The 40,597-nt window shown below is 64.1% G+C and carries 36 protein-coding genes; 21 read left to right on the forward strand and 15 right to left on the reverse strand.

Annotation, left to right across the window (positions count from 1 at the left end; genetic code table 11):
* Positions 1 to 31: 31 nt before the first annotated feature.
* Together ACIPV6_RS22080 and ACIPV6_RS22085 are read right to left on the reverse strand one after the other, a co-directional pair.
* Positions 32 to 1,357, reverse strand: coding sequence for an acyltransferase (locus tag ACIPV6_RS22080; RefSeq protein WP_400272953.1), 1,326 nt, complete (start codon positions 1,355 to 1,357; stop codon positions 32 to 34).
* Positions 1,358 to 1,479: 122 nt separating this feature from the next.
* Positions 1,480 to 2,493 carry a phosphatase PAP2 family protein gene (locus tag ACIPV6_RS22085; RefSeq protein ID WP_400272954.1) on the reverse strand — a complete coding sequence of 338 codons (1,014 nt, stop codon included), beginning with the start codon at positions 2,491 to 2,493 and terminating at the stop codon, positions 1,480 to 1,482.
* Positions 2,494 to 2,547: 54 nt separating this feature from the next.
* Here ACIPV6_RS22085 and ACIPV6_RS22090 point away from each other — a divergent pair, with 54 nt between their 5' ends.
* From ACIPV6_RS22090 to ACIPV6_RS22105, 4 genes are read left to right on the forward strand one after another with little or no spacing between them, the layout of a single operon-like run.
* Positions 2,548 to 3,966: an extracellular solute-binding protein gene (locus tag ACIPV6_RS22090; protein ID WP_400272955.1), complete on the forward strand. Its 1,419-nt coding sequence runs from the start codon at positions 2,548 to 2,550 to the stop codon at positions 3,964 to 3,966.
* The gene (locus ACIPV6_RS22095) at positions 3,963 to 4,913 is read left to right on the forward strand and encodes a carbohydrate ABC transporter permease (protein WP_400272956.1); all 951 of its coding nucleotides are present in this window, start codon (positions 3,963 to 3,965) and stop codon (positions 4,911 to 4,913) included. The genes ACIPV6_RS22090 and ACIPV6_RS22095 overlap by 4 nt, the downstream gene beginning before the upstream one ends.
* 8 nt (positions 4,914 to 4,921) lie before the next feature.
* On the forward strand, positions 4,922 to 5,794 hold the full coding sequence (locus tag ACIPV6_RS22100; protein ID WP_400272957.1) for a carbohydrate ABC transporter permease: 873 nt from the start codon (positions 4,922 to 4,924) through the stop codon (positions 5,792 to 5,794).
* A 30-nt stretch (positions 5,795 to 5,824) separates the two neighbouring features.
* Positions 5,825 to 7,198 carry a glycoside hydrolase family 32 protein gene (locus ACIPV6_RS22105; RefSeq protein WP_400272958.1) on the forward strand — a complete coding sequence of 458 codons (1,374 nt, stop codon included), beginning with the start codon at positions 5,825 to 5,827 and terminating at the stop codon, positions 7,196 to 7,198.
* A 78-nt stretch (positions 7,199 to 7,276) separates the two neighbouring features.
* Here the strand turns inward: ACIPV6_RS22105 and ACIPV6_RS22110 are convergent, their stop codons facing one another.
* The gene (locus ACIPV6_RS22110; RefSeq protein ID WP_400272959.1) at positions 7,277 to 8,326 is read right to left on the reverse strand and encodes a LacI family DNA-binding transcriptional regulator; all 1,050 of its coding nucleotides are present in this window, start codon (positions 8,324 to 8,326) and stop codon (positions 7,277 to 7,279) included.
* A gap of 68 nt (positions 8,327 to 8,394) precedes the next feature.
* Positions 8,395 to 9,015, reverse strand: a complete 621-nt coding sequence (locus tag ACIPV6_RS22115) for a DUF2510 domain-containing protein (protein ID WP_400272960.1) — start codon at positions 9,013 to 9,015, stop codon at positions 8,395 to 8,397.
* Positions 9,016 to 9,118: 103 nt separating this feature from the next.
* On the opposite strand from ACIPV6_RS22115, the gene ACIPV6_RS22120 reads away from it, so the two are divergent.
* The 4 genes from ACIPV6_RS22120 (at position 9,119) to menD (ending at position 14,924) form a co-directional block, all read left to right on the forward strand.
* Complete coding sequence (locus tag ACIPV6_RS22120) at positions 9,119 to 9,730, forward strand: hypothetical protein (protein ID WP_400272961.1); 612 nt, start codon at positions 9,119 to 9,121, stop codon at positions 9,728 to 9,730.
* A 60-nt stretch (positions 9,731 to 9,790) separates the two neighbouring features.
* Complete coding sequence (locus ACIPV6_RS22125; RefSeq protein ID WP_400272962.1) at positions 9,791 to 10,777, forward strand: o-succinylbenzoate synthase; 987 nt, start codon at positions 9,791 to 9,793, stop codon at positions 10,775 to 10,777.
* A gap of 100 nt (positions 10,778 to 10,877) precedes the next feature.
* On the forward strand, positions 10,878 to 12,968 hold the full coding sequence (locus ACIPV6_RS22130; RefSeq protein ID WP_400272963.1) for a PhoX family protein: 2,091 nt from the start codon (positions 10,878 to 10,880) through the stop codon (positions 12,966 to 12,968).
* Positions 12,969 to 13,214: 246 nt separating this feature from the next.
* Complete coding sequence (gene menD, locus ACIPV6_RS22135; RefSeq protein WP_400272964.1) at positions 13,215 to 14,924, forward strand: 2-succinyl-5-enolpyruvyl-6-hydroxy-3-cyclohexene-1-carboxylic-acid synthase; 1,710 nt, start codon at positions 13,215 to 13,217, stop codon at positions 14,922 to 14,924.
* Positions 14,925 to 15,132: 208 nt separating this feature from the next.
* Here the strand turns inward: menD and ACIPV6_RS22140 are convergent, their stop codons facing one another.
* The 4 genes from ACIPV6_RS22140 to ACIPV6_RS22155 form a co-directional block, all read right to left on the reverse strand.
* On the reverse strand, positions 15,133 to 15,915 hold the full coding sequence (locus tag ACIPV6_RS22140; RefSeq protein ID WP_397324439.1) for an amino acid ABC transporter ATP-binding protein: 783 nt from the start codon (positions 15,913 to 15,915) through the stop codon (positions 15,133 to 15,135).
* An 11-nt stretch (positions 15,916 to 15,926) separates the two neighbouring features.
* Complete coding sequence (locus ACIPV6_RS22145; RefSeq protein ID WP_397324438.1) at positions 15,927 to 16,718, reverse strand: amino acid ABC transporter permease; 792 nt, start codon at positions 16,716 to 16,718, stop codon at positions 15,927 to 15,929.
* Between the two features lie 100 nt (positions 16,719 to 16,818).
* Complete coding sequence (locus tag ACIPV6_RS22150) at positions 16,819 to 17,613, reverse strand: ABC transporter substrate-binding protein (protein WP_400272965.1); 795 nt, start codon at positions 17,611 to 17,613, stop codon at positions 16,819 to 16,821.
* A gap of 158 nt (positions 17,614 to 17,771) precedes the next feature.
* Positions 17,772 to 19,121, reverse strand: a complete 1,350-nt coding sequence (locus ACIPV6_RS22155; protein WP_400272966.1) for an isochorismate synthase MenF — start codon at positions 19,119 to 19,121, stop codon at positions 17,772 to 17,774.
* Between the two features lie 91 nt (positions 19,122 to 19,212).
* Here ACIPV6_RS22155 and ACIPV6_RS22160 point away from each other — a divergent pair, with 91 nt between their 5' ends.
* The 4 genes from ACIPV6_RS22160 to ACIPV6_RS22175 all read left to right on the forward strand — a co-directional run bounded on the left by ACIPV6_RS22160 (position 19,213) and on the right by ACIPV6_RS22175 (position 24,772).
* On the forward strand, positions 19,213 to 19,983 hold the full coding sequence (locus ACIPV6_RS22160; protein ID WP_397324435.1) for a demethylmenaquinone methyltransferase: 771 nt from the start codon (positions 19,213 to 19,215) through the stop codon (positions 19,981 to 19,983).
* Between the two features lie 11 nt (positions 19,984 to 19,994).
* Positions 19,995 to 21,338, forward strand: a complete 1,344-nt coding sequence (locus tag ACIPV6_RS22165; RefSeq protein WP_400272967.1) for a geranylgeranyl reductase family protein — start codon at positions 19,995 to 19,997, stop codon at positions 21,336 to 21,338.
* Positions 21,339 to 21,347: 9 nt separating this feature from the next.
* Entirely contained in the window at positions 21,348 to 22,451 is a 1,104-nt protein-coding gene (locus ACIPV6_RS22170) for a polyprenyl synthetase family protein (protein WP_400272968.1), read from the forward strand.
* A gap of 1,439 nt (positions 22,452 to 23,890) precedes the next feature.
* A complete protein-coding gene (locus ACIPV6_RS22175) occupies positions 23,891 to 24,772 on the forward strand; it encodes a type IV toxin-antitoxin system AbiEi family antitoxin domain-containing protein (RefSeq protein ID WP_400272969.1) in 882 nt (293 codons plus the stop codon).
* 311 nt (positions 24,773 to 25,083) lie between these two features.
* Here the strand turns inward: ACIPV6_RS22175 and ACIPV6_RS22180 are convergent, their stop codons facing one another.
* Both ACIPV6_RS22180 and ACIPV6_RS22185 read right to left on the reverse strand, forming a co-directional pair.
* Positions 25,084 to 25,506, reverse strand: a complete 423-nt coding sequence (locus tag ACIPV6_RS22180) for a hypothetical protein (RefSeq protein WP_400272970.1) — start codon at positions 25,504 to 25,506, stop codon at positions 25,084 to 25,086.
* 13 nt (positions 25,507 to 25,519) lie between these two features.
* Positions 25,520 to 26,191, reverse strand: a complete 672-nt coding sequence (locus ACIPV6_RS22185; protein ID WP_400272971.1) for a trimeric intracellular cation channel family protein — start codon at positions 26,189 to 26,191, stop codon at positions 25,520 to 25,522.
* Here ACIPV6_RS22185 and ACIPV6_RS22190 point away from each other — a divergent pair, their 5' ends adjacent.
* The gene (locus ACIPV6_RS22190) at positions 26,192 to 26,950 is read left to right on the forward strand and encodes a sirohydrochlorin chelatase (protein WP_400272972.1); all 759 of its coding nucleotides are present in this window, start codon (positions 26,192 to 26,194) and stop codon (positions 26,948 to 26,950) included.
* Here the strand turns inward: ACIPV6_RS22190 and ACIPV6_RS22195 are convergent.
* The 5 genes from ACIPV6_RS22195 to ACIPV6_RS22215 are packed head-to-tail and all read right to left on the reverse strand — an operon-like array spanning position 26,940 to position 31,108.
* A complete protein-coding gene (locus ACIPV6_RS22195; protein WP_400272973.1) occupies positions 26,940 to 27,389 on the reverse strand; it encodes a hypothetical protein in 450 nt (149 codons plus the stop codon). The genes ACIPV6_RS22190 and ACIPV6_RS22195 overlap by 11 nt on opposite strands.
* Complete coding sequence (locus ACIPV6_RS22200; RefSeq protein WP_400272974.1) at positions 27,367 to 28,107, reverse strand: hypothetical protein; 741 nt, start codon at positions 28,105 to 28,107, stop codon at positions 27,367 to 27,369. The genes ACIPV6_RS22195 and ACIPV6_RS22200 overlap by 23 nt, the downstream gene beginning before the upstream one ends.
* Positions 28,108 to 28,111: 4 nt before the next feature.
* Positions 28,112 to 28,591, reverse strand: a complete 480-nt coding sequence (locus tag ACIPV6_RS22205) for a hypothetical protein (RefSeq protein ID WP_400272975.1) — start codon at positions 28,589 to 28,591, stop codon at positions 28,112 to 28,114.
* Positions 28,588 to 30,708, reverse strand: a complete 2,121-nt coding sequence (locus ACIPV6_RS22210) for a DNA/RNA non-specific endonuclease (protein ID WP_400272976.1) — start codon at positions 30,706 to 30,708, stop codon at positions 28,588 to 28,590. The genes ACIPV6_RS22205 and ACIPV6_RS22210 overlap by 4 nt, the downstream gene beginning before the upstream one ends.
* Positions 30,709 to 30,715: 7 nt before the next feature.
* Positions 30,716 to 31,108, reverse strand: a complete 393-nt coding sequence (locus ACIPV6_RS22215) for a DUF6507 family protein (protein ID WP_400272977.1) — start codon at positions 31,106 to 31,108, stop codon at positions 30,716 to 30,718.
* Between the two features lie 262 nt (positions 31,109 to 31,370).
* On the opposite strand from ACIPV6_RS22215, the gene ACIPV6_RS22220 reads away from it, so the two are divergent.
* The 8 genes from ACIPV6_RS22220 (at position 31,371) to ACIPV6_RS22255 (ending at position 40,332) form a co-directional block, all read left to right on the forward strand.
* Positions 31,371 to 33,113: a nitrite/sulfite reductase gene (locus ACIPV6_RS22220; protein ID WP_400272978.1), complete on the forward strand. Its 1,743-nt coding sequence runs from the start codon at positions 31,371 to 31,373 to the stop codon at positions 33,111 to 33,113.
* Positions 33,110 to 33,823 carry a phosphoadenylyl-sulfate reductase gene (locus tag ACIPV6_RS22225; protein WP_397324422.1) on the forward strand — a complete coding sequence of 238 codons (714 nt, stop codon included), beginning with the start codon at positions 33,110 to 33,112 and terminating at the stop codon, positions 33,821 to 33,823. The genes ACIPV6_RS22220 and ACIPV6_RS22225 overlap by 4 nt, the downstream gene beginning before the upstream one ends.
* Complete coding sequence (gene cysD / locus ACIPV6_RS22230; RefSeq protein WP_400272979.1) at positions 33,820 to 34,776, forward strand: sulfate adenylyltransferase subunit CysD; 957 nt, start codon at positions 33,820 to 33,822, stop codon at positions 34,774 to 34,776. Before ACIPV6_RS22225 ends, cysD begins: the two co-directional genes overlap by 4 nt.
* Positions 34,777 to 36,198, forward strand: a complete 1,422-nt coding sequence (locus ACIPV6_RS22235; protein WP_400272980.1) for a sulfate adenylyltransferase subunit 1 — start codon at positions 34,777 to 34,779, stop codon at positions 36,196 to 36,198. It abuts the gene before it with no gap.
* Positions 36,199 to 36,296: 98 nt separating this feature from the next.
* Positions 36,297 to 37,250, forward strand: a complete 954-nt coding sequence (gene mmuM, locus ACIPV6_RS22240) for a homocysteine S-methyltransferase (RefSeq protein ID WP_400272981.1) — start codon at positions 36,297 to 36,299, stop codon at positions 37,248 to 37,250.
* A 153-nt stretch (positions 37,251 to 37,403) separates the two neighbouring features.
* Positions 37,404 to 38,552, forward strand: a complete 1,149-nt coding sequence (locus ACIPV6_RS22245) for an ABC transporter substrate-binding protein (RefSeq protein WP_400272982.1) — start codon at positions 37,404 to 37,406, stop codon at positions 38,550 to 38,552.
* 120 nt (positions 38,553 to 38,672) lie between these two features.
* A complete protein-coding gene (locus ACIPV6_RS22250) occupies positions 38,673 to 39,404 on the forward strand; it encodes an ABC transporter ATP-binding protein (protein ID WP_397324415.1) in 732 nt (243 codons plus the stop codon).
* Positions 39,394 to 40,332, forward strand: a complete 939-nt coding sequence (locus ACIPV6_RS22255; RefSeq protein ID WP_397324414.1) for an ABC transporter permease — start codon at positions 39,394 to 39,396, stop codon at positions 40,330 to 40,332. The genes ACIPV6_RS22250 and ACIPV6_RS22255 overlap by 11 nt, the downstream gene beginning before the upstream one ends.
* Positions 40,333 to 40,597: the final 265 nt, after the last annotated feature.

The raw sequence follows: 40,597 nt of genomic DNA on the forward strand, positions 1-40,597 counted from the left end.
TGCTCACACGCGTGACAACACGCCGCCCAAGCTATCTCAAGTGGGGCCACACATAACCGTCACCCTGGGGCCAAAAACGCTTGACATCTTCAGCGAGGATCAAGAACACCAACCCCCACGTCGCATTCCAAACGTCCAGCGCACTCCGCATGACGACGAACGGCGGAATGATCGCCAGTACCGCGGCGAGGCCAATGCGCCACATGGCCGGACGGGAAGCCCGCGGTGCCAGTGCCGTGCTGGCGAGTTCAAGGCGGACGAGGGGTGCGGACACCAGCAACACCAGCGCCCAGGCCACAACGTAGAACGCGGGACGGCTCAGCCACCACTCGGTGTTCGCAGGTTCGGGGAACGGAAGCCGGAGCACAAGGGCCAGCCCGAACATCGCGATGATCAACGGCAAATGCCACAAGTAGATGGTCATGGCCCGGCTCCCCACAACAAACATGACCTTCTGGACCCACCCCTGCTGAACCGCGCGCTGCAGCCAAGGGTACGCAGCCTTCACCAACAGAACGTGCGCCAAGCCAACCAGCACCAACGGGAACATCGGTGGGTTCTGGTTGGTCAGCATATCCACGGGGTAGGGGCCATCATCCGTCAGCGGCACCAGCGCGAGGTAGCATGCAACCGCCGCTGCCATTAGCTTCCACCGCGCAAACCAATCAAAGAAGCCGTCCGCATAGAAGAACCCCAACTGCTGCAGCAAGCCCCACACGAACACCATGTTCAGCAGCCCGATCGGGTTCGAGTCGAAGCCCCACGGGTTGCTTTCCAGCCCGAGTCGCAGGATATCGACAACGACGGCGCCCGTCACCAATGCGGCGACGGTTCGGTACGGTGCAACCTTGTGGAATCGTGCCATCGTCGGGACCATCGCCTGGCAGATCAGGTACGCGGCAAGGAACCAGAGCTGCACTCCAGCACCGGCGGCGATAACCTTCAGCAAGTCGCCCGGCACGCCCGCCGCCGTCGCAATCCACAGCGCCAAGGCGAGGAAGGCGTACAGGGCAACAGTGGGCCGGACCAAACGAAGCACCCGGACGCGGAGATAGTCGCCCGCGTCCCCGCCCTTGCGCTGCAGGCTCCGCCACGACGTGAGGGATGCGAAGCCGCCAACGACGAAGAACAGGGGCATGACCTGCCCGAACCAGGTTCCCTGCGCAAACCAACTTAGCGACGTCAGGGGATTCTCCACGCCGATGCCGGCGGGGCCTACGCTGATGCCCATCATGAGCAGGTGGACTGCAACCACGGCAAACATGCAGGCGACGCGGATGAAGTCCACCACAAGGTCCCGGGATGCGGGCACCGCTGCCAAGCTGCTTGCGCCGCGGCCGGTTCGGGCTGAAGGCATGGGTCTCTCCTGACGATTAATCCAACGAGTGGATTAATCGTATTCCAAGAGAGGGTCTGTTGCCATGGGGAGTTCTGTTGCGGGCGCGCCGGAAAGCGAATGCCGCCACCCGGCGTCGTGGATTAACGCTTCCTGGCCGCCAGTCCGAAGAGCCACATCCCGCCCAAGGCGGAGAGGTAACCCGCGACCACCATGAATGCGGTCCCGGCCCAGAAGTAGTCTGTTGTGCTGTCCGTGCTAAGGCCCGGCATTACCTGGAGTAGGGAGTAGGTAGCCACGGCGCCGGCAGCCAGGACGGCGAAGAGGGTGAGAAAGACCCAGAGCCGCGAGGACGCCCAGTGTTCGCCGTAGCCGCGCCACACGTTCCAACTGTTGCCGGAGCGCAGAATCAGCCATCCGGCAGGGAGCATCACGATGCCCACCACCAGGAAGGCGGCAACCACATCGGCTGGCCGGTGCCATTGGTTGATGAGCGTGGACACGCCCGTGGCGACCGCGAAGGTACTGCCAAGGAAGCCCGCGAGGGGCCGCCAGCGCGGCGACACCATCAGGAACACTGCGGCTGCCGCGGACGCTGCCAGGGTGGTGTGGCCGGACGGGAGCGAGTTCATCTCCAGCGTCTGGACGCCGCGGTCCGGACGGTCCGGGATGAGGAGTTTGAGGACTTGTGTGGCGATGTTGGCGGCTACGCAAGCGACGACGGCGATGCCCGCGGCTGTCCAGCGTCGGCGCGCAATGGTCACGAACAGCACCACGAGCGTGGCGATGATCAAGGAGGTGATGGGCAGGATGTCCAGGAATCCCGTGGAGGCTTTGCCTGCCGTGCCGCTGAGTTCGGTGGCTTCAACAAGGGCAGACTCGTCAATGAACTGGCCGGCGGTGGTGCGGACGAAGAAGTAGTACGTCGCTGCCAAGCCAACCATGCAGGCGAGGGTGATGAGGCAAAACAAAAAGCCCGTGCCGGCGCCTGCTGGGCGCTCCTGACGTGGCCGTTTGCTCGACCTCCCGCTGACGCGGAATTGCTGGGAACTCATTCTCTCTACCCTGCCACAATTCGCTGGATGCCTCATGTGAGCCCACTGTGCCTGCGTGGTCCAAAAGTGAGATCCACGCAACATGCCTGTGACGCTTGACACGTGTTAGGTGACAGGTCTAATGTTCCTAACACGTGTTAGGGAAGGAAATCTAGAATGCCGGGAACCAACGGGGCTTTGCGTCAATTCACACGCAGAACCGCCCTCACAGCCCTCGGTGCTGGGATCGTCGGAGTAACGGCGGCGTCGTGGCCGCGACTGACCGGAACAGACATTCCAGGTCGGGGAGACAACAGCCTCAGCATCGCCATCATGGGCACCGCCGCAGACGCAGCAGCCCGCCAAAAGGTAGTGGACGCCTTCGCGAAGGTCCACCCCGAAATCAAGGTGAAGGTCCAGGCCATCCAGGCCGTGGACTGGAAGGACTTCTTCACCAAGATCCTCACCATGGTGGCTGCAGGCACGCCGCCGGACGTGGTCTACGTGGCCACCGAGGGCGCCCAGCTCTTCGCCGAGAAACTCGCCCACCCGCTGGACGAGTACCTCCGCCGGGACGCCGAGGACATGAAGGAGTACTTCCAGGACGTCCACCCGAGCCTGGTGGAAGCGTTCATGTACAAAGGCAGCCTGTTCCAGCTTCCCATCGACTGGAACGCCGCCAACATGTACTACAACGCAACGTCACTGCGGCAGGCAGGCCTGGATCGGCCGGCCGACAACTGGACGCACACCGACTTCCGCGCCACGCTCGCGGCGATGAAGAAAGCCAACCCCAAGGACTTCACGCCCTACTACTGGACCAACCGCCTTTTCGGTGGAGTTGTGCCGTGGCTCTACGCGAATGACACCAGCTTCCTCAAGGAAACCAAGTCCGGCGGCGGCGAATGGCTGTGGGACGGCTTCTACGCCAACCACCCCTCCCGCAGTCTCCGCTCCGGTGGGTATCAGTGGCTGGAACCCAACGCCGACGACCCGCGCGTCTTCGAATCCTTCGACTACCTCCGCGGACTGGTCAAGGACGGGCTGGGCGTACGCCCCGAGGAAGGGGGCGGCAGCTCGCTGATCGGCCTCTTCGCCTCCAACCGGATAGGGACGACGCCGGCAGGCGGCTATTGGGTACAAGGCCTCCACGAGGCGGGGATGACTGAGGACGGGTTCGACGTGCAGTTCTTCCCCAAGTGGCGGACCCAGCGCCACCAGTTCGGCACCGCCGGGTACGCGATCATGAAGACCGCCAAGGACAAGGACGCTGCCTGGGAATGGGTGAAGTTCAGCTCCAGCCTCGAAGCCATGCAGATCGTGTTCCCCACGCCGAACACCACACCCGCCCGGCGCTCCATGGTGAACGAACAGCTCTATGCGGGGACCGGCCCACGCCACTGGAAGGTCTTCTACGACACCCTGGACAGGTTCCCCACCACAGGGCCCATCCCCGCACCTCCCCAGCAGGCCGCCGTCGAAACCGCGCTCATGAAGAACGTGTCCCTTGCCGTCAGCGGCGACGAACGACAACTCAAAGATGCGCTCAACTCCATGCAGCGTGACCTCGAACTGGCCCTGAGGAGGCAGCCATGAGTACCGTCACCCGTACCCCAGCGGGCACCGGCCGTGCTCCGTCCCACAAGGGTGGTCCGGCGTCCAAGCGCGGCCGCGTCCAACAGCGTTGGCTCCCGTGGGCATTCCTGGCCCCCACCATCGTGGGCATGGGCATCTTCACCCTGTTGCCAATCGTGGCGTCCGTGGCCCTCGCGTTCTTCCGCTGGGACATCATCTCCGCGCCGACGTTCGTGGGTTTCGACAACTTTGCCGAAGTGGTCCAGGATCCCACGGTCCGGGTGTCGTTCCTGAACACCATCGTCTTCGTCATTGTGGCCGTGGCACTCCAGCTGGGTCTCGCCCTTGGACTGGCCATCATGGTCCAGGAGAAACTCCCCGCCTGGCTCAGGGTGTTCTTCCGTTCCGCGTTCTTCTTCCCGCTGATCCTGTCCGCGGCCTCGGTATCCATCTTCATGCGCTACCTCTTCAACGAGCAGTTCGGCGTCGTCAACTGGCTGCTGTCCCTGGTCGGCATCCCAGCGGTACCGTGGCTGACCACGCCAACCGGGTCCGCCGCCGTCGTGATTCTTGTGTATGTGTGGCAGAACTTCGGGTTCTCGTTCCTGCTGTTCATTGGTGGCCTGGCCTCCATTCCAGTGGAAACCTACGAGGCCGCGTCGATCGACGGTGCCACCGGATGGCGCAAGCACTGGTACGTCACCCTGCCGCTCCTGAGCCCCACCACGCTGGTGGCCTCGGTCATGGCAATCATCAACGCACTCCAAGTGTTCGACCAGCCCTACGTGCTCACCCGCGGCGGCCCCGGCGACTCCACTAGAACCGCCGTCATGGTGATCTTCGAGTCAGCCTTCCAGCGCCTCGAATTCGGGCAAGCCTCCGCGATCGGCGTGATCCTGACGCTCATCATCATGGCCATCACGGCCCTGCAGTTCCGGCTCAGCAAACGATTCGTCTTCTACCAGTAAGGCCCGCCATGACCACCATTTCTGACCATGTGAAAACCACGGCACCCGTAGTAACGCGGAAGAAGCGCGACTGGTCAGTGGCCGCCCGGGTCGTGGCCTTGCTGATTGCCGCCGTCTTTGTCCTGGGGCCCGTTCTCTGGACGCTGTCCACCTCGCTGCGGCCGCCGTCGGAATCCTTCAAACTGCCGCCGTCGTTCCTGCCACTGAACCCGGACTTCACGTCCTACGGCCAAGTGTTCAAGCAGCTCAACATCATTGGACTGGTGGTGAACAGTGCCCTGGTGACCGGCCTGATCGCCGTGGGCCAGATGATCACCGCAGCTCTGGCCGGTTACGCCTTTGCGCACCTGAAGTTCCGGGGCCGTGGAGCGCTCTTCTCGATCGTGCTGGCCACCATGATGGTGCCGGCCCAGGTGACGATCGTTCCCGTGTTCATGCTCATCCGCGGCGTTGGGCTCTCCGACACGCTGCTCGCGCTGATCCTCCCCGCCATCCCGACGGCGTTCGGCACCTTCCTGATGCGGCAATACTTCATGGGGCTCCCGGGTGAGCTCGCTGAAGCGGCTGCGATCGACGGCGCCTCGCCCTGGCGTACCTTCCGGTCCGTGTATGCACCGCTGGCCATGCCCGGCCTGGCAATCGTGGGCATCCTGGCGTTCAACTTCCACTGGAACGAGTTCTTCAGGCCCCTCATCATGACCATCTCGGAGCAGAACTTCACCCTGCCCCTGGGCCTGGTCTCCCTCCAAGGCAACCTCGGCACCGGAAGCATCTCGGTGGTCCTGGCCGGCGTTGTTCTCTCCATGATTCCCGCGCTGGTGGTGTTCATGTTCGGGCAGCGTGCCCTGCAGGACGGGCTCACCGCCGGTACGGGCAAGTAGTTTTCCTTCTCTCTTCGAAAGGCATTTCCAATGACGGACCTTGCAGTTGTTTCCTCCCTGGCCCAGGCCGCTACGCACCCGGATCCCGCGTTCCCGCGCTTCCACCCGCGGCCTGCCCAAGGCTGGATCAACGATCCCAACGGGATCAGCTACATCAATGGCCGGTACCACGTGTTCTTCCAGTACAACCCGTCCTCTGCGCGGCACACCCAGATCCACTGGGGCCACGTGAGCACTGCTGACCTGGTGAACTGGGAAGAGCATCCCGTTGCCCTCGCACCGCAGGCAGGCGGGCCAGACTCCGCCGGGTGCTGGACCGGTGTGGTCACCCTTGATGGTGACGTTCCGACGGCGGCCTACTCCGGCGTTCAGGACCACGGTGGCCACTCACAGGTTGTTATTGCCCGAGGCTCCTCGGACCTGGTGACCTGGACGCAGGACGGGCACGTTGCCGCCTCCATGCCCGCTGATTCCTCCGTGACCGCTGTCCGCGATCCTTTCATCTTCATGTTCAACGGATCCCGCTACGCCATCCAGGGTGCCGGACTCGCCGACGGGCGGGCCGCGCTGCTGCTGTACACCGTGGACTCGCTGGATGAGTGGAAGTACCAGGGCATCTGGCTGACGTCAGCCGACCCTGTCGCCGCCGTTCACACGCCCGCCGAGATCTGGGAATGCCCGCAACTGGTGGAGGTACCTTCAACTTCGGGTTCGTCCTGGGTGATGATGTTCTCGCTCTGGCTCTCCGGCGACGACCACGAGCACGCCAACGGCGTAGGCCACCTGATCGGTTCGCTCACGTCGGATCCCGAGACCGGGCTGCCTGTGTTTACCGCCGTTTCTGGTGGTAAGTCGGATCTGGGCCGCGACTTCTACGCACCGCAGATCGTCCAGCTTTCCTCCGGCACTGCGCCTGAAGCATTGCTCTGGGGTTGGGCCAACGAAGGTCCCGGCCGGGACGGTCGGCGGGGCCGCACCCAGAATGAAATCGACGACGCCGGGTGGTCGGGGGTGCTGACGCATCCTCGCCTTTTGTCCGTGGCTGACGGGGCGTTGGTGGTTGCTCCGGCACCGGAAGTATCCGCGTACCGTGGGTCGTTGGTGGCATCCGACGCCTCGGGATCGGTGGCCGTTCCTGCATTTGCGGAGGTACTGGTGGCCGGCGCTGCCGGGACAATTGAGCTGGTCCTTGGCTCCGGTCCTGCAGGGCAGGTGGTTTATAGGGGAGAGCTCGCCGCAGGGGAAGAGCTCCGGATCTTCGTGGATGCCTCGCTCGTTGAGGTTTACTCGTCCAATTCAGTGGCTACCACGCTGCGGGCCTACCCGGCGCCCGGTGAATCCTGGACGCTCAACGTTCCCGCCGGCGCAACGGCCGATGTCTGGGAATTGGCCCTCCCGTGCTGATTCCTTCCCCGTTGTGGGGCCGGCTCTACTTGCTTCGCCAAGGCTTTGGGGCGTGGAGCGGGCCTCGCAAGTTCGGGTTTAGCGAGGTGCTGGGCCTGTCGACTCACGCAACACCAGTCGGCAGGGGACCATCGTCTCCAAGGTGGGCGCCGCCGTCGTACTTTCGCTTCCCTCGATGGCACCCAACAGGGCCGACATGGCCACCCGGCCAATCTCGCGCAAGGGGAGTGCCATGGTGGTGAGGGCGGGGACCATCGTGCTGGCAATGCGGTGTTCGTCGTCGTAGCCCATGACTGAGAGATCACGCGGAATGCTCAAGCCCAGGCGGGCGGCAGCGAGGGCTACGCCGACGGCCAAGCGGTCGTTGGCGCACATGATGGCCGTGGGGCGTTCCGCGGGTTTCTTGCCATCGAGGAGGCGCATGGCCCAATTGAAGCCGTCGTTGATGTCCCAGCCTGCATGGGTGATGAGATCCTCCCTGACGCCGAGCCGGGTCCTGACAAACGCGTCGCGGTAGCCCTGGACACGCAGGGGAGCCGCCGGGTCCACTTCCGCGCCGGCCAGCAAGGCAATGTCCCTGTGGCCGAGTTCCAGCAAGTGCTCTGTGGCTTCGCGTCCGCCGGTGACCTCATCCGGAATGACGTGGTGGATCTGCGGCTCGGTGCGGCTGTCGTAGCAGTTGGCCAGCACAGACGGGACACGCTGCATGCCTGGAGGGACATCGAGCGGTTTGAGGCCCACCGTGACGTACATCAGTCCGTCCACTTGGCGGTCCAGCAGCGTCTCGATTGCGCTCGCATCCCGGGCGGCATCGCGCTCGGTATCCATGACCACCGTGACGAAGCCATGGCTTCGGGCGACATCGTCCGCGCCGCCGATGATGTTGCCGTCGAAAGGGCTGACCACCACTTCGTCGGACACGATCCCGATGACGCGGGAGCGCTGGTTCCGAAGGCTGAGTGCGATGGCGTTGGGGGAGTAGTTCAGCTCCTGAGCTGCCAACCGGATGCGGTCCTGGCTCTCCTTGGCCACATTGCCGTCACCGCGACCGTTGAGGACCAACGAAACGGCGCTCCGGGAAACCCCTGCCCGTTTTGCGACATCGAGTGCGGTGGCCTTGCGGTTCATGGCGGTCCTTTCCTGCGGCTAGGCAGCAGTCTACCTAACGCGTGTGAGGGAAGGTTGTTGCGCGCGGGCTACGCGTTGATCGAGTAGCCGATTTGGGAGTAGATCTGGTTGAAGAAGTTCGCCATCCAGATGCCAAAGACGATGAACGACACCACGATGGTCCCGATCATGACCCAGATGGGGGCCAGGCCTCGGTTTGGGGCGACCTTGCGGACAATGACGGTCCGGCCAATCACGTAGACCAAGGGGCTCAAGAAGCACCAGGCCCAGTGGAAGGGACGGATCACCCCTGATTTGGCGAGGCGTTGGTAGTCGAGGAAGGCGAACAGGATGGTCACCGCCCAGAACACGAAACCTGAGATCTGGAGGAGGAAGTAGCCGGGAGAGTAGATCGACGTGGTGTCGAGCGTCGTTGCGCCCGAGCGGGTGGTGATGAGGCGGAACTCCGGCTGCCACATCAGGAGGAGAAGGACGGACACCAAGGGAATGAGCACGATTGCCCAAATGAACGGGTTGTAGATCGGCGTCTGGTTGCTGATCAGTACGCGTTGCAGCGGCATGAACTGAGGGTGCGCGGGTGCCAGGTGCGGCGTCCATTGCACGCCGTCCCACCAGCGCATCTGCTGCGGATTGGACGGGTCCGGATACCAGCCCGGAGGCGTCGTTGAACCGCTGTAGCCCTGAGTCATGAGTCCCCCTGAATGAGTGTCGAATCAGAGGATATCGCGGTTGCGGCCTCTCTCTTAGCAAACGGTCCTCCCCATCGCGGGAAAGTCGGTGTATGCATGGAACATGACCTTCTTCGAGGACCTTCCTGAACCGCCAGAACGTCCACGACATACGCAGCCCATTCCGCCTGCCTGGGTAGGGCCGCCAACGGATGAATTGCCCGGAGTGGTGCCGGTCAGTGGGTTCGTACACAGCAGCAACCGCATGGCGTTGGCGCTGAAATCCGTTGACGTCTACTCCACCGGTTGTGTTTTGGACCTGGTTTGGACGGTCCGGCGCGGAGACCAAACAGCCAGCGAATGGCGCGATGCCATGGACAAGGCACTCACACCCCGCGGTCATTTCCAGCAGGGGCTGGACGGATTGTTGGTTGGGGTGGGATATCCGAATGGCCGGAAGGTCTTCGCTGGATTGGTGGAGCCCAGTCTGGGAGGCGGAATAGACGGCGATGTGACGGGGCCAGTCCTCACGCCGCTGGGAGGTGGCGGGTCTGGCGGGAACGATGAATTCCTGCAGGGCACTTCACGGTACTGGTTATGGCCGTTGCCGCTGGACGGACAAGCCGTCCTGGTGGCCAGATGGGATGGCCTGGGGATGCCCGAGAGTTCCGTGCGGCTGCCCGTCGAGCTGTTCGCCGACGCAGCCCGCGCGGCCAGGAAGTTCTGGGTGGAGTAGGTTTCCACATAGCGCGCTTTGCCCCATCTGCGCCTCAAGCGCCGCCGGTACAGTGGCACTATGCTCCCTTCGCTTGAAGAACTACAGGACTCTGCCTACGTCGTTTCCTTGCCCATGCGGGTCAAATTCCGCGGCATCATGCAGCGCGAAACGCTCCTGATGAAGGGACCACTTGGTTGGGGTGAGTTCTGTCCGTTTCCGGAATACGACGACGACGAATCGTCCCGCTGGTTGGCCGCCACTTTGGAAGCGGGCTGGCAAGGATTCCCGGTTCCGCTCAGGGACAGCATTCCCGTGAACGCCACCGTCCCCGCCGTCGCCGCGGACCGGGTGTCTGACGTGCTCGCGCGGTTTGGACGCGTTGACGCGGTCAAGATCAAGGTCGCTGAGCGGGGCCAGGAATTGTTCGACGATGTAGCTCGTGTGGTTGCCGTTCGGGAAGCCTTGCCGGACGCCGCCATCCGGGTGGACGCCAACGGAGGATGGGACGTGGAGCAGGCCGTCGAGGCACTGGGCAAGCTCTCCGCGGTGGGACTTGAGTACGCCGAGCAACCCGTGCCCACCATTGAGGGACTGGCGGAAGTGCGGCGGCGGCTCTCGGCTGCTGGGACACCAGTGCTTATCGCGGCGGACGAGAGCGTCCGTAAAGAAGATGATCCCCTTCGCGTGGCCCGTGCTGGCGCAGCCGACCTCCTGGTGGTGAAAGTCGCACCGCTTGGGGGAGTGGCGCGCGCCCTGGACATCGTGGCCCAAGCCGGCCTTCCCGCCGTCGTCAGTTCAGCCCTGGACACGTCCGTGGGAATCCGCGCCGGTTTGGCGCTCGCTGCCGCATTGCCAACGCTGCCTTACGCCTGCGGCCTGGGGACGGTTTCGCTTTTCGCTGCAGACATCGCGCGGGACCCGTTGGTAGCCGACGACGGCGCCATCCGGCTTCGCGAGGCAGCGGCCGATCCAGAGCTTCTTGAGCGGTATGCGGCACCCCCTGAACGTCGCGACTGGTGGTTGGAGCGGCTGGCTAGGGTGCACGCGGTCCTGGCCTCTGCCTGACGCGGTTTGTTCACCGGTCCTTAACCAGAGCGCCCTCTCGGCTTCGAGTTGCGCTGAAAGGCTCAGCGGGAACCTCGTACCCATTCTGGAAGGTCCCCCCATGTCTGAAACCACCGGACGCACGTTCCCGCTGCTCCCCATGCTTGGCCACACCAAGGGCAAGCGCAGCGCGGTCACCTGTGCGCTCAAGTGTGACAATGCCTGCGCAGGCGATGTCTGCAACACCAGTTCCAACGGCTACTTCCGGGATATCGCCTCCACGGCCATGTCCCGTCGCGCCGCCCTGGGCCTGGGGGCCGCAGGTGCGCTCGCCGTCGTTCTCGGTGGCGCTGTTACGGGAGCTGATTCTGCTGTCGCTGACTCCGGCAATGGCCTGTCCGATGCCGCCAAGAAGGGTTACGACAAGTCCAAGCTGAAGTTCACCGCCATCAAGCCCGTTGATGCCGCCGTTGACGCGTTCACGGTTCCCGAAGGCTTCGACTGGAACCCGATCATTCGCTGGGGTGACCCGCTGTTCAAGGACTCGCCGGCCTTCGACCTGAACAACCAGACCGCCGCTGCCCAGGCCCGCCAGTTCGGTTACAACAACGACTACACGGACATCCTGCCGATCCCGGACTCCAAGGATCGCCGGGCGCTGTTGTTCACCAACCACGAATACACCAACGAGAACATCATGCTGCCGGTGGGCTTCGATGCTGCCGAGGCCCGCGCCATCGGCCGTGCCGCCCACGGTCTGGCTGTTGTGGAACTCGAGCGCAAGAACAAGAACAAGCCGTGGCGCTACGTCCAGGGTGCGGCCCTCAACCGCCGCTTCCTGACGGACACCGTCTACGAACTGACCGGGCCCGCCGCCGGCACCAACCTGGTGAAGACCATCGACGACCCCGCCGGCCGTTGGATCAAGGGCACCCTGGGCAACTGCTCCGGCGGAACCACCCCGTGGGGCACCATCCTCTCCGGTGAAGAGAACTTCAACGGCTACTTTGCAGCACCTGGAACCAGCGACGGCGACAAGCGCTACGGCCTGGCCGCGAAGGCCACCACCCGGCAGTGGGAGCTCGACGAGCCGCGCTTCGATACCCGCAACTCCGGCTACGCCAACGAAACCAACCGCTTCGGCTGGATCGTGGAGGTTGACCCGTTCGACCCCACGTCCACCCCGAAGAAGCACTCCGCCATGGGCCGCTTCAAGCACGAGGGCGCCAACGTGATCGTGGCCCCGAACCGCCGCGTTGTGGCGTACATGGGCGACGACGAGCGCTTCGACTACCTTTACAAGTTCGTTTCCAAGGGCAAATACCAGCCCGGCGACTCAAAAGCCGCCCGTAGGAACAACATGAACCTACTTTCCGAAGGCGACCTGTACGTTGCCCGCTTCACCGGCGATTCCCCGGCCGCCGAGATCGATGGCACCGGCAAGGTCCCCGCTGACGGCGCATTCGACGGTTCCGGCGAATGGCTGCCGCTGGTGGTCGACGGCAAGTCCGCCGTACCCGGCATGAGCGTCGCCGAAGTCCTGGTTTACACCCGCCTTGCAGCTGACAAGGTTGGCCCCACCAAGATGGACCGCTGCGAAGATGTCCAGCCGAACCTGCGCACCGGCAAGGTTTACGTGGCCTGCACCAACAACTCCGATCGTGGCAAGGCCGGCAAGGAAGGCGCCACGGAGGTCAACCCCCGCACCCTGAACCGCGACGGCCACATCGTGGAGATCACCGAAGCTCCGGGCCAGACCGGGACCAAGTTCAACTGGACCCTGCTGCTGGTGGCCGGCGACCCCGCCAAGAACACCTCCACCTACTTCTCCGGTTTCCCGGCGGACAAGGTCTCCCCGATCTCCTGCCCTGACAACGTGGCCTTCGACTCCGTGGGCAACCTCTGGATCTCCACGGACGGTGCTCCGTCCACCATCGGCTACAACGACGGTCTCTTCAAGGTCACCCTGGAAGGTCCGGAGCGTGGCAAGGTGGAGCAGTTCCTGGCCGTACCGCGTGACGCCGAGACCTGTGGCCCGATCATCCACGACGAGGAGCGCACGGTCTTCGTCGCCGTCCAGCACCCGGGTGAAGAAGGCACGTTTGAGGCTCCGCACTCGTACTTCCCTGACTACGTCGGCGCGGGATCCCGCCCGGCTGCCGGCTCCGTGCGTGCGCCGCGTCCGGCAATCGTCCAGGTGTTCCGCAAGTAGGCTTTACCGCGTAGGCGCTCCTCCAGCCCGCAACCGGGGTGGAGGAGCGTTTCCGTTTAAGGGGCGTTTGGTGAGAGAGCGTCGGTGGGAAGGGGGCGTTTGGTGAGAGAGCGTCGGTGGGAAGGGGGCGTTTGGTGAGAGAGCGTCGGTGGTATCCGACGCTCTCTCACCGAATGACCGTTTTCGGTGATCGCTCTCTCACTCTTGTGCCGCTTTCGGGTCGAGGGGCGCCCATAGACTGGGACGGTGACTTCCCAGGACTCTCTGACATCCATTGGCGCCGCCCGGGTTGCGGTATCCGCGCTGCTCGACGGCGGTGTGCGGCACGTGGTGGTGGCCCCCGGTTCGCGGTCGGCGCCCATGGCCTACGCCCTGGCGGAAGCGGAGGCTACGGGCAGGGTAATTCTCCACGTCAGGATCGACGAACGCGACGCAGCCTTCACGGCCTTGGGCCTGGCCGTGGCAACCGAAGCCCCTGCCGCCGTCGTCACCACGTCCGGGACCGCCGTCGGGAACTTGCTCCCGGCAGTGATGGAAGCCAACCACGCGGCGCTTCCGCTGGTCGTCGTTTCGGCCGACCGGCCTGAGGAACTGCACGGTACAGGTGCCAACCAGACCACGGTTCAACTTGACCTTTTCGGCGAGCACGTCCGTTTCGCCGTCGATGTCGCGGCTGGGGACAACCCGCAAAGGGCAGTCGCCACGGCACTGTACGCGGCCACGGGTGCCCTCGAGGACACGCCGCCGGGCCCGGTCCAGGTGAACCTGGCCTTCCGCGACCCGTTGGTGCCGGAGCCGGGTGATGCCCTGCCGCTGGCCGCAGGCCACGGTCCTTTCCATTACGACGCCGGACCGCAGGTGCTCGACTTGCCGGCCGCTTCCCAGGATCTCCCGCTGAGAAACACCGTGGTCCTCGCCGGTCACGATGCCGGTCCCGTGGCCGAGGCCTTCGCCCGCGCGCACGGCCTGCCCTTGCTCGCGGAGCCATCATCCAACGCCCGCTTCGGCCCCAACGCCGTGGGCCCGTACCGGCTGCTGCTGGAGCACTTCGGCCCCGGGTCATCCACTCCTATTGAGCGTGTGGTCCTGTTCGGCCGACCCACATTGTCCCGGCCGGTCAGCGCGCTGTTGGCCGGCGAAGACATTGAGTCGGTGATCTACCAACCCGTCCCGGTGGCGTGGTACGACGAAGGCCGGCGCCGCGAAACGCCGGTGGAAACGCTGCCCGGGTTGGCGGAGTTCGCCGGCCGCGGTTCAGGCGACTGGCTGGATTCCTGGCTCCTCGCGGGTGCCGCTGCCCAGCATGCGCTCGACTCCATCCTCAACGGGGAGCCCGCAGCGACGGGCCCGTCGGTAGGGGCAACTGTGTGGGCGCATGCCCGCGGGAAACTGGTGCTCGGTTCGTCGAACGGCATCCGTGACGTGGACCTCGCGGGCCACCCCCAGTCCGAGCCCGTTGCCACCGTTTACGCCAACCGCGGCCTCGCCGGGATCGATGGCACCCTCGCCACAGCAACAGGCATCGCTCTGGGAAGTGGGCGCGAAACCACCGTCCTGCTGGGCGATGTCACCTTCCTGCACGATGTCGGCGGGCTGCTCCTGGGCCAGGGCGAACCCACCCCGGACCTGCGCATCGTTGTTCTCAACGACGCCGGCGGAGCCATTTTCGGCCTGCTGGAACACGGCGAGGTAGACAACTCAGGCGCCTACGGCACCGCCGTCGAACGCCTCTTTGGAACCCCGCACTCAGTGGACATCGCGGCACTCGCTGCGGCTTACGGCGTCGGGCACCATGCGGTAAGTACGACGGCGGAACTCGCCGACGCACTGAAGGCGCCCCTCAAGGGACGCACCATTGTGGAAGTGCGCGTGGACCGGGCGGGCCTGCGGGAACTTCATGCCCGTATCAAGGAAGCCGTCTCGGCTGCCGTGGGCAAGGTCCTCACGGCCAGCTAAGCCGGGCACCCGTTTCCGCCGTCCGCGCCCGTAACCTCGGGGGCGCCTGGCGGGAAAGGGTGCGCCGGATGCGAAGCAGGGGTGCGCCGGGCGTGAGAGGGCGCGCCTGGCGGGAAAGGGCGCGCCGGATGCGAAGCAGGGGTGCGCGCAAGCAAGGAGGGCGGCACCTGGATCCAGGTGCCGCCCTCCTTCGTCGCTGAACGGGGGTTTAGTCCTCCACGACGTCGATGTGCGTCGGGTCCAGGACGCGGCGCAGGAATTCCTTGGTTCGCGGCTGCGTGGGGGAGCCGATGACCTGCTCGGCCACGCCTTCCTCCACCACAACGCCGCCGTCCATGAACACCACGCGGTCGGCCACTTCACGGGCAAAGCCCATCTCGTGCGTGACCACCAGCATGGTCATGCCTTCCTGGGCCAGCTTCCGCATGACTGCCAGGACATCGCCAACGGTTTCGGGGTCCAGGGCAGACGTAGGCTCGTCGAAAAGCATCAACTGTGGATCCATGGACAACGCGCGGGCGATAGCCACGCGTTGCTGCTGGCCACCGGAAAGCTGGTCCGGGAAGCGATCGGCAAGGTGCCCCAGGCCAACACGCTCCAGGTTGCGGCGGGCCACGTCGGCGGCTTCGGACTTGGACCGCTTGAGGACCTTGACCTGCGAGATGGTGCAGTTGTCCAGGACGCTCAGGTGCGGGAACAGGTTGAAGTGCTGGAACACCATTCCCACGCTCTGGCGCATGCGGTTGAGGTCCACATCCGGGTCCGTGGCCTCGAACTTGCCTACGTTGATGGTGCCCGCATTGGGCTGCTCCAACAGGTTGACGCAGCGCAGGAGCGTGGACTTGCCCGAACCCGAAGGGCCGATCAGGCACACCACCTGTCCGGGCTCGACGGTGAGGGAGATGCCCTTGAGGACCTCGTTGTTGCCGTACGACTTGCGGAGGTCCTTGATGTCCACGCCCGCAGCGCGGACTGTTGCGGAGTTGGTCATGACTGTCCGTCCTATCGCTTGGTCCGCGCAGAGCGGCTTTCGAACTTCCGGGCAAGGAGGCTCAAGGGGATGGTGATTACGAGGTAGAACGCACCGGCCACCAGCAGCGGGGTCAGGCCTGCGCCCAGGCTGGAGATGCCGTCGCGGCCGAACTTGGTGAGCTCGTACTGGGACGCAGTGAGGCCCAGTACGTAGATCAAGGACGAGTCCTTGGTGAGCAGGATGATCTCGTTGGTCAGCGGAGGCAGGACGATCTTGAAGGCCTGCGGGATCACGATCGAGACCATGGCCCGCCAATGCGGCATGCCGAGGGACCGGGCGGCTTCCATCTGTCCCTTGGGAACAGCCTGGAGGCCGGCGCGGAGGGTTTCAGCGATGTATGCGGAAGCCACGATGCCCAGGGACACCATGACCACAATGTTGACGTCCCACTGCACACCGAAGGCCAGGGGCACGCCGTAGCCGAAGGCGATGAAGACCAGCAGGGCCGGAACACCGCGGAAGAACTCGATGTAGCCGGTGGCGATCCAGCGGTAAAGCGGGAAGGAGGAGAGCTTCATCAGCGCGAGCAGGAGACCGCCTGACAAGCCCACCACGAATGCCAGCGCGGTGTAGATGAGAGTGTTCTTGAGGCCCACCAGGAAGATTCCCGGGAACATGGGGCCGATCTTGGCGAAGTTGAAGACGCTGTTGCCAATGGTCTTCCAGTCCACGGCGATGATCACTGCAGCTACAGCCACAACGAAGATTCCGGCCTGGACGTATAGACTGACTCTGGCGCGTTGACGTGCAGTCATTGCCATGGTGTTCTCACAATCATGTTGCGCAGCGGGGGCCCCGAACCGACTGCTTTAACAGAGAGTTACGGGGCCCCGCTTGCGTGGATATCGGGAGCCGGTTGCCTTACTTTGCGGCTTCGCCGAACCAGGTGGTCTTGAACTTTGCCAGCGTTCCGTCGTCCGTGAGGCGCTTCAGGGTGGCGTTCACGGAGTCAGTCATGGCGGTGTTGCCCTTCTTGATGGCAATGCCAAGCTTCTCGCCGGTTGCGTAGTCCTCGATGCGCTTGATCTTGGAGTCATCCTTGATGGCGTAGCCCAGGACGGACTGGTTGCCGACGGCCGCGTCGATGGTGCCGGCCTTGAGGGCCTGGACCAGGAGGCCGGAGTCCTCGAACTGCTGGGCGTCGAGTCCCTTGTCCTTGGCGTACTGAGCGCCGGTGGTTGCCTGCTGGACGCCCACCTTCTTGCCCTTGGCGCCGTCAAGGTTGCTGATGCCGGAAGCGGTGGAGGCCACCAGGGTCAGGTCGTCATCCATGTAGGGGCTGGAGAAGTCCATGACGTTCTTGCGGACATCGGTGATGGAGATGGAGGAGATGGAAACGTCGCAACCGGTGAGGGCCGTACCGGTTTCGATTGCCTCGAAGGAGCTGTCCACCACGTTGAGTTCGGCTTTGAGGTCCTTGGCAACTTCGGCTGCGATGTCCATATCGAAGCCGACGTTCTTGCCGTCTTTCTGGAACTCGAAAGGCTCGTAGGGGATGTCCGAGCAAACGGTCAGCTTGCCGGCGTTGATGAGCTGGGGGCCCGAACCTGAGGCGGCCGGAGTGGAGGAGCCACCGCAGGCCGTCAGGGCCAAAGCACCTGCTGCGAGCACGGCGGCCATCTTGGTACCGGACAGAACCGAACGGGAGATCTGCATATTTTTACCTTTTGTTGCAGTGGATGCTGGACTGAGTCGGTCTTTAGTGTAGTACCGAACGTGAGATGTGCATCACAGGAAACTAAGTTTCACTATTGGATAACCAGTTTAGCGAATATGCAAGGGGGGTCGGCGGGTCCCGGTCTGGAATCCCAGATTCACCGGCGGATGCCGAGGGCTTCGAGCATCGGACGGAACTTGGCCCAGGTTTCGGCCAGTTCAGCCTCGGGCTGCGAGCCTTCAACAATGCCGCAGCCCGCGTAAAGCCGCACGGTGTTGGCGTCCTCGATCACGGCGCCGCGCAGCGCAATGCCCCACTCGCCGTTGCCTGCGGCGTCCAGCCAGCCGACCGGTCCGGCGTAGGGTCCGCGGTCCAGATGTTCCAGTTTCCTGATCAGTGCCCCGGCAACCAAGGTGGGCGTTCCGCACACGGCAGCGGTGGGGTGCAGGGCGTTGATTAAGGCCAGGCATGTAGGGACGTGCCCTTCGATGTCCGCGAGTTCGGCCTTCACGTCCGACGCCAGGTGCCACACGTTCGGCAGTTCCAGGATGAAGGGTTCGCTGTGCGAGTTCATCGCCTCCGAGAACGGGGCCAACTGCCGGGTCAGGGAGTCGATGGCGATCTCGTGTTCGTGCCGCTGCTTCTCCGAGCCGGCCAGCACACGTTCGGCGTATTCCATGGGGGAGCCGTCGAGGCCCTCGGCGTCCCGGCGGTCCAAGGTCCCGGCAAGTACACGGGCCTGCGCTGTGCGGCCCTCCACCTGGATCAGCATCTCCGGGGTGGCACCCACCAAACCGTCCACGCCGTACGTCCAGCATTCGCGGTACCGGGCCGCGAGCTGGCGGAGCACCTCCGCAGCGTTGACTCCCGCTGGAAGGGTGGCAACGACGTCGCGCGCCAGCACCAGCTTCTCCAGCTTGCCGGCACGGATTTCCTCCACGCCGTTGGTCACCGCGTCCATCCACGCTGCTTCGGTGAGCGACCCGCGCCCAAGCGAGCCACGCGATCCGTTGAGCGCCTCAACCTCGGGTGAGTGCCCGACGTCGAAACTTACGACGGCGGATTCGTCACCGTTGGTGCCGGACAGCCAGGCCTCCACGGTGGCCAGGACAGTCGCCTCGGTGAGGGGGCCGCCGTCGAACGTCAACTGGGTGGCCCAGGCGCGGCCGTCGCGGATGCCGACCACAAGCTCCGGCAGGATCAAGCGCGAGACATGCGGTGAGGTCTTGGAAAAAGCGAAGGAGCCGAACGCCACGGGCCCCGTCCCCGGCAACTCAACATGGTCGGTGATTTCGGCCTCAAGGATGAGGTGCCGCCACCAGATATCGGCCTCGAGGAAACGCTCCGGACCGGTGGCACTGAAGCGGGCCAGCTCCCCGTATCCCACCAAGCCGGCTTCGCGGCGGGACCAGCACAGGACGTCGTCACGCACCAGAAACGACGGCAGCCCCCCGGAGGATGAATCGACATCGAGGGGGACTGTCAAAGTGCGGAGCGTGCTGGTCATGATGGAACAACAGTACTCCCGGGTGCAGGCAGAACCCGCCCCTTCTTCTACAGCGCAGCAAACTTGGCTGTTTGTCTGAGACAATTGACGGGTGAACCGAGCATCCTTGGAAAAGCGTCCGGACGAAGTTGCGACGATGTTTGACGATGTCGCCCCTAAATACGATGTTGTCAATGACGTCCTCTCCATGGGGCAGACGCGGCGGTGGCGCCGGATCGTGGTGGATGCCATGGACGTAAAGGCCGGGCAGCGCGTGCTGGATCTGGCTGCCGGAACCGGTACGTCCAGCGAGCCCTACGCCGATGCCGGCGTGGATGTTGTGGCCTGCGATTTCTCCCTGGGGATGCTCAAGGTAGGCAAGCGCCGCCGCCCGGACATCGACTTCATTGCCGGTGACGCCACCAATCTTCCGTTCGCGGACAACAGCTTTGATGCCTCCACCATCTCCTTCGGCCTGCGCAACGTAGTTGAACCCCGCAAAGCCCTCGAAGAGATGCTCCGCGTGACAAAGCCCGGCGGCCGCCTGGTCATTGCCGAGTTCTCCCAGCCGGTGGTTCCGCTGTGGCGAACCATGTACACCGAGTACCTCATGCGTGCCCTGCCGGCCATAGCAACCAAGGTGTCCTCCAACCCGGACGCCTACGTTTACCTCGCCGAATCCATCCGCGCCTGGCCGGACCAGGACCACCTGGCACAGTGGCTTTCCGACGCCGGATGGACGGACATCACCTACCGCAACCTCAGCGGCGGAATCGTTGCAGTACACCGCGCGCAGAAGCCCGCCGAACACCGCGAAAGTGTTCCCGTGGCCAAGCTGCGCCGCCAGATCAAGCCGCGCCGGACGGGCGCACAGTCGGGCTGACTTAGGACACCGTGAAAGTACTGATAGTTGGCGCGGGCCCCGCAGGGTCCACCGCCGCGTATTACCTGGCCCAGGCAGGCATCGACGTTACGGTCCTGGAAAAGACCGCCTTCCCGCGCGAAAAGGTGTGCGGGGACGGGCTCACTCCAAGGGCAGTCCGGGAGATCCAGAAGCTAGGGTTGCCGCACTCTGTTGAGGACGGGTGGCGCCGGAACAAGGGTCTCCGCTTGATCGCCGGTGGCCGCACCATCGAGTTGCCCTGGCCGGAGGTCTCCGACTTTCCCACGTACGGACTCATTCGTACCCGCCTCGGCTTCGACGAATCCCTCGCCCGGCACGCGGAGGCGGCAGGCGCCGTCGTCCTTGAACGCCACAGCGTCACCACCGCCCTTCAGGACGACGACGGCCGCGTGATCGGCGCGCGCGCCGCGATCCTCGACGAGTCCGGACGCAAGACGGGCGAAACGCGCGACTTCCATGCCGACGTCGTCCTCGCCGCAGACGGCAACTCAACGCGGACCGCAGTCTCGCTGGGAATGCACAAGCGCGACGACCGTCCGCTCGGCGTGGCCGTGCGCACCTACTTCACATCGCCCCGCCACGACGACGACTGGATGGAAGGCTGGCTGGAGCTGCCCGGCAAATCCGGCAAGCCGCTGCCCGGCTATGGCTGGGTGTTCGGCGTAGGAGACGGCACGTCCAACGTGGGCCTCGGCATCCTGAATTCCTCCAAGGAATTCGGCAAGCTCGACTACAAGCAGGTCCTGCGAGAATGGACCGCCGGCATGCCGTCCGAATGGGGCTTCACCCCGGAGAACCAGGTGGGGGAGATCCGTGGCGCCGCACTGCCCATGGGCTTCAACCGCACCCCGCACTACTCGCCCGGGCTGCTCTTGCTGGGCGACGCCGGCGGCATGGTGTCTCCATTCAACGGCGAGGGCATCTCCTATGCCATGGAGTCGGCGCGTTTCGCGGCTGAGTTCCTGATCGATGCCTCCTCCCGCACTGCCTCTGCCGGTTGGAATACGGACGACGCCGATGCGCACCTTTCGCGGTACGCGGACTATGTGCGGGACCAGTGGGGTTCGCATTTCACGCTCGGACGGGCCTTTGCTTTCCTGATCGGCAAACCCGCCGTGATGAAGCTCGCCCTGCGGACCGGCATGCCCATTCCCGTGCTGATGCGCTTTGTGGTCCGGCTGCTGGCCAACCTCACAGACTCCTCGGCGAAGGGCTTCGAAGACCGGGTGATCCGGGTCCTGGAAATGCTCGTTCCACCCACGTCCAATACTTCCTCCACCCGCCCGTTTGCAGCGGCAGGGTCCGACACCGCGGTTTCCGCACCAACTAGTTAGGGTTAACCCGTGACGAACTCTGCCGAACACAGCTGGACCCATGCCGGGCACGGCCTGCCGGACTCCAACGAGCCCGCCCCCAACACCACCGCGATCGCTACGGGCCTCCAGCTGCCCGCCGGTTTTGCCGCCATCGCAGGCGACGCCGAGCTCGGCCCCGCCATCACCACCAACCTGGCCCGCGTGGAGAAGAAGCTTCGCGAGGCCATCTCCAACTCGGATCCGCTGGCTGACGCAACGTCGCGCCACCTGGTGGAAGCCGGCGGCAAGCGCATCCGTCCGCTGCTGACGCTGCTGTGTGCCCACCTTGGCGATGCTTCCCGTCCCGAGGTTGTCCAGGCCGCCGTGGTTGTTGAACTGACGCACCTGGCCACGCTGTACCACGACGACGTCATGGACTCCGCGCCCTTCCGCCGTGGAGCCCCTACTGCCCACGAAGTGTGGGGCAACTCCGTGGCGATCCTCACCGGCGACCTCATCTTTGCCCGCGCCTCCATCCTGGTTTCCGAACTTGGGTCCCGCGCGCTCGGCATCCAGGCCCGCACCTTCGAACGCCTGTGCCTCGGCCAGCTCCACGAAACCGTGGGGCCCCGCGAGGACGAGGACGCCGTGGACCACTACCTCTCCGTCATCGCGGACAAGACCGGATCCCTGGTTGCGGCTTCGGGCCAGCTCGGTGCGATCTTCGCCGGCGCTGCCCCTGAATACGAGGACGTACTGGTGGAGTACGGCGAAAAGGTTGGCGTTGCCTTCCAGCTCGCCGACGATGTCATCGATGTCACCGGTGTGAAGGTGAAGTCCGGCAAGTCCCCGGGCACAGACCTTCGCGAAGGCGTGCCCACCTTGCCCGTGCTGCTGCTCCGCCGTGACGCTGCTGCTGGGGACGCCTCGGCCGTTGCTTTGCTTGAACTGGTAGATGGCGACCTGTCCTCCGATGCTGCCTTGGCTTCGGCTGTCGCCGGTCTCCGCGAACACCCCGTCACCGCTGAGTCCTGGAAGATCGCCCGTGAGTGGTCCGCCGAGGCCGTCGCCGCCTTGGCTCCGCTGCCGGAGGGGGTTGTGAAGGCTTCGCTGACGAACTTCGCCCACGCTGTGGTGGACCGGAGCAGCTAGGGTTTAGATTTCGCATTGAGGCAGGCCGCCGACCCTACGGGGTTGGTGGCCGGCTTTTTTGTTGGCGTTGTGTGCGTGCCGCTGCGACCTACTTTGGGTGAGCAGGGGCTTTTAGAGGATCAGTTTTGCGGCGTGTCTCCGGCTGTTGGCGTCAAAGTTGGTCGTGGCGGCGCACGACGACGGCGGTGCCCGGCTTTGGTGGCACACCCCACGACGGCGGTGCCCGGCTCTTGTGACGATCCACGACGGCGGTGCCTGGGTCTGAGGCCTGCCCTATTTGGTGGCTTCCGTCTGTGCCGTCGCGACCCACTTTGGGTGGGCAAGGGCTTTGAGGGGCGCGGTATTGCGGCGTGTCTCCGGCTGTCGGCGCCAAAGTTGGTCGTGGCGGCACACGACGACGGCGGTGCCCGGCTTAGGGGGGGCCACTAGGACGGCGGCGGTGCCTGGGTCTGAGGCCTGCCCTATTTGGTGGCTTCCGTCTGTGCCGCTACGACCCACTTTGGGCGAGCAGGGGCTTTGAGGGGCTCAGTTTTGCGGCGTGTCTCCGGCCGTCGGCGTCAAAGTTGGTCGTGGCGGCGCACCCCGACGGCGATGCTCGGCTTGGGGGCCAACTAGGACGGCGGCGGTGCCTGGGTCTGAGGCCTGCCCTATTTCGTGGCTTCCGTGCGTGCGGCTACGACCCACTTTGGGTGGGGCAGGGGTTTTGAGGGGCTCAGTTTTGCGGCGTGTCTCCGGCTGCCGGCGCCAAAGTTGGTCGTGACGGCACACGACGACGGCGGTGCCCGGCTTTGGTGGCAACACCGCGACGGCGGTGCCCGGCTGTGGGGGCACGCCACGACGGCGGCGGCGGTGCTCGGCCTTGGTGGCCTGCCTTTTTGTTTGGTGTGTGCGTGCCGCTACGACCCACTTTGGGTGGGGCATGGGTTTTGAGGGGCACGGTATTGCGGCGTGTCTCTGGCCGTCGGCGTCAAAGTTGGTCGTGACGGCACACGACGACGGCGGTGTCCGGCTTTGGTGGCACACGAGGACGGCGGTGCTTGGCTTCGGGCGCGCGGCTGGGCTGGCGCGCGGTAGCCAGGACTTAAATGGAATGGCCCCGGCTCGCTGCAACGTTACGAGTCATACGCTGCACCGAACCGGGACCACAATCTCCGTTCGCATCAGACCCACCGGAGGCATTTAGTGGATCCGTGAATAGCTTATGACAACTCTGTCACATATGCAACTTCATGGGTCAAAAAAATTTCGATGCAAGTGCTGTGATTTACAAAGGCCAACCGTGCCGTTACACCAACTTTGATTCCGAGGAACCCATGCCACGCCGGCTGAGAAGTCTGCAGCCGGTGGGGACGCTGCAAAGTGGATGGTGGGCACGGGGTTTTCCACATAGGGCTGTCTGAGTGCAGCGCGCGGCCTTGGCGGAGCCACAGCATGGGCTGATGGATGTCACTCAATTTCTCCGCAGTCGCCATGGCGCTGCGACTACAGCATCCCTCTATGCAGCTGGATTCACCCGCAGGGGATTGGCTAAAGCAGTCAAAGAGGGCGATATCAGCAGGCTCCATCGAGGTGTGTACATCGCGGAGGACGCCGATCCGGACATCGTGGCGGCGTTCCGGGCCAATGGAAAAGTGACATGCGTTTCCGCCGCCCGGTTCTATGGACTGTGGACGCTCCACGATGTCCCGCTCCATGCTGGTGGGCAGCTCCATCTGAGCTGCGGCACCGGCCTGGCACGGCGGCGGATTGTCCACCACGGCCAGCGCCTGCACCCGGACCACCCTTATCTGCCAGTGGCGGGAGTCGCCGACGTTCTGCTGCATGCCATGCGGTGCCTCCCCGAGTTGGAGGCCCTGGTCATGGTGCAGAGTGCTGTCAGTCATGCGTTGCTGACCACCACGTTCCTGGAAAGCAAGATGAACGGCAACCGGAACGGAGTAATCAGAGCCATCCTGGGCCTCGTCCTGCCGAGGGCCGACTCGCTCTTGGAGGTACTCGCCCATACACATTTCACGCGAGCCGGGTTGCGGGTCCGGATGCACGCGGACGTCCCAGGAGTAGGTGAAGTTGATTGCCTGATCGAGGAATGCCTGATAGTCGAACTCGACGGCGGGACTCACTTCGAGCCGAAACAGGTGAAGAAGGACCAATACCGGAACAATGCAGGACTGCTAGGTGGCTTCACGAGCCTGCACTACTACTATGCAGACGTTGTGTATCAGCCACAAAAGATGGTGGACGAAGTCCTGGCCGTACTCCGGAACAGGGAGGCCGGCCGTTACGGGCCGTTCAGATACCTGGCCAGCCAGCCGCCGTCGTAATTAGTGCCCCAAGCGCTGTACCGCCACGACCGACTTTGAGGGCACTAGGCGGCCGGGAGGCCCGTGCGACGGAGTGTCGCGTCGGCTTCCCGCGCAAAGTGGGTCGTGGCAGTGCAGGTGGCGGGCCGAAAGGGGGGGGAAGGCCGGAGGAGTGCGGCGTGGCGTTACCGGGGGCGGATGGCGCCGAATGACAGAGGTCAGATGGATGGGGCGGATGGGGCCGGATGTCGGGGCCGGGCCTAGCGGCGCCACGCAACAAAACAGCCCCCGGCAACCACAACGGGCTGCCCGGGGGCTGCGAAGCAGGAAACCTAGTCTTCGTCGTTGAATGCCCAGTCGAACATGTCGAAGACGAACTCGGAGAACGTACCTTCCTCGCTCTTCCACTGGCCGCGGGCATTATTGCGGCGGTAGACGATGGGGTCAGGGACACCGAGGTCGGCGACGCGGAAACCCCACGTGAACTGCTCGTCCTCGTCCTCGAGGAACATGAGGAAGCCTTCGTCATCGACTTCGAGTTCCTCGGGATCCCAGAAGTAGTGGTACGCCTCCATGAGGTCTTCGCAGCCGCCCAGGGCGAGGTAGAACTCGCGGAGAACCAGGGGGATGGTGAAGGAGTGCTCGGACAGTGCGTCATCGAGTTCGCCGGGCGTGAGGCCGTCTTCTTCCTGCCATTCATCCTCGAGATACTTTGGGACCAGCGCGCGGAACTTCTCGAGGAACATGTCAGTCATGCTCTAATCCTAGCTAATCCCGGACCCCGGAATTCGCCCCCGGACCAACCCCTGCGCGGTGCCATCCGCGTACGGCCAATGGCACATACCAACCCCGCCGCCAAGCGGTGACACGGAAGGCAAAAACGATGCCCGCAACGAGGCAGGCCCAGAGTCCGTTGAAGTCACCCAGATGCCACAGCAACGTGGTCAAGCCGGCCCCGACGAAGGCCGGGAGGGCGTAGATGTCGCGGTTGTTGAAGAGGGTGGGAATCTCGTTCGCGGTGATGTCCCTGAGGAGTCCTCCGCCAACAGCCGTAGTGACGCCAAGCAGGATGCACGTGACAGGATTCAGCCCCGCCGTGAGGGCCTTCAACGTGCCGGTGATGCAGAACAAAGCCAGCCCGCCGGCGTCGAACAGGGTCAGGAGGGACGTGAACCGCTGGACCGAGGAGAACAAGTAGTAGACCAGCAGGGCGGCCAGCACGGGCGGGGCCAGGTAGGCGGGGTTGGTGAAGGAAGCCGGGGGACCGGCGTCGATGATGATGTCGCGGATGACGCCGCCGCCCAGGGAAACAATGGAGGCAAGCAGCACGGAGCCCACAAAGTCGAACTGCTTCCGTGCGGCCAACAACGAGCCCGAAACGGCAAAGAAGAACACGCCAATGAGGTCGAGCCACAAAAGAACAATGTCGATGGAAATCAAGTGGACTGGTTCTTTCTTAACGCGCTTCACAACAGGTGCTGGCTCAACGTTACGCTAGCTCCCATGAACAGCCCCGTTTTGATCGCCTGTGCCCACGGAACCCGCAACGCCGAGGGGCAAGCAGCCATACGCCAGGTCATGGCTGAAATCGAAGAACTCCGGCCGGGGCTGCGGGTCCTGGAGGCCTATGTGGACGTCCAGGAGCCCGAGCTGTCCGGGGTGGTGGCGGGGCTGCCCGAGGGGACTGAGGCCGTCGTCGTGCCGCTTTTGCTCAGTACCGGCTTCCACATCAAGGTGGACGTGCCCAAAGCGATCAAGACCCGGCCCGAGGTAGTGGCCGCGAAGCCGATTGGGCCGGATCCGCGCTTGGCGGAGCTGCTGGCCGCGCGACTGCGCGCCTCGGGGCTGCAAGAGAACGACGGCGTGCTGCTGGCTGCCGCTGGATCCTCACTTCCGGACGGGTCGGTTGATTCAGAGGAGCAGGCCAGGCTGTTGGCCGAACTCCTGCCGAACAAGGTCCGGGTGGCCTACGGTGCCAGCGCCCAGCCAAACGTGCCCGACGGCGTTGCCTCCTTGCGCGCGGAGCTCGCCGGAAGCGGGGGTCGGGTTTTCGTCGCGTCCTACTTGCTGGCGACCGGGTACTTCCACGACCAGCTGTTCAAGGCCGGTGCGGACGTTGTCTCTGATCCCTTGCTGCCCTCGCCCCTTCTGGCCGAGATCGCCCTGGAACGGTACGACGCTGTGCTGGCTAGCCGCTGACGACGGGTTTGCGGCGGGGGTTGTTGAGGAGTTCCGGGGGCAACTGCTCCAATTTTCTTGCCACTTCCGAACTAGCATCGGAGTCTCCCGCCTGAATGTAGGCGGACTCTTTGGGGTGCAGCAGCGCAACGCCAACGAGCGCCACGGAACCGTTGGGCGTGGCCACCACAGCAGGCACCCGTGGATGGTTCACGCCTACCATTACGTCCACCGTTCCATCTGCGTTGCGCCAGCGCCGCGGTGTTTTTGTTGACTTGATGGCTTGAAGGTTCAACCCTCCGGGTCGTTCCAGAGGCCTGTAAGAGCCTGGGGCCATGGCCACTATTTGTGCAGCGATGTACAGGAGTTCGAACTGCCAAAGCTGGTCGAGCTCATGAATGCCTTTCCCAACCAGCGCCGTGCTTGGAACGTAGACCTCAAGGCCTTCGCCAATGGGCAAAACCCTTCTCCAGGCAGGGGTCGGAGAGGCCGTCGGAAGCCACTATTGAAACGGCCCCGACATTGTCGATCTTCTGGAAAGCTTGCCGGACCCCAGGCCATTGCGGTCCGCCATGAAAGCCCAAATTGAAGACGCCCGTGTAGAGGCTGGGGTCAACGGTTCCGATGCTCGACCACGCTGCGTCCAAGGCGCGCGCGGTCTGCTCAAGGATTCGGTTGTGGGCGCAATCGCCGTCGATCTCCTGTTGCTGACTGGTGGGAGTTTTGACGCCCTTGAGTTCATCCTTGAACCAGTCCGGTATATGTTCCTCGTCCCTGGGAAATAACCTGAGCTCGTCCCAGTAATCCGCTGCTCCGGGCTCCGGCAATTCCCAGGTTGGCTTTTTGTGGTAGTTGTAGGTGGCCTCCCAACCGCTGCCATCGGCGGTGATGGTCAAGCTCATGGAGAGCCAGGTGCCCTTGTGGGGCGAATACATCGTTTGGCGCAGGCGTTTCGCCGCCCCAAACGTGTCATGAGAAATGTTCTGCCGGACGACCACTCGGCGGTCCTGGTACGCGAGCGCCACAAACCTGCATTTGCCGCCTGTTTCCATGAACGTGACAGTGAACTTATCCCACGTGAACTCTGGCGGCCGGGCGGCCCAGAGGCCTTCGGCGATGATTCGTTCCTCGGCGCGTGCTCGTTCGAAGGCATCCGTGGGGTCGGGCAGTTGAGTCATTCCGTCAATGATCCTCATCGGGCTCAGGGGTCCACGTGGCGCCCTTCATTTCTTCCCTGAACCAGTCGGGGATGTGTTCGTCGTCGCGGGGGAAGAGGTAAAGCTCCTGTGCGTAGGAGTCGGCGGACGGCTCACCGAGGTCCCAGTTTGGTTTGTCGTAGTAGTTGTAAAAAACCTCCCAACCGCCGCCTTTGGGAGTTATTTGTATTGACATGGATAGCCATGTGCCCTTCTGCGGACGATACAAGACTTCCCGCAATTTCAAGGCGGCAATTAGCCACGCGTCTTCCGGACGAATCCGATCCACTTCCTGCCCGTGGAGATATACCTTGACCCCCGAACTTCCCCGGCTGCCTGTCTCACGAACTACATACTCGACGATGTCCCATTCGCTGTCCGGGCGGATGCCCCAGAGTCCCTCAGCGATGATGCCTTCAAGCTCTCGCGCCTTTTCGAAGACGGCGTGTTCTTCTGGCTTGGTCATTTTTGTTGCCTCCCCGCGATGTTCTTGAAGTGTGCCTGATCAAACCACTTTCCGTTCACCCACGCGTCGACCTTAATAACTTCGGGCGTCTTGATGCCCGGAGCCCGCAGGAGGGTGATCTCCGCGTCGATCGTGGGCGGGGGAATCTGTGAGGCTTTTGCTTTCAGAGCCTGCTCAAACTTATAGAAATTGTCTGCATTTGCTGAGCTTTGGTTTAGCTCCCGCAGCATGCCCACAACGTTGATTCGCTCTTGGATTCCGTCGAAAAGCCGAGCGATCAGGTGCCCGCCGTCGTATTTCACGCCTGGGGGCAGGAGGTTCAGGCGTCTCAGCTCGTCCATCGCCTCACGGCCGACAATCCCCTGAATCCAGCCGGATCGATGGCCATCACCGATCTCCAGTCCTGCAACCTTGGCATACTCCGTGAGCGCCTCGTGATTGGTCTTGTAGGTGAACTCTCCCTTAAGGCCCTCGACCCTGTACGTCATGTCCGGCAGCGGGTTGTTCAGATCAGGATTCAGCTTGTCCTTGACCTTGTGGATCACGGCTTCCTTGATGGTCCCGTTCGCGTCGGTGGTGAAGGTGCCCCTGCCGGGAACCCGGTACTCGGTGTTGGGCGCGAAGCCTTCCGTGACCTTCGTCCAGGGTGTCCGGGGACCCGGCACTATGGATTCGGGGACATGAACGACGCCGTGCACGCCCGGCTTGGCAGCATCGCGGAGCGCTGCTGGCTTGAGCTGGGAAACAAGCTCGTGGTGGTCGGCAGCCCGCCCCAAAGTACCCATCGCCGGAGGCCTGTGGGCAGCCTGGTCAAGGCGGTCGATGCCGTGCAGCAGGTCGTCTGCGACGTTACCCAACGGTCCTCGGGCATACCCTGCGATCCCGTCGGCAACGCGAACGGCACCGGCGCCGTCGTCGAGCTTGTCCAAAACACGGGCGGTTCCTTCGAGCGCAGGTTTAAGTGCATTGGTCCAGGCCGCACTTTTGGCGGTGGCCAAGGTGTCAAAGACTTTGGCCGCAGTGGTGGGCGCCAAGTGGACCGCGAGCTTTTCCATCATGGCCGCGGCACGCAGCGCTGCCGTTCCCCCGCCAGAGGCCACCGCGGCACCAACGTCGAGGGAGTTCCGGGTCAGCGCGTATTCCCACTCGCCCTTGCTCCAGGACTCCGCCTGGACCATTTCGGGCAGGGCCTGGCTGAGCTCGGCTGCAGCGGCGTCCTGGTCCTCCTGCTTGCCGGTGATGGCCCGATCCAGCCAGATGCCGGGAGAAATGAAGGTTCCGACGTTCCAGAGGGTCCTGCCGATGCCGTTGAGGGTGTCGTCGCTGCTGGGGGTCTCCGCAAGCCCAAGTTCCGGTACGGAAGGCCGCACGATCGACGACATCCAGGTCAGCGAGTAGGCAGAGCCTCCGGCCTCCCACACGGTGTCGAGAATGCCCTGGGCGGCGCCCGCCCAACCGTGCAGCTTGGCCCGTTCAATGGGCGAGCCCCACGGCAGCTTCCCCTGTTCGGCCAAGGCATCCAATGTCGGCGCGTCCACGGCATAGACGTTGGAACTGTCGGCCCGGGCGTCAGCATCGTTGGCGCTGACGTAGCGGGAGCCGCCGTAGACACCACGGATCTTGTTGGCGCAGTCTTGCTCAGCTTCGGCGAACCGGGCCTTGATCTTGTTGAGCTCCGAGAGGAGCCGGTGCTGTTCGTCGATGATCGCCGGAACGGTGGCCCACTCGTCGCCTTTAAGTTGTATTCGTCGGCTCAGGTCCTCGGCGTCCTCGGTCAGGTTGCGTGAATAGGTCTTGACGGTTTGGCACGCACTGGCAAACTCGGACAAGGCGGCGGCGACGATGGATGTACCGTCATTTACGGCAATGGCCGTGGCTTTGACCGGTGTAAAGACAGCCAGGAGTTCGGACAATTCCGGTGTGCGGAATGGTCCTGCCAACCTTCCCCATCCAGCTGCGGTGTCAGCTACCGTTTCCCGGTACCTGTTCCCTGAGGCTTTCAGAGCATCCGCGGCTGTATCCAAGGCAAGCGGATCCGGGACGACTGGCAGTGCCGAAAGGTCCAATCCGGGAACGCCGCCACGGGGCGCAACGCAGGAACCGAAGTCGTTAGCCATGCGATGTTCAGTCACGTTCCGGGTAGCGCTCGAGCCAAACGGTCGGACCGACGTCGGTGACCGGACCGTCGTCGGACGTCACCGCATCAACCGCCATCGCCGAAGCCTGGGACTGCTGTGCCATGAGGGCGTCTGCCCGAACATACGCGACCAAGGCCTGGCCGGTCCCTTCGATGATCCGGTCGGAGTGGGCAGCGATGGACTTCAGGTGGGGGATGAGGGACATTTCCGCGTAGTCGCTGAGGGCTTTCGCCACCAAGCCCCGTCCAACCAGGGTGCCGGCGTTGTCCAAGGCCGTCCCCAGATTCGCCGCCATTTTGTTCTGCTCGTCAATATCGGCCGCAGTCTTGCGGAGCACGGCCTGCGTCCCTGCAGGATCGATGTCCCAGCTGAGTGTCACAAAATCCCCCAAGGAAACGGCCTCCCACACTGAGGAGAGGCGAGACTTGAGAGCATGCTACTGATTGCATCAACGGAAGCTGCAACCGGGAAAAATCCGTGAAAAACGCGTCACGAAACGGCAGTGTGGGACACAATGCGAACCTGCATAAGAGGCCCGGCAGTACAAGGAAGTGGAGCCTTTCGTGACGAAGTGTTTCCTTAGGTGACTCAACATTTCCGGACCTTTGCTGGCGAAATCTGGCCACACCTACCCTCGATATATGACAGAAACAGCTGTAGCCGGTGCGCCCGCGGACACCGCAGTCCCGTCGCGCCCCGCACGCACCCGCCCAGCCGCCAAGCCCCACGGCCAGTGGAAGGTTGACGGCACCACGCCCCTCAATGCCAACGAAACCTGGAAGCAGGAAGACAACGGGCTGAACGTCCGTGAGCGCATCGAGTCTGTCTACTCAAAAGAGGGCTTCGACTCGATCGACGGCACGGACCTGCATGGCCGTTTCCGCTGGTGGGGCCTCTACACCCAGCGCAAGCCCGGGATCGACGGCGGCAAGACGGCGACGCTCGAACCGCACGAGCTTGAGGACAAGTACTTCATGCTCCGCGTCCGCATCGACGGCGGTGCGCTGACCACCGAGCAGCTTCGCGTCATCGGCCAGATCTCCGTGGACTTCGCCCGCGGCTCCGCCGACCTGACGGACCGCCAGAATATCCAGCTCCACTGGATCCGCGTTGAAGACGTCCCCGAAATCTGGCGCCGCCTGGAAGCTGTGGATCTTTCCACCACCGAGGCTTGCGGCGACGTTCCCCGCGTCATCCTGGGCTCTCCGGTTGCGGGCATCGCCAAGGACGAGATCATCGATCCCACGCCCTTGATCCACGAACTGTCCGAGCGCTTCATCGGCGACCCGGAGCTGGCCAACCTGCCCCGCAAGTACAAGACGGCCATCACGGGCCACCCGTCGCAGGACGTGGTGCATGAGATCAACGACTTCGCCCTGGTAGGCGTTGTCCACCCCGAGCTCGGCGCCGGTTACGACCTCTGGGTTGGCGGTGGCCTTTCCACCAACCCGCGCCTGGCTGAGCGCCTTGGCGTGTTCGTTTCCGCCGATGTTGCCGCTGAAGTATGGCTCGGCGTCACGAGCATCTTCCGCGACTACGGTTACCGCCGCATGCGCACCAAGGCCCGCCTGAAGTTCCTCATGAACGACTGGGGTCCGGCCAAGTTCCGCCAGATCCTCGAAGACGAATACCTCGGCTTCAAGCTCCCGGACGGCCCGGCCGCTCCGAAGCCCACCTCGCCGGGGGACCACATCGGCGTCCACGAGCAGAAGGACGGCAAGTTCTTCATCGGCGTTACCCCCACCGTGGGCCGCACGTCCGGTGAGGCCCTCGTGAAGCTGGCCAATACCTTGGAGCAGCACGGCACCTACCGCCTGCGCACCACGCCGCACCAGAAGCTCGTCATCCTGGATGTCGAGAAGGACCAAGTGGAGCCGCTCATCGCCGAACTTGACACCCTGGGCCTCTCCGCCCGTCCGTCCGTGTTCCGCCGTGGCACCATTGCCTGCACCGGCATCGAGTTCTGCAAGCTGGCCATTGTTGAAACCAAGGTCACCGCTGCAACGGCCATCGCCGAACTGGAACGCCGGCTGGCCGACCTCGTGGAGACCAAGCAGCTGCCCCAGGCACTGTCCCTCCACATCAATGGCTGCCCGAACTCCTGCGCCCGCATCCAGACAGCTGACATCGGCCTCAAGGGCATGATGTTGCCAACGCCCGACGGCGACCCCACCCCGGGTTTCCAGGTCCACCTCGGCGGCGGGCTGGCCAACAACGAGCGCGAAGAAGCCGGTTTGGGACGTACCGTCCGCGGCCTCAAGGTCACGGTGGAAAACCTGCCCGACTACGTGGAGCGTGTGGTCCGCAAGTTCGTCGAAGTTGGCGCCGAGGGCCAGACCTTCGCTGAGTGGGCACACTCCGCAGACGAAGGAGATCTCCAGTGACAGTGATTACCAAACGCTCCAACGAAGAGCTCAAGGCACTGGCTGAAGCCGGCGCCGCCGAGCTCGACTGGAACGCGCCGGCCGCCGAGGTGATCGCGTGGGTGGCACGGAACTTCGAGCTTCCGGCGATCACTGTTGCCTGCTCCATGGCTGACGCAGTCCTGCCGGCCCTGGTCGCAGACCAGATTCCCGGCGTCGACGTTTTGTTCCTGGAAACCGGCTACCACTTCAAGGAGACCTACCAGACCCGTGACGAGGTTGCGGCAAACCTGCGGGTCAACGTGGTGGACGTCCTCCCCGAACACACGGTGGAAGAACAGGACACCCTGCTGGGCAAGGACCTCTTCGCCCGCGATCCCGGCCAGTGCTGCGCGCTCCGCAAGGTGGCTCCGCTCCGGCGTTCGCTGGGAGGCTACGAGGTGTGGTTCACCGGCGTCCGACGCGACGAGGGCCCCACTCGCACCAACACCCCCGTGGTCACGTGGGATGAAGGCTTCGGCTTGGTCAAGGTGAACCCCATGGTGGACTGGTCCTTCGACCAGTTGGTGGAGTACTCCGAGGACAACATCCTCCCCGTCAACCCCCTCCTGAGCCAGGGCTACCCGTCCATCGGATGCCAGCCCTGCACCCGCAAAGTGGCCCCGGGCGAAGACCCCCGAGCCGGCCGCTGGTCAGGTACCGACAAGACAGAATGCGGACTACACACATGAGCACCTACACAACTGAGGAGTCCACCGTGGCAGCTGAGGCAATCGAGGTAGAGCCCCGTTCACGCCTGAGCAGCCTGGACACCCTCGAGTCCGAGGCCATCCACATCATCCGCGAGGTTGTTGCCGAGTTCGAGAAGCCCGCGCTGCTGTTCTCCGGCGGCAAGGACTCCGTGGTGATGCTGCACCTGGCTACCAAGGCTTTCTGGCCGGGCAAGGTTCCTTTTCCGGTGCTCCACGTGGATACCGGCCACAACTTCCCGGAGGTCCTGGACTTCCGTGACCGCACGGTTGAGCGCCTGGGCTTGAAGCTGGTTGTCGGTTCGGTCCAGGAATTCATCGACCGCGGCGAACTCGCCGAGCGTGCCGATGGTACCCGTAACCCGCTGCAGACGGTTCCGCTGCTGGATGCGATCCAGAAGAACAAGTTCGACGCCGTTTTCGGTGGTGGCCGCCGTGACGAGGACAAGGCCCGTGCCAAGGAGCGCATCCTGAGCCTCCGCGACGAGTTCGGCCAGTGGGATCCCCGCAACCAGCGTCCCGAGCTGTGGAACCTCTACAACGGTCGCCACAAGGTTGGCCAGCACGTTCGCGCGTTCCCCATCAGCAACTGGACCGAGCTGGACATCTGGCGCTACATCGAGCGGGAGAACATCGAGCTCCCTAGCCTGTACTATGCCCACCAGCGCGAGGTCTTTGCCCGCGACGGAATGTGGCGCGCAGTGGGCGAGGTCTCGCAGCCGCTGCCGCACGAGGACGTCATCACCAAGACGGTCCGCTACCGCACGGTGGGCGACATGTCCTGCACCGGTGCCGTCGAGTCCGACGCGTACACCGTGGCCGACGTCGTCGTCGAAGTCGCTGCCTCCACCCTGACCGAACGTGGCGCCACCCGCGCAGATGACCGCATCTCCGAGGCAGCCATGGAAGACCGCAAGAAGGACGGCTACTTCTAAATGAGCACCGAAACCGCATCCCTGATCGCCGCCACAGACGGCTTGGACTCTGCTCCGCTGCCGTCAACGCTCTTCCGTTTCGCTACCGCCGGATCGGTGGACGACGGCAAGTCCACCCTGGTGGGCCGCCTCCTTCACGACTCGAAGGCGATCCTTGCCGACCAGCTCGACGCCGTTGCCCGCACCTCCGCGGACCGTGGCTTCGGCGGCGACAAGGGCGGCATCGACCTGGCCCTCCTGACCGACGGCCTGCGTGCCGAGCGCGAGCAGGGCATCACCATCGACGTTGCGTACCGCTACTTCGCGACGGACCGCCGCAGCTTCATCCTGGCGGACTGCCCCGGCCACGTTCAGTACACCAAGAACACCGTGACGGGCGCGTCCACTGCGGATGCCGTCGTCGTACTCATCGACGCCCGTAAGGGTGTCCTTGAGCAGACCCGCCGCCACTTGTCCGTGCTGCAGTTGCTGCGCGTTGCCCATGTGATCGTGGCCGTGAACAAGATCGACCTGGTGGACTTCAGCGAGCAGGTGTTCCGCGACATCGAAGCGGACGTGCAGAAGGTTGCACGCGAGCTCGGCCTTGGCTCGGATGGGGTTGCCGACCTCCTGGTGGTTCCCGTGTCCGCCCTCGACGGCGACAACGTGGTGGACCGCTCGGAGCGCACCCCCTGGTACACCGGTCCCGCCCTGCTGGAGGTCCTCGAAACCCTCCCGGCCGCGGACGAGCTCGAAGCCGAACTGGAGAGCTTCCGCTTCCCGGTCCAGCTGGTGATCCGCCCGCAGGGTGCGCTGGCTCCCGACGCCGTAGCCGGTGGCCTGGATGTTGAGGCCTACCGAGATTACCGCGCGTACGCAGGCCAGATCACCGAAGGCTCGGTGAAGGTTGGCGACGAGGTCACGGTACTGACTCCGGGACACGAACCGCGCAACACCACGGTGGTGGGCATCGACTTCGCCGGCCGCTCGCTTGAAGAAGCAGCTGCCCCGCAGTCTGTGGCTGTCCGTTTGGCCGACGAACTCGACATTGCGCGTGGTGACACGATCGCTGCAGCAGGCACCGTCCGCGAAGCTTCCGCGGACCTCTATGCTTCGCTGTGCTGGCTCTCGCCCAAGCCCCTGCGTGAAGGCCAGAAGGTCCTGGTGAAGCACGGTACCCGCACGGTCCAGGCCTTGGTCCGCAGCGTGTCCGGCAAGCTGGACCTCGCCACCTTCAAGTCCGAGCCGGCGTCGAGCCTGGAGCTCAACGACATTGGAAACGCCCAGCTTCGCCTCGCCGCTGCGCTGCCCTTGGAGAACTACCTGCGCCACCGCCGCACGGGTGCGTTCCTGGTGATCGACCCGATCGACGGCAACACCCTTGCCGCCGGCCTGGTCAAGGACCACCCGGGCGACCACGAAGACGAACGTTACGTCATCTAAGGACACGCAAAGACACAGAACCGCGGCTTGTTCGCTGGTCCCGGCCATCCATGGCGGGATATCCGAACAGGCCGCGGTTTCTTTTTTGGAAAGGCACCATGCCCCGGAACACCACTTTGAGCACCCTCCTCGACGCAGGCACGGACCTGGTCCTGGACGGGGCTCTGGCCACCGAACTGGAAGTCCACGGCTGCGATCTTGACGATCCGTTGTGGTCCGCCAAGGTCCTGCTGAAACAGCCTCACCTGATCAAGCAGGTCCATCGGGATTATTTCGACGCCGGTGCCTCCGTGGCCATCACGGCCAGCTACCAGGCCACGCCGGCGGGGTTCGCGCGGCGCAGCCTATCCGTCGAGGAATCGTTGGAGCTAGTGGCCCGGAGCGTCAGGCTGGCTGACGAAGCCCGGCAGGAGTACCTCGCTGCCAACCCCGGTGCCCGCTCCCTCCTCGTTGCAGGATCGGTGGGTCCGTACGGCGCCTACCTCGCCGACGGCTCCGAATACCGCGGCGACTACACACTTTCTTCCGCGGAATTCCGGGATTTCCACCGCCCACGCATCGCAGCGCTCGTGGAGGCCGGGGTGGACTTCCTTGCCTGCGAGACGTTGCCATCGTTCGCCGAAGCCGAGGCGCTGTTGGCGCTCGTGGCGGAGTTCGACGTCGAAAGCTGGTTTACGTTTACGCTCCGGGACAGTGCCCACATCAGTGACGGAACGCCCCTCGCGGATGTGGCAGCGCTGCTCCGCACGGAACCGCGCGTTGCCGCCGTCGGGCTTAACTGCGTGCCGCTGGAACTTGTGGCTCCAGGGTTGGGCGCTCTCCGGAACGCCACGGACGCACCGCTGGTGGCGTACCCGAATTCGGGTGAAACGTACGACGCCGTGACCAAGACCTGGGGACCTTCGGGCGGTGCCGGGGTTGTGGGAACGTTGGCCGGGCACGTGGGTGAGTGGCGGGCGTTGGGAGCCCGTTTGCTGGGAGGTTGCTGCCGCACGAATCCGCGGGATATTGAAGCCCTGGCGGCGAATATGACGCCACATGAACCTTCATGAACCACGATTTCTCCGGGATTGAAGCGAAATATGACAGTCCCTACTGTGAATTCATGACCTCCCTGGAACGGTCCTTCCTTGCCTTCAATGGGCGATATTAGGGGCCCGATCTTCGCCCCGCTTCACATTCCCAAAGCTTCCTAAGGACCTCCCATGGCAAACACCCCCGAGTCGCAGAAGCCTGATCCAGGCACCATCCGCATTGTTGCGGGTGAGTCCAACAAGCCCAAGCGCCGCCGCGTCCTGGAGATCGGACTGGCCGTCGGCCTGGTCTTGCTGATTGGTGCGGGTGCGGCCGTGGCGTCGGTTGTTTCGAACAACAACCAGGCTGCCCCGGCTGTCACCACCTCTCCGGCGGCTGAGCTGAAGCTCGGCTACTTCAGCAACGTCACCCACGGCCCCGCCCTGGTGGGTACCAGCAAGGGCCTCATCGCCAAGGAACTCGGCAGCACCAAGCTCAGCACCCAGGTATTCAACGCCGGCCCGGCCGCGATCGAGGCCCTGAACGCCGGCGCGATCGATGCCACCTACATCGGCCCGAACCCGGCCATCAACTCGTTCGTCAAGAGCAACGGCGAGTCGATCAGCATCATCGCCGGTGCCGCCGCCGGTGGTGCGCAGTTGGTGGTGAAGCCCGAGATCAACTCGGCAGCGGACCTTAAGGGCAAGGTTGTGGCGTCCCCGCAGCTTGGCGGCACGCAGGATGTGGCGCTGCGGGCCTGGCTGGGCCATCAGGGGTACAAGACCAACCCTGATGGCAGCGGTGATGTGACCATCAACCCCACCGAGAACGCCCAGACGTTGAAGTTGTTCCAGGATGGAAAGCTCGACGGCGCGTGGTTGCCTGAGCCGTGGGCCTCCCGTTTGGTGCTGGAGGCCGGGGCGAAGGTCCTGGTGGATGAGAAGGACTTGTGGGAGAAGGGTGATTTCACCACCACCATCCTGATCGTGAACAAGAAGTTCGCCGCCGAGCATCCGGAGACGGTCAAGGCGTTGTTGAAGGGCCATGTTGAGTCGGTGAACTGGTTGAACTCGGCCTCGGCCGGGGAGAAGGCCTCCACCATCAACGCCGTGTTGAAGGACACCGCGGGCAAGCCGCTCCCGACGAATGTGATCGACAGGGCGTTGCAGAACATCAAGTTCACTACCGACCCGCTGGCCGGGACCTACAAGAAGCTGCTCCAGGACGGCGTGGACGCAGGCACCACCAAGACCGCCGACATCAACGGCATCTTCGACCTCCGCGCGCTGAACGAAGTGGAAGGCAAGAAAACCTCCGCCGCAGGACTCGGCCAGGACTAAGCACTACACAGGCTGGTCCGCTTCCACCCCGGACGCGGACCGGCCTTCAGCCGCAACCGGGCCATCCGGCCGCGGCTCACGCAGTACCAGCTTGACGAACAACAAACGAAGGACGGGACCATGCCAGTCGTACTGGAGAACTTGGGCAAACGCTTCGGTGACGGCGCCCCCGTCCTGGACGACGTCAACGCCACCATCGGGCAGGGCGAGTTCGTTGCCCTCCTCGGTGCGTCCGGCTGCGGCAAGTCCACCCTGCTGAACATCATCGCGGGACTGGAGCACCCGACGTCGGGCGCCCTTGAGGTGCCCAGCGACGGCGCGGCCTTCATGTTCCAGGACTCGGCCCTGTTCCCGTGGCTGACAGCGCGCGGCAACATCGAACTCGCCCTGCAGTTGGCCGACAAGTCCAGCAGCAAGGCGAGCCGCCGAGCGCGGGCAACCGAGCTGCTGGAGCTCGTCCACTTGGGTGGTGCCGGAGACAAGCGTCCGCACGAACTGTCCGGCGGCATGCGCCAGCGCGTGGCCTTGGCCCGTTCGCTTGCCCAGGACCGGCAGGTGCTGCTCATGGACGAGCCGTTCGCGGCACTTGACGCCATCACCCGCGACCTCCTCCACGACGAACTTGAGCGGATCTGGAAGGAAACGGGCCGAACCATCATCTTCGTGACGCACAACGTCCGCGAAGCCGTACGCCTGGGCCAGCGCGTCCTGCTCCTGTCGTCCCGCCCCGGCCGTGTGGTTGCCGAATGGGATGTCACTGAAGAACACCGCACCGATGCCGGCCGCGCGGGGGAGCTGACCGGCGTTATTACCCGACGCCTTCGCGAGGAGATCCGCCGCCATGCCAAGTAACCAGACCACCGAAGAGCGGACCCTCCCCGTGAGCGATTCCAACCACATCACCTCGCCGTCCATCAAGGGCAACCCCTCGGAGCTCCGCGACCTCGAGGCCGGCCTGGACAATCTCCAGTCGGACACACGGCGCAAGGCCGGCATTGACTGGAAGCGCATCCTTTTGCCAATCGCAGCCTTGGTGGTCCTGGTGCTCGTTTGGCAGTTTTACGTTTCCCTTGGCCTGAAGCGACGCGACCAGGTTCCCGGCCCGATTGATGTTCTCACCCAGCTGGGCGTCCTGTGGGGCGAGGGCAAGGTCCAGGAATCTGTGTGGACTTCACTGCAGCGTGGCTTGGTGGGCTTCCTGATTTCGGTTGTTGTTGCCACCCCCGTTGGCCTGTTGCTGGCACAGGTTGCTCCGCTCCGACGCGCCTTCGGCCCGTTGATCTCGGGCCTGCAGGTTCTCCCGTCCGTGGCCTGGGTCCCGGCCGCCATCATCTGGTTCGGGCTCACGGATGCCACCGTCTACTTCGTGGTGCTCATGGGTGCCATCCCGTCGATCATCAACGGCCTCATTTCCGGCGTCGACCAGATCCCGCCGCAGTACCGGAGCGTGGGCACGGTCCTGGGTGCCAACCGGGTCCAGATGGCGTTGCAGATTGTCCTGCCGGCGGCCCTCCCCGGGTACATCGGCGGCTTGAAGCAGGGCTGGGCGTTCTCGTGGCGCTCCCTCATGGCCGCGGAAATCATCGCAGTGGGCGGCACCATCGGCTTCGGCCTTGGCTCACTCCTTGACCAGGGCCGGGCGTTGTCCGACATGGCGATCGTGATGTCCGCGATCCTGCTCATTCTGTTTGTTGGCATCCTGATCGAATTGCTCGTGTTCGGGCCGATCGAGAAGCGCCTCCTGCAACGCCGAGGCCTGCTGGCGGGCAGCTCCCGCTAGCCCTTTCAAACCGCGACGAAAGCCCTCTCGAACCGCAACCATCCCGTTCGAAACGCGAGCCCTTACGAAACGCGACGTAAAGCCCGACGGCGACTCCCGCCGTCGGGCTTTCGTGTTCCGACCCTCTCTCACCGAACACCCCTTTCCCGCCGATCCTCTCGCATTGAGTGTGGGGTTAGCCTCTGTTGGTGGACACCTGAAGTAGCGGGATCCTGGGATTCTGCGGGAAGGTGTTCTTGTGAGCACGACACGACGTAAATTCACT

It is taken from the genome of Paenarthrobacter sp. NPDC089988, from assembly GCF_044748465.1.
Lineage (GTDB): Bacteria > Actinomycetota > Actinomycetes > Actinomycetales > Micrococcaceae > Arthrobacter.

Excerpts from the sequence above, each read along its gene's own strand:
- ACIPV6_RS22080 (WP_400272953.1), bottom strand. The coding sequence starts at position 1,357 with ATGCCTTCAGCCCGAACCGGCCGCGGCGCAAGCAGCTTGGCAGCGGTG.
- ACIPV6_RS22090 (WP_400272955.1), top strand. The coding sequence starts at position 2,548 with ATGCCGGGAACCAACGGGGCTTTGCGTCAATTCACACGCAGAACCGCC.
- ACIPV6_RS22095 (WP_400272956.1), top strand. The coding sequence starts at position 3,963 with ATGAGTACCGTCACCCGTACCCCAGCGGGCACCGGCCGTGCTCCGTCC.
- ACIPV6_RS22100 (WP_400272957.1), top strand. The coding sequence starts at position 4,922 with ATGACCACCATTTCTGACCATGTGAAAACCACGGCACCCGTAGTAACG.
- ACIPV6_RS22105 (WP_400272958.1), top strand. The coding sequence starts at position 5,825 with ATGACGGACCTTGCAGTTGTTTCCTCCCTGGCCCAGGCCGCTACGCAC.
- ACIPV6_RS22110 (WP_400272959.1), bottom strand. The coding sequence starts at position 8,326 with ATGAACCGCAAGGCCACCGCACTCGATGTCGCAAAACGGGCAGGGGTT.
- ACIPV6_RS22115 (WP_400272960.1), bottom strand. The coding sequence starts at position 9,015 with ATGACTCAGGGCTACAGCGGTTCAACGACGCCTCCGGGCTGGTATCCG.
- ACIPV6_RS22120 (WP_400272961.1), top strand. The coding sequence starts at position 9,119 with ATGACCTTCTTCGAGGACCTTCCTGAACCGCCAGAACGTCCACGACAT.
- ACIPV6_RS22125 (WP_400272962.1), top strand. The coding sequence starts at position 9,791 with ATGCTCCCTTCGCTTGAAGAACTACAGGACTCTGCCTACGTCGTTTCC.
- ACIPV6_RS22130 (WP_400272963.1), top strand. The coding sequence starts at position 10,878 with ATGTCTGAAACCACCGGACGCACGTTCCCGCTGCTCCCCATGCTTGGC.
- ACIPV6_RS22140 (WP_397324439.1), bottom strand. The coding sequence starts at position 15,915 with ATGACCAACTCCGCAACAGTCCGCGCTGCGGGCGTGGACATCAAGGAC.
- ACIPV6_RS22145 (WP_397324438.1), bottom strand. The coding sequence starts at position 16,718 with ATGGCAATGACTGCACGTCAACGCGCCAGAGTCAGTCTATACGTCCAG.
- ACIPV6_RS22150 (WP_400272965.1), bottom strand. The coding sequence starts at position 17,613 with ATGCAGATCTCCCGTTCGGTTCTGTCCGGTACCAAGATGGCCGCCGTG.
- ACIPV6_RS22155 (WP_400272966.1), bottom strand. The coding sequence starts at position 19,121 with ATGACCAGCACGCTCCGCACTTTGACAGTCCCCCTCGATGTCGATTCA.
- ACIPV6_RS22175 (WP_400272969.1), top strand. The coding sequence starts at position 23,891 with ATGGATGTCACTCAATTTCTCCGCAGTCGCCATGGCGCTGCGACTACA.
- ACIPV6_RS22180 (WP_400272970.1), bottom strand. The coding sequence starts at position 25,506 with ATGACTGACATGTTCCTCGAGAAGTTCCGCGCGCTGGTCCCAAAGTAT.
- ACIPV6_RS22200 (WP_400272974.1), bottom strand. The coding sequence starts at position 28,107 with ATGACTCAACTGCCCGACCCCACGGATGCCTTCGAACGAGCACGCGCC.
- ACIPV6_RS22205 (WP_400272975.1), bottom strand. The coding sequence starts at position 28,591 with ATGACCAAGCCAGAAGAACACGCCGTCTTCGAAAAGGCGCGAGAGCTT.
- ACIPV6_RS22210 (WP_400272976.1), bottom strand. The coding sequence starts at position 30,708 with ATGGCTAACGACTTCGGTTCCTGCGTTGCGCCCCGTGGCGGCGTTCCC.
- ACIPV6_RS22220 (WP_400272978.1), top strand. The coding sequence starts at position 31,371 with ATGACAGAAACAGCTGTAGCCGGTGCGCCCGCGGACACCGCAGTCCCG.
- cysD (WP_400272979.1), top strand. The coding sequence starts at position 33,820 with ATGAGCACCTACACAACTGAGGAGTCCACCGTGGCAGCTGAGGCAATC.
- ACIPV6_RS22235 (WP_400272980.1), top strand. The coding sequence starts at position 34,777 with ATGAGCACCGAAACCGCATCCCTGATCGCCGCCACAGACGGCTTGGAC.
- mmuM (WP_400272981.1), top strand. The coding sequence starts at position 36,297 with ATGCCCCGGAACACCACTTTGAGCACCCTCCTCGACGCAGGCACGGAC.
- ACIPV6_RS22245 (WP_400272982.1), top strand. The coding sequence starts at position 37,404 with ATGGCAAACACCCCCGAGTCGCAGAAGCCTGATCCAGGCACCATCCGC.
- ACIPV6_RS22250 (WP_397324415.1), top strand. The coding sequence starts at position 38,673 with ATGCCAGTCGTACTGGAGAACTTGGGCAAACGCTTCGGTGACGGCGCC.
- ACIPV6_RS22255 (WP_397324414.1), top strand. The coding sequence starts at position 39,394 with ATGCCAAGTAACCAGACCACCGAAGAGCGGACCCTCCCCGTGAGCGAT.